A 56307-nucleotide genomic window follows, 5' to 3' on the forward strand; every position below is an offset into this window, starting at 1 on the left:
CAAAGGTCAGTGGCGGCGCAGGCACGTGGTAGTCGATCAGGATTTCCCGTCCATTCACCGTGGCCCGGTGCGGCGATAGCGGTATCCAATGCCGGCGCTCGACCACGACGTGGTGGTAAACCTTGCCGAGCATCTGGCCAAACCAGCGGTAACCGTTGGCTGACAGGTGCGTGCCCTTGTCGACGTAGGGATAGACAGGGCCGGCCAGATACCAGTTGGGTTCCTCCTGTGCCAGCTCCCACTGGGCCATGCCAATATCGAGACTGCCATCGACGACCGAGGATTTGGCATCGGTCTGATAGCTGATGAACGCAGGCATGCGTGTCTGGCCGATGGCCTTTGCGGTGTCCGTGTTCAGATCGTCGCGCAGCTGGCGCAGCATCTTTTTGTAGGTGGCTTTGTCATTGATGCCGCCCTGGACCTCTGTGTAATCGTATTCGCCCTGTAGCCAGAAAAAAGCGCTGAGGCTGTAGCTCGCGCCTTTGGCGTCAGCGAGCTGCTTGCCTTGTTCCACCGCCTGCAACACCCGCCGGTATTCGTTGGTGCCGCCGGCTTTGGCCAGCTGCGCGATGGAACGTCCGGAGGTCGCGGCGTTGCTGGCAACGAACAGGTGTTCGGGGTCGGATTCGAGGCCGCGCGTGTCGAGATAGAGCCGGCGCGCCATGTTCAGTGCGCCAACCTCCACCGACTCGCCTTCCTCCTGCGCCTGCGGATCCAATGCGGCGATCGCGGCACTCCCGAGAATCGTCTTCGCATCGCGCTTGAGTTGGACGACTGCCTTGAGCGGCCTGAATGCGATTTCACCCACGGGGGCGAAGCGAGTGCCGCTGTACGTCGCCGAGCGTGTCGAGCCGCCCAGCATCAGGTTGTCGTAACGGGGGTGTTTGGACAGCGCCGGCCAGCCTTCGGCGGCCGATGCGAGGGACTGGCCGTAGGTAATGACGTGGTTGTACTGCGCAGTCGGTGTCGGCGAGTGGTGATTGGGCTTCCCCATGAGCTGCTCGGTGAATCGCTTGTTCTGCGCGTCGCGAGCCGATAACGACGTGGGTGTTGCCGAGGCGAGCGGCGTGCCGACCATCAAGACACCGAATAACAGCACCACCCAACGCGATGTGGACGCACGATCGTAGTCAGGGTGATTGGAGGTGCGTGAAGGGGCGGGCATGGCCAAGTCCTTTGTCTTCGCTGCGGCGCGCCGGTACAGATCAGCCTGCCGTGTGGAGTTGGCGTTTTCGACGGCGGACGTTGCGCTTAGTTCGAGCTCAGACCTGCTGAGGCGGGTCGCAAGGAGCGCTCAGTGGGGCCGAGGCAAGTGGCTTCTCGGCCTCATTGGGTGTTGCGGCGTCTTCCATCGCGCCTTTGATCGCAAGGGCGAGCTCTTCGAGACGGTAGGGCTTGGCCAGGACGTAAATGCCCTCGGCGGTCGCGGCCTTCTTGACCGCTTCGGCATAGCCGCTGGTGAGCAGAACCGGGATGTCCAGGTGCCTGGTGCGGATTTCCCGAGCCAACTCCACGCCGTTCATGCCGCCGGGCATCATCACGTCCGAGAAGACGATATCGACGTCGCGACCGTTCGCCAGCGCGCCCAGCGCTGCGGCCGCACTGGCAGCATGGGTCACGCTGTAACCCAGGTGTTCGAGCATTTCAGCCACCAGCGCGGCGACTTCTTCGTCATCATCGACGAGCAGAACGTTGCCGGCTGAGTCGTTTTCCAGCGTACGTTCCGTCTGCAGACCGTCGTTTTGAGCTAGCCCATCGGGTACGTTGGTCGAGCGGGGCAAGAGCAGCACCACGCTGGTGCCGAATCCGCTTTCGCTGTTGATCCATACGGTGCCGCCGGACTGCCGAGCAAAACCATAGACCTGTGCCAGGCCGAGCCCGGAGCCTTTGCCGATTTCTTTGGTGGTGAAAAAGGGGTCGAACACGCGTTCGCGCAATTCGACCGGGATGCCGGTGCCGGAGTCGATCACGGCCAACCGTACGAAATCGCCCCGTTGGTCCAGCACCTGCTCATCCGGCGCGTTCGAAGCTTGCAGCAGGATCGTGCCACCTTCCGGCATCGCATCGCGGGCGTTGACCGCCAGGTTGAGAATCACCAGCTCCAGCTCGCCCGGATCGACCTCTACCGGCCAGAGGTCCGGCGCAAATTGCACGTCGACGTGCACGTCACCGCGCAGGCTGCGGTCGAGTAGCTCACGCATTCGGCTGATGCGATGGGCAAGATCGACCGGCTCGGGCGCCAGCGACTGCCGCCGTGAGAAGGCTAATAGCTGGCGGGTCAGTGCCGCACCTCGCTGCGCGGCCTGACGCATCCCGTCCATCAGGCGCTGGCGGCGTTCGGGGTCGGATCGGCGATCGAGCATGTCGAGGCCGCCGGCGATCACCATCAGCAGGTTATTGAAGTCATGCGCGATGCCGCCGGTGAGTTGACCGATGGCCTCGATCTTCTGCGTTTGCCGCAAGGTTTCTTCGATCGTGACGCGTTCTGCCATCTGCGTTCGGAGGTCGACGTTGGCCTGTGCCAGCGCCTTGGTGCGTTCGATGACTAGCGCCTCGAGCTTGTGCGAGGCGCGCTCGCGCTCTTCCAGCAGCGCGCGAACTTCGTATTGCCGGAGACGGCCGCGGACGGCCGCCTGGATGGCGCTCGTCAGGGTGATGCTTTGAACTGGACGCTCCAGCAGCGAGACGTTGCGCAACGTCGCAACCATGCGCTGGCGCCAGGCACTGACAGCCGGCTGGCGATGCTTGCTGGTCAGTACCACGAAGGGAAAGTCCGACCAGGCGGGTTGCTGGTCGATCCAGGCGCCGAGTGCCTGTAAATCCTGGCCGAACAAGGCCTCTTCGGCGATGAACACGGCATCAGCATCGCGTTCGGCCCGCTCCAGCACCTCGGCGACGCTGTGACACACATCTGCCGTCATGCCGCTACGGCGTAACAGGTCGGCTGAGGCCGGACCGTCGCGGCCAATGGGGGCAAAGACGACTACTCGTGGGCTTTCTGGCTTAGGCGTCGTCGTCATGCTCTTCTTTCATGAGGGGAATGGCATCGCCCGTATAAACCGGAGTGCCCGAGAAGATGCCGCTGAAGTGTACAAGCGGTGGGCCAACCTTGATGCCGCTGGCACCAAGACGAAACTCCCGAATGGTGTTTTCGTGCCGTCCGCTGCGCTTCTTCACCACCGATAACGCCCGCCGAACGATGCCGGCATGTTCGAAATAGCGCAGCATGATAACCGCATCACTGAGGTAGCTGATATCAACGGGCGTCTCCATCGGCCCGACGAGGCCATGTTGCGCCAGTACCATGACGCTGATCACGCCTTTCTGCCCCAGGTAGCTCAGCAGCTCGTGCATCTGCAGGATCAGGAAACGGCCGTCGGGCATGGCATTCAGGTAGCCGTTGAGGCTGTCCATCACCACCAGCTGCGCGCCCTGTACCTCGACGCTGTGTCGCACAGCCGCGGTGAATTCACCGGGTGACAGCTCGGCGGGATCGACCTGTTGCAGATGCAGCTGGCCGCTTTCGATCCATGGGTCCAGATCGAATCCGAGCGCTCGACCGCGCGCGAGGAGCGTGCCGATCCCCTCATCGAATACGAAGAGCGCCACGTGTTCGCCGCGCTTGCAGGCCGCTGCCGCGAGCCCGAGCGCCAACGACGACTTGCCGACGCCGGCGGCGCCGATCAGCAGCGCGTTGGTGCCGCGTTCCAGCCCTCCACCCAACATCTGATCCAGCTCGACGTTGCCGGAGGAGGTCAGCTCGCCGACAAAAGCCGTGTGATGTTCGGCTGCGATCAGGCGCGGGTAGATTGCCAGGCCGCCTTTCCTGATCGAGAAATCGTGATAGCCGCCCCGGAACTGGATGCCGCGCATCTTGATCACCCGCAAGCGTCTGCGCTCGGCGCCGTAATCGATGGCCAACTGCTCAAGCAAGACCACACCATGCGAGATCGAATGCAGTTGCAGGTCGCCACTTTCGGAAGTCTGGTCGTCAAGCAGGATGACCGTACACCGGCGCGTGGTGAAGAAATGCTTGAGCGCGAGCACTTGCCGACGATAGCGCAATGGGCTCTGCGCCAGAAGGCGCATCTCGGAGAGGCTGTCGAACACGACCCGCGTCGGGTTGGTTTCACTGACCCGGTCGAAGACCTGCTTGGTGGTCTCGTTCAGCTCCATTTCGGCGGGGTGCAGCACGGTCAGCTCGAGCTCGGGGTCGAGGGTATCTTCCGGCGTCACCAGCTCGAACACATCGATGCCTTCGAGTGTCCAGCCATGTCGCTTGGCGACCAGCTCCAGTTCTCGCTTGGTTTCCGAGAGCGTTACGTAGAGCACACGCTCGCCATGACGGACGCCTTCGAGAAGAAACTGCAGCGCGATGGTGGTTTTGCCGGCGCCGGGGCTGCCCTCATAGAGGTACATCCGGTTGGGGTCCAGGCCGCCGCCGAGAATGTCGTCGAGGCCTTCACTGCCGGTCGAAATGCGTGGGGATTCGTCGTCTGTGATGGGTAGATCATCAGAAGCATTGGTCATTGCGTACTCCTTACGCCAGCTTCGCAGAGCGTCGCCGCGTTCCTTGTTCCGGCTGGCGCAGCCATAGGGCGGGCTGCTCGACAGGCGGAACACGCCCCGGACGCCGTGCCGGCCGACCGGGCTAAAAAGCCCCTCGAAAGCGCCTCATTGCGTTCCGCAGAGGCGAGGGGCGTGGTCATCTTATCCGACTCAGCTTTTTAGCTGCCGTTCCGCATGGGCTGTTTGCCTGGGCAAGCCCGCACGGCGACTGAGCGTCGAACAGCTGCGGCGGTCAGGCTGCCTCGGGAGCGCCGCCGAGCCGACGTTTCAAAGTTTGAAGCGGCTCACCATCGCGATCAGGCGTTCGTTGGATCGGGAGAGCCCGTCGGTACTCTTGCTGACCGTTACGCCGGACTCGACCAGCGCTTCGACCATGTCCCGAACCGCCACCATGTTCCGGTTGATCTCGCCGCTCACCGCACTTTGCTCCTCGGCCGCCGCCGCGATCTGCGCACTGAGATCATGGATGCGGTTGACCGAATCGGCCATCTCGTCGAGGCCACTGTTCACACGGGTGGTGCGGTCGGCGGTGGCCTGACAGCTGCCCTTGGTTTTCTCCATGGCGCCCACGGCGGCATCGACGGCGCTCTGCAGCGTCGCCAGCATCTCGTTGATCTCGGAGGTGCTCTGCTGGGTACGGCCAGCCAATGCGCGAACCTCATCCGCGACCACCGCAAAGCCACGGCCCTGTTCGCCCGCGCGTGCGGCTTCGATGGCGGCATTCAGCGCCAGCAGGTTGGTCTGGCCGGCAATTTCGCCGATTACGCCGAGCACGTCATTGATCTTGCGTGCGTCCTGCTGCATGGCCTGCACCCGCGCCGTGGCTGACTCGACTTCGTTGACCAGCGCCAGCACGCTGTCGGCCGCTTCGTCGACGGTCTGCCGGGAGCGTGCGGCATGTTCAGTGGCCGCTTGGGTGAAACTAGCGGTCTCGTTGGCGCTGTGCGCGACCGAGTCGGCCGTCGAGCTCATTTCGGTGATGGCGGTAACTGCCTGGTCTGTTTCGCTGGCGTGACGGGCCAGGATGCCATTGCTGTGTTCCGATTGCCGCTTGAGCTGCTCCAGCTCAACGGAAATCTGACGGGATGAGGTGGCCAGGTCAGCGATCATCTCTTGCAGATAGGCGATGAAACGGTTCACGGCCACACCGATACGGTCGACCTCGTCGTCGCCCTTGATCTCGATCCGGCGAGTCAGGTCGGCATCGCCGGAAGACAGCGATTGAATATTGGCGGCCAGTAGTTGCAGCCGGCTCATCAGCTTACGCAGGGCGGCCACCATCAGCACGAGCAGCAGCGCAACCATGGGCAACTGCAGCCACCCCAGCGTGCCGAGCACCGACTGGGTCTTCTCGGTCAGCAGCCGGCTGGGCAGCGCGGTGGCGAGCAACCAGGGCGTCCCCTCGATGGGCTTGAGGAAGAACGAAGTCTGTTCGCCGTCCTGCGCTTCGAACTCGGCAAAACCGCGTTGCTCACCGCGGTCCAGCGTCGACTTGATTTGCGCAATAAATGGCGTACGGGAGGCGAGTTCGGAGACGTTCTTCAAGACGATCTGTTCGTTCAGTGCCGGCAGGTTGCTCAGGATCTTGCCGTCCGCTTCGACGATCATGATCTGGCCCTGAATTTCCTTTTCTTTATTGGCGACCAGCTCGTTGAAGAAGCCCAGCGTCAGATCGATAGTCGACACACCGTAGGCGCTGCCGTCTTTGCGAATCGCCATGGCGCAGTTAGTGCGTGGCTCGGCACTGGCGTCATCCTTGTAAGCGGCGGCCCAGGCGCATTTCCCGCTGGGCGTCTGCACACCGGCCCGGTGCCAAGGCTGCTCGAAGTAATTCAACGACTCGGCACTGTTCCAGTGGGTGTTGACCTTCAGCTGACCACTCGCGTCGCGGTGGTAGAAGGTGCTGTGCTTGGCCACGCCAGGCGTGCGCACGCCGGGCAGCGGCCAGATGCCACCGCCAAATACTTTCTGATCGCCGTACTGATCGATCAAGCCAGGCAATACGGCATCTATCTGCTCGCTATCGAGCAGGGCGACGGTTTGGGTAATGGCGCGCGACTGGCTCTCGATTCGTGCCAGGTTCAGCTGGATCGCCTGGGCAATCTCATCGACCTTTTCCTCGACCAGGCTGACTTCGGTTTCTCGCAGCTGCGGGGCTACGAACCGGTCGATGCCCAGTAGCGTCAGCGCGCTGGCGAGGACGATGAAGGCTGCGAACGTCGTGAGGTAACGTGCCTGAATGGTTTTCAACATAGTCATGGTAGGGCTCGGCGCGATGAACAAACGGTAGGTATGACCCGAACGCGGCTTATCGACCTGTACTGCCGAGTCTTGAGACCGTTGGTCCGATCTGGGTTTTCGTCTTTCCCGCGGGCCAGGCGCTTGGACCTCCGGGGCGGCGATGAGCGTTCACCTGTCGAGGGCGTAACTGCGGAAGTGGCGGATCGCGTTTAGAATGCGCCGGCCTTTTTTCGAGACGACCCTCTACATGCATCCGGATGCCCTCACGACGCTGCAACACCACCTGACCACAGCGCTGGCTGACGTGCCCGCTGAAACCCGCCGCCTGTTTCACGGCCGCGGTCGGTGCTGGGACGGGCTCGAGCATGTCACCGTCGATTGGCTGCAAGGGGTGGTGCTGGTCTCGCTGTTTCGTGCGCCGACCGAGGCCGAGCTCGCGTCATTGATGACGTCGCTCAGGGCGCTTGTCCAAACGTCCAGCTGGCGGGCAAGCGGGGCGCATAGTTTGCTGCTGCATCATCGTTATCTGCCGGACAGCCGCATTGAGCAGCTGGAGGGTGAGCCGATCGAGGAATGGGTGATCACCGAAAATGGCTTGCGGTACAAGCTTGACCTCGGCATCAAACAGAACAACGGCTTGTTTCTCGACATGCGTTACGGACGCCGCTGGGTGCAGGCGCATGCGCAGGGTAAGCGGGTGCTGAACCTGTTTGCCTACACCTGCGGCTTTTCCGTGGCGGCGATCGCGGGCGGCGCCACGCATGTGGTTAACCTGGATATGGCGAGAGCGGCGTTAAGCCGTGGGCGTGACAACCATCGACTCAACGAGCATGACCTGAGCAAGGTCACGTTTCTCGGACACGAGCTGTTCAAGTCATGGGGCAAGGTCAAAAAAAGCGGGCCCTATGATCTGGTGATCATCGATCCGCCGTCCTTCCAGAAAGGCAGTTTTGCGCTTAGCCGTGATTATCAAAAGATCCTCCGACGGCTGCCGGAGATGCTGACGCCAACCGGAACGGTATTGGCGTGCATCAACGACCCAGACACCGGGCCGGATTTTCTTATCGAGGGCGTTGCCGCCGAGGCGCCCGAGCTTGTGTTTCAGCAGCGCCTGGAAAACCCGCCTGAGTTTCCGGATATCAGTCCTGATAGCGGCTTGAAAGCCTTGGTGTTCTGCCGCTTTGGCTAGCCATCATCGCGCCGCAGAGGGGGTTCTGCGGCGAGATGATTGTCAGCGGAGAGCGCCGGTCAAAAGTGTGCTTTGACGATGAAGTTGGTCACGTTGTTGTCCGTGTTGAAGTCTGCACTGTCCTCGATGCCGTACTTGTCGGACCAATAGTCATACTCGATGCCTACATAGAGCGTGCCTGGGGTGTATTCGAGTGCTTTGCCCAGGTCGTATTTGATTTGCGGGTTGATGTGCAGGTTCTTGGCGACGAAATCACCCTTCGAGCGTGAGCCTGCGTCATTGACCACCCAGTCGATGAAGCCATCAAACAAGATGTCTGATTTGCCCACCGGGAACGTCATCGCCCATGTCGGCGTGATTTGCCACTGCCCGCTGGCCTGGCCCGTAATGCCGTCCGGCTTGCGGTAGTAGGTGTTGATCGCCAGACGATCGAAACCCGGTACTGCGAGGTCTACGGCTGGGCCTAGCAGGTAGTTGCGATTGCGGCCTTCACCGCGTTCATAGGTGGCGGAGAGCAGCACGTCGGTGATCGGCCCGAAGGAGAAATCTTGGCCAGTGAGCTTACCCAGCGACAAGCGCGGGCTGAATTCGCCGTAGTAAGTGCGCCCATCGTTGCCGGAGTGGCCGTTGAACCACTTGTGGTCGACGAACAGAAACATGTCGCCCCAAGTCCAGCCACTGGCATGTTCGAAAGTGATCGTCTGTTGGATATCGGCCTCACGCCCGTCCTCCCCGGAGTCAACCGCAAAATTCTTTCCGTAGAGGTAGGTCAGGCTGTTGTTCTGCCAAAGCATGGGGTCGGCCAGCGCCTGGCCGGAGAGGGTCATACCCGCGGCGAGAACAGCGGTACTGAGGCTGCGTTTCATTGGTGTGCTCCTTGGATGCAGTTGCGGCTGCTTGTTTGAATGGTCGAGCCGGCGGGCATCACGCTGGAATACCGCCGCGCTGTTGATAAAGCGCAGCGGAGATACCATAAAAAGCCTTAGATTTCATCGTTTTGTCATTGTGGCTGCCGTACACGACGTGCTTCTCAGGTCCGTCTGGATCTGGAAACCTGACCGGCATAACCGTAGTGACACGAGCCCAGCCCTGCGCACCGTGAGCGGCATGACGCTTCGTTGGCTGGGCGGAACCGATGCGCGTTGTTCGCGCAGGAGAAACGAAACTGCCGGCACAAGGCCGGCAGTTCGGGTGCTGCGGATCAGTGCTGGGTAACGATCGCCATATTGTTGAGGCCAGCCTGGCTGATCAGGGCACTGTTGCCCACGCTGCTCTGGACGACCAACGCTTCATGCCCGGAACCTGTCTGCATGACTGTCGCCAGATGGCTTTCACCGTACTGAGATAGCGTGGCGATGTTACTGGAGCCGTTTTGGTTGACGTCGGCGAGGTTGAATTCGCCATCCTGAACAATATCCACATCGTTGGCAGCAACGCCGCTGGAGCCCGTGATGCGATTACCTTCGCCTTCCTGCACCGCGGAGAGGCTGTTTAACATGCCCGACTGGGTGAAAGTGAGTTCGTTACCTTTGCCCTGTTGATCGACCGTCGAGGTGTTGTAGTTGTCCTGTTGTTCAACCGTGGCGACTTGATTGTTACCGCTCTGGTCGATCACAGAGACGTTACCGAAACCATGCTGATTGGCGGTGCCGGTATTGCCATTGCCCCGCTGAGCAATGTCGGCATTATTTTCATTGCCCTGTTGATAGACGAAGGCATTCTGGTTAGCGCCGCGCTGGTTAACGGTCAATGCGTTGAGGCCGCCTTCTGAGTAGGTGTATGCCTCGTGGCGGCTGCCGGTCTGACGCATATTTGCATCGTTGAACTCGCCGATTTGCTCGACTTCAACGACTGAGCCGCTACTCCAGCTCTGCATAACCTCCGCAGTATTCTCGTTGCCCTGCTGATCGACCATGGCTCGGTCACTGGCGCTGAGCGTCTGGCTGAGGTTTGCGATGTTCATCGCGCCCTCTTGATAAAGGGCGGCGCTGCTGCCGTAGGCCGCTGATTGGTAGCTGGACGCAACGTTGCTGTCGCCTTTTTGCGTCGTCACCGCTTCAGCGCCCACGGTGCCGAGCTGGACCGTTTCGGCAATGTTGGCCTGCCCGCGTTGACGCTGCTCGGCGTGGCTGTCATAGGTGCCGTTCTGGCTGACAGTGGCGTCGTTGTGATGGCCGTACTGCCATTGGACGGAGCTGCTAGCTACAGCCAGGGTCTGATTGACGTCCGCCTTGTTGAAGTTCGCCGTCTGGGTCTGTAATGCAGTGGAGGAGAGCGAGCTGGTCTGCTCGGCAGTCACGTCGTTGCCCCAGCCGCTTTGGACCTGTTTGGCTGCGTTGGAACTGCCGTAGCGTTGGGTGACTTCAGCATGGTTGTTGACGCCGTTCTGGCGTTGTTCGGATGTGTTATCGGCCGCCATGGCGTGTGTGGCGGCGACGGTTAGCAGGGCAGCTACAAGGGGTTTGATATGGAACATTAGGGTCTCTCCATGGAATGTTTTCAGCGGGACTTCCTGGTGGTGCTTTCTTCCGTCGTACTGGCGTACCAGTACGCTCAGACCTGCGGGTAGGTTGCGTCTCTGCGCTGCCCGGTATCGGTCTGTTCGTTCGGCGCCACGCTGCGGGCACCTTGATGTTCAACGCGGTTCGGGTTGCCAGCGCCCGTGGCGAACACGGCATTGAGCGGTTCGAAGACAGGTCCAGCACGTAGCTGCGTCCGCGACCGAAAGCGACCAGCGCGCTTGCAACCCGACTGATAGGCGCGGCTCGTGCTACCGACCGGGTGGACGGAGGCGAGGCTGAGGGCTGCGGTGTTGGAATCTGGCGTGACGAATGCGACAGGCTGATTCGAGGCGAGCCCGGACACGCCGGATGGCGCCGAAGCTGCAGCCTGAGCAGGGGAGGATGACGCCTCGAGGTAGGGTGTCTCCAGCGCCTTCTGGGCAGTCCTTTGCGCGAGGTTCATCGGTCGTCCGTAGTGGAATCGCGGTAGGTCATCCTGACCTAAACCGCTATCCGACAAATCCATCGAACGGGCGAAACCGTTACGGTTGTTTCTACAGTTTGGTGGGCGTTGCGAGGTATTTTGCCAACTCCGCTTTCACGGCGGGCGTATTGTCAGCGGTCTGCCAGAGACGGCGGTCGACGCCCTGAGCGATCAAATGGGCAACGGCCGCCTCGATGGCCGACAACACGCATAGCTGCGCCGGCTCGTTGGTCGTGTAACCGGCTTCCGCTTCGAGCAATTCCTTGAACTCGATGAACTTGTAGACGTTTGCACTGCGTCCGATCGAATAGATCGTCTTGGTGGTCATCACGTTGGAAAGTACCTGCCCGCTGCGTACATCGATGGCGCGCAGATTCACCGTGACCTGATCGACCCGGTATTCCTGCGAAACGCCAATGCCAAGGTAGCGTGCGCCTTGGCCGCCGCTGCGTACGTTGGTCTCGTAGGCGACGATGGCACCTTCCATGATGATGTTGGCGGCCAGTAGCGAGGGCAGCTCCGACTGGATGTTGGGTGCCACATCCGGCTTGGCCTGGGAGGCGCGGATGATCTTGCGCTCGGTCAGCACGTTTTGCAGGCCTTCGCGCTCCAGCACGATGAACCAGCCACTGGCCTGCATCGCATCGACCAGCATGCTGGCCGCGCCCTGAGTGACGGCGGTTGAAAAGGAGCTGGCCGGGCTCGGCTTGTACTGCCCGGTCTGATCGCGGAAGCCGTACACCGCGGCCACCAAGGGGCCTCGGGGTCGGGGCAGTTCAAGCAGATCTTGATAGGTTGAAGTGCGCGGCGTGAGTGTGGGTGTTTCCTGATCTGCCGACATGGGCTCGCGGACCGCGCAGCCCTGTAGAACAGCCATCATCCCGATGGCTACGAATAGGCTTCTCATGGCCTTTGCTCTCCTTGGTTAGTCTTGACCGATGATGATTTCGGATACTTCGCCGGTCAGCCGGTCGGTGATGCTCACCACCAGGTTACCGATGTCGTCGTTGATGATGCTGACGATGAAATCATCAGTGGTGATCGATCCGGTTTTGCCATCCTTGACGTCACCTAGCAGATCGGAGAGCAGCCGGGATTCAAGCTGGCTGGTGAAGCGGTCAAGTGCCGAGGTGCCTCTCAGTGACGAGCGATCGATGGCATCGGGGTCTTTTTTATCGTTCTGTGCCTGGGCGTTTCCCAGCAGCCAGGCGCCGTTCAAGGGGCTGCCGCCAAATGAAGGATTGACCGGGGTATAGACCAGTTCGGTCGCGGTGGCGCTGAAGCTGAGCAGCAACCCGGCCAGGAAGACGCCGGTGAATTTTTGTTGTGGCCGGTTCATAACTCATCCTTCGCAAGGTCAATGGTGTCTTCGAACATTGCTTCGACTTTCCTACGGTTTATCTCTTGCAGTACGAAATCCGCCGCGTCATAGGCGGTCTGTTCCATGTCGCTGACATTTGGTTGCAGAAAGCGGCGGTAAAGCGGCTGATTGTCCTGCTCGACCCACACCAGCACGCCCCAGCGCGCCGAAGGTCGTTCTTTGACGGCCAGGTTGAAGTCCAGCGCACTGGCATCGTTAAGACGCTCGCAGAACTTGCGGTAAAACTCCTGGCCGGACCGGGACACCGTGTTATTGGTGATGAAGCCTTTGAGCTCCGCCTCGTCGGCATGCACCTGGACACTGGCGAGAAGCGCCAGCCACAGGCACAGGTGCCTCATAGGCCTGCCTCGTTGACGTGCCCCATCACCAACGATGCGCCTTGCGCGCGGTTGGACGCGCCCAGCTTGCCAAGCGCGTTGTGGATATGGCTTTTGATGGTGTGCGTACTCAGATGCAGGCGCTCGGCAATCTCCGAATTCGAAAGCCCTTTGCCGGCGAGCCCGAGGATCTGCTTCTCACGGACCGACAGCTCATCGATGGCCCGCGAGGTGTGGGTGAGTTGCCGGTATCGCCCCAGCAGTTTTTCCATCAGCGCGCGGGGCAGCCAGTCACCGCCTTCAAGCATCACGCTGACGCCGCGACCGAAATTGGTGCGGCTGGTGTTGGGGTAGAACACGCCCTTGACCCAGGGGTGCGCCTCCAGTATCCGGCGGGCCTGTTCCGTTTGCACATTCACCAGCGCGGTCGGCGTATCGCGTAGCTGTCGGAGCAGGCGAAAACAGTCCGCATCGGGGAAGCTGCCGACATCGATCAATGTCAGGTCCGCGTCGTTGAGCCCCGGGCGAAGGACATTGCTGCGCGTCAGGCGCAACTGAGGGCAACCGAGCAGGTAGTGATGGAGGGAGCTGTCCAGCAATTCGCTGTTGGACAGCAGAACGAGACGCGCTGACGAAGCGGTAAGTGCGAAACAGGCTTCATCGGTCATATGCATATCCTTTGCTAAGTGACGACGTGAGTAGCGCCCGGAATCCTCCGCCGGGACTGGCGCTTTGACATTGTTGGTAAGAAGGTAGTTCAGCGGAGTGACAATAAAAAGTCATTGGTGAGACCTCGTGCCGGTTTTCCGACGAGCTGCTCATTTGCCGTCGTGAACTGCCGCTGGAAGGGGCCGATTTGCTGAACTACAGTCAGTGTCCTTCAGGTTTGCGAGTAGGAGGCGGCGATGTCGGACCCGGCGTTCTGGTTGGTGTTCTTCTCGGCCGCCCTGGCGTTGAACGTCTCGCCGGGGCCCGATTTACTCTTCGTTCTGTCGCGCACACTCTCGGGCGGACGGCGCGTCGGTGTCGCGTCTGCCTGTGGGGTATGCAGTGGCGCGCTGGTTCATGTTGCGGCCGCTGCCCTGGGGATCTCTGCAATTCTGGCCACCTCTGCGCTGGCCTTCGCGGTGGTCAAGTACGTCGGTGCGGCGTATCTGTTGTATCTGGGCATTCAGACCCTGCGTTCCGCCGGCGCCGGTATGCAGCTCAACCTCAACGCTGCACCTCGGACCTCGGCCTGGCAGGCGTATCGGCAGGGCATCCTGGTCGATATCCTCAATCCGAAGGCGGCAATTTTCTTCATGGCGTTTCTGCCCCAATTTGTTCGCCCGGACCAAGGTTCGGTGGCGGTGCAACTCTTGGTGCTCGGCGTACTGGTCGTGATGGTGGCAATCGTCGTCGAGTGTGCGCTGGTGTTGCTTGCGGCGCGCGCGAGCTCAGCCCTGCGCGAGAATCGCCGCCTGAGCCAATGGTTGGATCGGGTGCTTGGCTCGGTGCTGATCGGTTTGGGGATTCGCCTCGGTTTGGCTGAGCGTGCGTAGCACGGGGGAACGTCAGGCACGGCACGGGTCTGAATGGTATGCGGCGCCGTTTATAACGGCGATGTCGCGGCAACCGGAAGGAGTTTCCATGTCCCTGTATAGCAAGAACACCACGTCCAACCTGATCCCCTGTCTGCGTTACCGCGATGTGCCTACCGCGTTGGAGTGGTTGTGTCGCGTGTTCGATTTCGAGCAGCAGCGAGTGGTTGAGGACTCGCAGGTTGGTGTCATTCATGCGCAGCTCAGCTTTGGTACCGGCATGCTCATGCTGGGGCCTGTGGCCGATTCCGAATACGGTCGTCAGGTCCGGCAGCCTGACGAGGTAGGAGGCATCTCCACGCAAAGCATCTATGTTGTCGTCAACAGCGCCGACGCGCTGTACACCAAGGCCAAGGCCGCCGGTGCGGAGATTGTCATCGAACTGAAAGATGAAGATTACGGCGGGCGTGGCTTCAGCTGCCGGGACCTGGAAGGGCACTTGTGGAACTTCGGCACCTACGACCCGTGGGATGAGCCGGTCGCCGAGCAGAACGCACCGAGAGGGGAAGGCTGATGCGAACCTTGAGGCTGGGTGACGGCGATGCGGTCCCGGTGGTCGGCCAGGGTACCTGGCATATGGGCGAGGACTCCGCCGAACGCAGCCATGAAGTGGCCGCGTTGCGCCTGGGTATCGAACTAGGGATGACGCTGATCGATACCGCTGAAATGTATGGCGAGGGCGGTGCCGAAGAAGTGGTTGGCGAGGCGATCCGCAACCGCCGGGACCGGGTATTCCTGGTCAGCAAAGTCTATCCGCACAATGCCAGCCGCAAAGGTGTGCCGGAGGCTTGCGAGCGCAGCCTGCGCCGGCTGGGTACCGAATGTATTGACCTGTACCTGCTGCACTGGCGCGGCCAATATCCGCTTGCGGAAACCGTCGAAGCGTTTGAGCGCCTTAAAGAGCAGGGGAAAATACGCCGCTGGGGCGTATCGAACTTCGATCTGGCCGACATGCATGAGCTCAATGCGCCTGCCTGTGCGACCAATCAGGTGCTGTACAACCCGGGCGAGCGCGGCATCGAGTTCGATTTGTTGCCCTGGAGCCAGGCGCAAGGGATGCCGGTTATGGCCTATTGTCCGCTGGGGCAGGGCGGATCGCTGTTACGTGACCCGGCCGTTGTCGAGGTGGCGCGCAGACACGGGGCTCAACCGGCGCAGGTCGCACTGGCCTGGTCTTTACGCCAGCCCGGGGTGCTGGTCATTCCGAAGTCGTCCAACCCGACTCATCTGCGCGCCAATGCATCCGCCGCGGAAATCGAGCTGAGTGCTGAGGACCTTGCCGTTCTCGATGCGGCCTTTCCACCCCCTGCACATCACCAGCCGTTACAGATGGTTTGACGCAGGCAAACCCCGGGAGGGAATGTTTGCCTCGTCCAGGCTGTCAGCTATGAACGACAGCAAATCCGGAGAAGCGAGCATGAGCGAAAGCAGACTCGAGGGCGCGGTGGTGGTCATCACCGGCGCATCCAGCGGCATCGGCCGTGCCACCGCGCAGGCATTCGCACGACAGCGAGCCCGTGTCGTGCTGGCGGCGCGCGATGACGAAGCGCTGCAAGAGACGGCGGACGAATGTCGAGCGTTGGGCGGGGAGGCGCTTGTCGTCCCGACCGACATGACCGTGAGTGACTCCGTGGAGCAGCTCGCGAATGCTGCCGCCGAGTTCGGTCAGGGCCGCATCGATGTTTGGATAAATAACGCCGGGGTCGGTGCGGTTGGTGCCTTTGACGAGACGCCGTTGGACGCCCACGAACAGGTGGTGCAAACCGATCTGATCGGCTATCTGCGCGGCGCGCATGTCGTGTTGCCTTACTTCAAACAGCAGAATGCGGGCATTCTGATCAATACCTTGTCCGTCGGTAGCTGGGTCCCGCAACCCTTCGCGGTGGCGTATTCAGCCAGCAAGTTCGGCTTGCGTGGGTTCTCCCATGCGCTGCGCGGGGAGCTGGTGCAGTGGCCGGGTATTCACGTATGCGACGTGTATCCCTCCGTGGTCGATACCCCTGGCTTTCGCGACGGCGGCAATTATGCGGGTCGCTCGCTGCAGCCGCCGCCACCGCTCTGTGATCCTCGGGACGTAGCCCAGGCGATGGTCAGCCTGGCCTTGCATCCACGGCACACCACCTCGGTTGGCGTCATGGCGACCGTGCTGCGCTTTGCGCACTTCATCACCCCCGGTTTTGATCGGTTGTCCGGGCTGCTTACCGGCACCGCGCTGCGACGCGCCGACCGGGTGGCGCCTTCTTCGGGCAACCTGTTTCATCCGCCCCTGGGCCAGCGCCGAATCGATGGCGGGTGGCGGAACAACGATTCGAGCACGCGTACCTTGATGGTAGCCGGCGGCATTGCGGCGGGGGTCGTCGGGCTGTTGCTGTGTGCGCGTAGACGCTAGCAAGCGCGGCCGACGTCGGCTCGGCGCGCTCGGGCGCCGAGCCTATTCTAGCGGTCACCGAGCGTTGGCAAGGCAATCCAGCGAGCTGAGGTCCTTGCGCAGATCCTCCAGCTGCTCGTCGAGGTGGCGGCGTTGGGCAGGATCGGACAGCGCGTAGACGTCACTGACCATATCGATGGTTACCTGTTCAGCCCGCGCGAAGGCTGCTCGATAATCCGCCGACCATAGCGCTTCACGGTCTTGCAACAGTGTCTCTATGCGCTTGGCGAACTCCGGTTCCTGACGTTGGTCGAGCGCGGCGATCAGAGCCTGCTGCCATTGCACCCGGTTGCCCAGCCAGAGTCGATTCTGGTCTCCAAGCGCGTGCGCCCATTCCAGGATGCGCTGCCGTTGCGCAGCGCTGCTACTGCCCAGCCATTGATCGATCCGCTCGCGCATCCGCTCGGAGCGTTCCCGTATCTGCTCCGCCAACGGTGGTTGGAGGTATTTTTCATCGCGCTCGCGGCGGTCTTCTTCCAGCGCTTCGCCGAGTTCACGGACTTGCTCGTCGTCGAGATCGCGCAACAGCTGCGTCGTTGTGGGTGTGATTTCCACGGCGATCGTCTGGATCGCCTGCCTTGCATCCCGATAATGCGCGTGCAGTACAGGCTCGTCGATCTCACCCTGGCGAACCTGGCCCTGCAGCAGCTCGACAGAGTCGAGGTACTCGGGCAGCTGCGTACGGCAATGCCAGCCCAGGTGGTCGCGCAGCTGAGCACGGAAACGCTGTTGCTGATCGCGGTTCATGTCCAGGTAATCGTTGAGCGACCAGGGAATCAATAGATCAAGGTTGCGGTAGGCGAGGTTCATCCGGCTGCACCCGGCTGTGACCAAGGTGAACGCCAGCAGTATCAGCAATGTCTTGCGGCTAAATGCCTGACGCATCTGCATCGGGAGCCTCGTGTTCTGGTTGTCAATCAAAGCGGCTGTCGCCAGTTCAGTAGAGCAACGAGACGCTGTGGCAGTTCGGGCGTAAACAGCAACGGCTTGTTTCGGCGAGAAAAACCCGTGCGCCTGTGGTCCCTTTGTTTAAGGGCGACCGAACGCTCTGGATATCAACCGGTAACGGCGAGGAGGCAGTCATGCAGAAATCAATCAGGCATTTGACCGGAGATGAGATCCCGCAGGGGTGGCGCCCGACCTGGGTCACCTGCTGGGTGGTGGAAATGGACGGCAAGACCATCGCCGGCCCCTACGCGACCCGCGAAGAAGCGCAGGCCGTCATGGATGGCGAGCAAGACCCGAAAGTTTCGCAAACTCCCACACCACGTTGATGGGCTTCAAGGGCAACGATTAGCGCAGGGATCAATACGCTCGGGTAGCGGCGGCGGGGTCTCGACGAGCTGGGAAACCAGCTCCAGAGCCTTGTCGAAAGACGGATAACCGCTTTGCGCAACGTCCAGCTCGGCGTAGGCCTGGCGGTATTCTTCGGCTTTCGCGGCGTTGCGCTCGTCCAGTAGATAGGGTTCCTGGTGGATCTTATAAAGCAGCGCCACGGCGTGCGGGTGACCCTTGGCCTTGGCCTCTTCGAGCAGCCGAACCACCTGAGCCTGTTGCGGGCCCTGGCGGATTTCAAGCAGTGCCTGATAGAACTCAATTTCGCCGCGCTCGTCGAGTCGGGCGCTGCGGTCCAGCAGGGCATCGGCAAGTTCATAGCCGTTTTCGTCGCCGATGGCGATCAGAATTTTCGCCTGCAGCAAGTCGTTTTGATAGAGCAACCGCTCTGCGCGGCAGGCGTTGTCGCTAACCGCCAGGTCACAGGGTCGGGAGGCGCAGCCGCTCAGGACGACGATGAGTCCGATCAACAGTGCGTTCTTCATGCTGCCTTGTTCTCTTGGTTGTTTGATGTGTCAGCGCGTGTTCTGACCGGCGTGTTTCGTTTCTGTTCAGCCTTTCATTGTCCGATGGCCATCGGATGGAGCCCGTAATGGAACAGGAGGATCTGCCATTCAGGGTTGTTCGGCAGTGCCTCGAGGAACTCGCCGACGTAGCTGCGCGCGGCGTCCTCTAGTGCATCGGTGACCAACACATGCCGTGAAAACGGGTACAGCGGCGTGGTCGATACGTACAAATCCCTGAGTCGTTTCTCCTTAAGGTAGTAGAGCAGGGTGGAACGTGGGATGAGCAAGGTATTGACGCGCCCTGACAGGAGGATCTGCAGGTTTTGCAGATCTGACCGAACGTCGTGTCGTTTGATTGCGCCGCTGGCGATGTCCGCTTCGAGCCCTTCGTAGCGATGCCCGAGGACCCCTCCAAGAACGAGGCCATGCAGCGACTCGGGACGCTCATATTCGAAAGGCACGTCCGGTAGCGAGACGAACTCTTGTTGATCGAACAGCAAGGGTGCCGACCAGGTCCCGTTGGCTGTCTGGGCGGCCGTAAAGAAGCTGGGTGTCGCCCAAAGGAGCAGGCCAGGCCGTTCTCGGGCGAGACGGATGTCTACGCGTTTGCGCGGAAGCTTCACCAGCTCGAAGCGGAAACGACCTCGATTAGCGGGATCGGTGTTCAGCAGCTCGACGAAGGCATGCGAGAGTCCTTGCGTGTCGTCGAGAATGAAAGGCGGTGAGAAGTGATACGTCCATACCTCGATTCGCTGCTGTGCCGCGCAGATCAGCGGCAACAGGGCAAGCGCGAGCATCAGGACGAGTCTCTGCATGGCGAACCTTTGCAACGGATGGCGAAGCGGCCGGCTCAGGCTTGATCGTCCATGTCGGGCTGGCTTCTTATTGTGTGCTGTTCGTCTTGAGCATAGCCGAGCGGCAGCACGGCGCTAGCACAACGAAGAATTGCCGGGAGGCGGTGCCTTGGCTAGAAGCGTTCGTGCTCGCCTAGAAAGCGCCATTCGCCGACCGGGAGCTTGGCCATCGACAGGCGGCCTATACGGATCCGCTTGCAATTGAGCATTTCGAGGCCTATGGCCTCACATAACCGGCGTATATCGCCGGCTTGAGGTGCCTTGAGCACCATGCGCAGACGGGTTTCGTTCTGCCAGCTGGCTTTGGCCTTGGGCAAAATCTTGCCGCGATGGCCAATGCCTTTAGCCAGCAGCGCGAGCCCGCCTTCCTCGGGTTCGCCGGCGACCTCGACCACGTATTCCTGCTCCAGCTTGTCGCGTGGATCGTCAAGCTTGCGGATCACTTCCCGCTGCTGGCTGAAGACTACGAGCCCGCTGGCGTCCGGCTCAAGCGGCAGCAGCGCTGTTTGGCGCGCGAAATGCCGCCCGCGCGGGGTGAAGCGCGCATCGTCACCTCTCCAATGCGTCGCTTCGGCGAGCTGGAACTGGGCACCTGCGGGGTCCGCGGCGGTGGATTGGCCTGCGGGCTTGTGCAGCAACAGCGTGACAGGCGGCAGTTCCGTGGCGGTCGCGCCTGGCAGCAGTTCGATGCGCTGATCGGCTACTTTGAAAAATGGGGTTTCGATGACGTGGCCGTCAACGCTGACCCAACCACCCTCGATATAAAGCTCGGCCTCGCGCCGGGAACAGCCGAGTTGTTCGGCGAGGCGTTTGGATAAGCGTATCGGGTCGGTCATGGAGGGCTCGGTGTCTCGGAGGGAACCTGGCGAGCCACTGCGTGAGGCAGTAGAAGCTCGCTATCGGTCAGTCTTGCGCAGCGTTACTTCTTGCTGATGGTGATCTGTCGCGATGGGCCTTGAGTCTGGCCACTTACCCCGTTAGGGATCTTTTGAACTTCGCCACCGGCCTTGAGGAAGGCAGCCATCTGGGCGGCCAGGGACTGGCTGGTTTCGCTGGCGGGTTCGGGCTTGCGTTTGGCGGATGTGGTCTTGGCGGCCATCGTCATCTGGTTCCTTTGGTCAGTCGAACCGGACATTATACAGATCTGGCTAATTTTTGTTCGATTTTTATGCGGCGGTTGAATTCCCCTTGTGATTCCTCATGTTTTCCTGGGTGCGCGCTTATTCTCGCTGGCCCCGCTTCGGGATGCACAGGACGAATCCGCCGAGCCATCTACGGGACGTTCGCTCGGTGTCGCCCCGTGAATACGCTGAACTGGCCCTGAAGCGAAGCGAGACCACTGATTTGCTATTGGCGGGGAGCATTCCTGCCGACCATCGGTCAACTGCAGTGCCGGGTGATCCCTGAGTGGTTGGCCTGACCTGAGGAGTACTCCCGGAGATGCGATTATCGAGTCGTTCGCCATCTCCGACACTTAACAACAAAAGCAAGGAGGGGAGAGTGGCGGTCGTCATCACTGCAATTGTGTACATCATTCTGGGCCTGGCGCTCGCCGTTGGCGGGTGGAAAGTCATCTCGCTCGACGGTACCTGGTACTTCGCAGTGCTGGCGGCGGGCTTTCTCCTGACGGGCATATTGTTGCTGGCTCGCCGCCGTGCTGCCCTTTGGGTCTACGCGCTGGTCATGCTGGGTGCCCTGGGTTGGGCCATCTACGAGGTGCGGTTCGACTGGTGGCAGCTTGCCCCACGCGGCAGCGTCATCGCTCCGCTAGGGCTCTGGTTACTGACACCCTGGATCGCCCAACGGCTAAGTTGGCAGCATTTTGGCGCACGCGCCTGGGGTGGCAGCGCCATTCCGCTCATGGCGGCGGTACTCCTTTGGGGCGCTACGGCCGTCCATGCGATCACGACCGACAGCAATGACATCAAGGGCATGCTTCCGCCGCCCCTGGCCGCTGCGCCACCGACCGAGTCCGCTGATGAGGTGCCTGAAGGTGAATGGCACGCCTATGGCCGCACTCAGCATGGGACGCGCTATTCGCCGCTGACGCAGCTCACGCCGAGCAATGTCGATCGTCTGGAAAAGGTCTGGCATTACCAGACGGGTGATCTGCGCCGGCCGAGCGATCCAAACGAGACCACCTACGAAGTCACCCCGCTGAAAATTGACGACAGCCTGTACATCTGCACGCCGCACAACTTCGTTATCGCGCTCGACGCTGACACCGGTGAAGAGCGTTGGCGCTTCGATCCCAACGTCCCTGACTCAGCCAACCGTCAGCATCTGACCTGCCGCGGGCTCTCCTACCATGTCAGCGAGTCGCCCGCTGAAGGGCAGGCCTGCCAGCAGCGGTTGTTCATGCCGACCGCCGATGCGAGGTTGATTGCGCTGGATGCAAAGACGGGCAAGGTCTGTCCTGCATTCGGCGACAACGGCGCGGTGAATCTCTGGGCCAACATGCCGAACGTGCAGGAAGGCTTTTATTACTCCACGTCGCCGCCGGTCGTCGCTAACGGGTTGGTGATTGTTGGCGGGGCGGTCAACGACAACGTATCGACCACCGAGCCGTCCGGTGTGATTCGTGCCTACGACGTCATCACCGGCGCGCTGAAATGGAACTGGGACCCGGGCAACCCGGAACAGACTGAACCGATCGGCGATGGCGAAACCTACAGCGAGAGCACGCCCAACAGCTGGAGTATTTCCAGTGCTGACGAGGCGTTAGGGCTTGTCTACGTACCGCTGGGCAATGAAGTGCCGGATCAGTGGGGCGGCAATCGCGGCGAGAACACCGAACGCTTCTCCTCGTCGATCGTTGCCCTGGATCTGGATACCGGCGAGCTGCGCTGGGTATTCCAAACGGTGCATCACGACTTGTGGGACATGGATGTACCGGCGCAACCGAGCCTGGTGGACATCGATACTGAAAATGGACCGGTCCCGGCGCTGGTCGCACCCACCAAGCAGGGCGACATTTATGTCTTGGATCGCCGTAACGGCAAACCCGTTCTGCCGGTCCGCGAAGTGCCCGCACCGCAGGGTGCCGCCGAAGGTGACTGGGCTGCGCCGACCCAGCCGGTCTCAGCGCTGTCCTATGAGCCGCCGATGCTGCAAGGCAAGGATATGTGGGGGGCAACCTTCATCGATCAGATGATGTGTCATATCCAGTTCCACTCGCTGCGCTATGAGGGGCGTTATACGCCGCCGTCCACCCAAGGCACGCTAGTTCACCCAGGCAACTTCGGCGTCTTCAACTGGGGAGGTGTTGCGGTTGATCCGGTTCGGCAGATGGTATTCAGCACGCCCGCCTACCTGCCGTTCACGTCGACATTGATTCCGCGTGAAGATGATCAGCAAACCTACGTCTCCGACAGTGAGCCACACCTCAACGAAAACTTTGGCGCCCCCTTTGCGGTTGAGCTGAAACCCTTCGTTTCACCCATCGGTTTGCCTTGTATCGCACCGCCATGGGGCTACGTTGCGGGTGCTGACCTGCGTACTGGCAAAACCCACTGGATGCGCAAGAACGGCACCGTGCGCGACCGCGCGCCGGTACCGCTGCCCTTCAAGATGGGCGTACCGAGCCTTGGCGGGCCTATGCTTACGGGCGGCGGGGTGGCGTTTCTCAGTGGCACGCTGGATTACTACCTGCGCGCTTATGACACCACCACCGGCAAGCAATTGGGCAAGTGGCGCCTGCCGGCTGGAGGCCAGGCCACGCCGATGACGTACCTGAGCCGTACCGGCCGGCAGATGGTGGTGGTCGTCGCCGGCGGGCACGGCTCGCTTGGAACCAAGGCCGGTGACTCGGTTATCGCTTACGCCTTGCCGCAGTAACCAGCACGATCCGGGACAAGGTGTATTGGCACTTGGTCCCGGTTGGTAACCCTTGCAAGCGGCTCGGGCGGCCCAGGTGACACGCGGGTGCATGGCCGGCCTGATAGAATCGCCGCATTCGACTCACAGGATTATTCAGATGGCTGCCATCGGGCGCTTCAATAGCATGCAGATCGTCAAGCACACCGGTTTCGGGCTGTATCTGGACGGTGGGCCAGATGGCGAGATTCTGCTGCCCAATCGTTACATACCGAAGAACGTTCCGACTGACGTCGACGATTGGCTGAACGTGTTCATCTACCTGGACAGCGAAGACAAGCTGATTGCGACGACCGAGAAGCCCAAGGTACAGGTAGGTGAATTCGCCAGTTTGAAGGTGGTTGAAATCAATCGCGTCGGGATCTTCCTCGACTGGGGCCTGCCGAAGGACCTGCTGCTGCCGCATTCCGAGGAAAAGCGTCCGCTGAAAGAAGGCGACTATTGCGTCGTTCATGTCTACCTCGACAAGCACACCCGTCGGATCACCGCGACGGCGCGACTGGACCGCTACCTGGACAAGACGCCGGCGCGCTACAGGATCGGCGACGCCGTTGACCTATTGGTGGTCGAGCCGACCGATTTGGGTCACAAGGCGATCATCAACGGCATGCACTGGGGCCTGATTCACAAGAACGAAGCCTTCAAGTTTCTGCGCGGCGGGATGCGGGAGAAGGGCTTCATCAAAGAGGTCCGCGACGATGGCAAGATCAGCCTGAGCCTTCAGCCAGTAGGCAGCGAAGCCGGCGACGCCTTGCAGGCGCTGATTCTGCAAAAGTTGCAGGAAAACCACGGCAGCCTCCCGGTCAGCGACAAGAGCCCTGCCGACGAAATTGCACGGCTGTTCGGGGTCAGCAAGGGCAACTTCAAAAAAGCCATCGGTGGTCTCTACAAACAGGGCCAAATCGTGATCCACCCGGATCGCATCGAGCGCGCCTGAAGGGCCAGCCCAGGGCCGGCCTGGGCACTTCTTCACCTAGGTCTCTCGCAGCAAAGCCCGACGTCTGACCGACGGTACGGGCTCTTCCCTCCGCGCGGCGCATCCAGACGTGCCGTTGCTCGTTTTAATTTTGCCGTGCCCAGCCAGTTGGCTAGGTATTGCCTTTCCGCGCTGACTGACCGCTCATCCTGGTACGTATTGCCATTTGTTTCAGGGCGGAACTCCACTGGAACGATTCGAGTCCAGAAAGGGCGCCTGGTTGACCAGGGTTTTCGCGAAGGCTGAAACGGCCTCTCGCTTGATAGTTCGCGCTCGGAGAGGTCGTGAATAGGCATACCGAATCGCTGCCCAAGGCCTGGTACCTGTTGCAGTGCAAGCCGCGCCAGGATGCGCGGGCCTGCGAGCACCTTGTGCGCCAAGGCTTCGAATGCTTTGCGCCTGTGTTTACGGTGCAGACACTTGCCGCGGGCAAACTGCGCGAGCAGCAACAGCCGCTCTTCCCTGGCTACGTGTTTATTCGCATGGGCGCCGAAGACAGCTGGCTGTCGTTACGTTCCACGCGCGGCGTCAATCGGGTGGTTGCATTCTGTGGTCAGCCTTGCCGAGTGCCGGACGCCACGATTCATCACCTCAGGACGCGTTGCTCAACAACGGCTGCCAAACCCGCGTTGAGTCCCGGGGATCGGGTACAGGTCAGGGTGGGTGAGTGCGCCGACATGGAGGCCATCTTTGTTTCGATGGATGGTGAGCAACGCGTGATGTTGCTTTTGAACGTGCTCAATCGCCAACAGCAAGTCCAGGTGCGTTTACAGAACGTGCAACCGATCCAGCAGCGCGCGGCCGTGCCTCTCTAATAAAAGACACACCATTTTTTGCTTCGCCTGCCGAGCTGTTTTGCTGGGCGAACCTGCTTGCGGCTGTGCCTATGGGCGCCGCGAGGTATCCATTACAGGGGGCGTTCCCTGGGGCGGTAGCGTGCCTGAGGACTGGTTCCGAGCCTCGCTAATTCACGGTATTGCGATGCGCCATTCATCGATTCTGCAACTGTCCGGGATATTTGCGGTCTGTTGCGTGTCTATGCCACCTCACAGAGCCAGCGTCGCGGCCGGAGTCGAGGCATGAACAATAATTTATCTCCGAGAAGGGATTCCAAATGAGGAACATCACGCTTCCAGGTGTATCGCTACTGTGCGTTGTCGCTACCAACAGTTGGGCAGTGAACGAACCGCAGGACATTCGCATTGGCGGTTTCGAGTTCACCCCTACGCTGATCGTTCGAGAAAGTTACGACGACAACTATCGCGGGCTGGCAGACAACGAACAGGCATCCTGGGTGACGGGAATCAATCCGACCTTTCTGCTGGGGACGGGCAATCGCAACAGCGAATACGAGCTTGAGTACTCGTTCAACAGCGACATCTTTCATTCAGATTCCGAAGCCAGTAACACCGACCACCATCTGCGGCTAAGAAGCGTTATGGAGTTCACCTCTCGCCATCGCCTGAGCTGGGGGCTGGCCTACCACCGTGTCGAGGAGACGGCCGATACCGAGGATGCCACCGAGAACGATAAGTACAGCCGGGCCATTGCCCGCGCGGCGTATCGCTTCGGTGCTCAAAGCGCGCGCAACCAGCTCGAGTTCGGTACCAACTACGAACAGCGTCGTTACCACAACAGCGACAACATCAACGCGTCCGAAGAACGCGACAGCCTGATGTTCAACTCCATCTGGTTCCATCGTCTGGGTTCCAAGACTCGCTCGCTCGTCGAAGTTCGCCATACCGACCACGACTACAAGCTCAGCAGTGCCCTGCGTGACAGCACCAACGTGGCGCTGCTCGGCGGTGCGACCTGGGATGCGGGTGCGAAAACATCGGGCAGCTTCAAGGTAGGTGCCGAGCGCAAAGACTTCGACAGCGATCAGCGTGATGACTTCACCAGTCCGATGTGGGAGGCCGGCGTGACCTGGAAGCCGCGTTCTTATTCGGCGTTCAACCTGACCTCGCGGCGCGCGTTCGATGAAGGGGATGACGGTGCCAGCACCATCAACGACTGGACCACGCTGGCGACCTGGGATCACGAGTGGACCTCGCGCATCGCTACCGAATTGCAGTACCGCTTCTCCGATCGGGAGTACGAAGGCATCAACCGTGATGACGAAAGAACGGCTTACGGTGCCGGCGTGACCTGGTCGCCAGACCGCTGGATCGACGTGACCTTGTCGTATCTCAGAACCGAAAACGACTCCAGCTTGAGCTCGGAGACCTACGACCGAAACGTGTACCTGCTGAGTTTCGACCTGAGCCTTTGAGGCCAGGTAGGACGTTAACCAGTGCCTAAGGAGGAGCCGACCATGCGCATCCCGAACATTTTCAAATTCTTTTCCGTGCTGCTGTTGCTGGCGCTAAGTGCCGGCGCCAGTGCTGCGCAATACCAGCTGGGCTCGGGGGACGTGATCCGCATCAGCGTCCACGGTGAGCCTGATCTGTCGTTCGAGGAGATACGCCTGACCGATGCCGGCACGTTCACATTCCCCTTTCTGGGTGAAGTCGATGCCAACGGCAAGACTGCTAACCAGGTACGAAGCGTGCTGGTTGAAAAGCTGAAGGACGGCTATCTGGTCGATCCGCGTGTTTCGGTATCGGTGGTTAATTACCGCGAGTTTTACATTGCCGGTGAAGTCAAGCTTCCCGGCGGTTACCCCTACCAGCCCGGGCTCACCCTGGATCGGGCGATCGCCCTGGCTGGCGGTCTTACCGAGCGTGCCTCGACCAAGCGCATGACGATTGTGCGCGGTTCCGAAGGCAGCCGAGCTGAAGAGAAAGCCACTATGGATACCCTGGTTCGCCCTGGCGACACGATCAACATCGACGAAGGATTCTTCTGATGAACAGCCCAGTTCGCCCGGATCGACCATGGCAGCGCCCAGCGGGGCCCGCAACCGATAGCGACTTCATCGACCTGAAAAAAATCTGGCACGCGATCTGGTCGCGCAAGTGGGGCATCGCCTTGCTGGTGGGCGTCGTCGCGCTGTTGACGGTATTCCTGCTGTCGCGCATGACGCCGATCTACAAGGCTGTCGCGTCGGTCCTCATCGAGACCAAAGGCACGCCAGTACTGTCATTCCAGCCAGCGGCGGATACGCCGGTTGAGCTCAGCGAATACCTGCAGACCCAGCTCAGCCTGATGCAGAGCCGCGGCGTTGCCGAGCGCGTGGTACGCGACCTGAACCTCACCGAGCACCCCGAGTTCGACCTGCGTCAGCAGCCGGGCCCGCTGGTTGATATCGGCGGCATGATCGACGCGTTGACGGGCGATGAGCCAGAGCCGTATACCGAAGCCGAGATCCTCGACTTTGCCACTCAGTCGTTCATGGAACGCACCGCGGTGTGGGTCGAAGGCAAGAGCCAGTTGGTGTATCTATCGATTTCCATGGCGGATCGCATGACCGCGGCGCAGGCTACGAACCAGCTGGCCCAGTCTTATATCGAAGCGCAGCTGGAAGCGAAGGTCGACATGTCGATGACCGCCGCCAGCTGGATGAATGAGCGCCTGGTTTCCTTGCGCCAAGATCTGCAGGATTCGGAAGATCGCCTCCAGGCCTACCTGGATGCCGAAGGTCTGGTCGACATGGACGGCGTGGGCACCATCAGCGCCAACGAGCTGTCCCTGACGGGCGACCGCATGATCGACGCACGCCGTCAGCGTGCCGAGGCCGAAAGCCAATACCGCCAGGTTGAATCCATGCGCAGCCAGGGCTGGGAGCGTCTCGCCAGCGTACCGGCCGTGCTTGGTCATCCGCTGATTCAGCAGTTCAAGGCGAACCAGGCCCAGGCGCGTTCGCGGGTCGAAGATCTGTCGCGTCGTTATGGCGATCGTCACCCGGCGATGGTTTCGGCGCGTTCCGATCTGAATGCAGCGACCGCGAGCCTCAGGCAGCAGGTCGAGCAGGTGGTCGCGAGCATCGAGCGTAACTATCAGCTGGCCGTGGCCAACGAGAACTCGCTGCGGGCTTCTTTCGACGAGAACAAGGACCGCATTCAGGACATCTCGCGCAAAGAGTTCAAGGTGCGTGACCTGCAACGTGAAGTTGAAAGCGACCGTGCCCTGTACGACACCTTCATGACTCGTCTGCAAGAAACCACCGCGACCTCGGATCTGAGTTCCACCAATGCGAGGGTCGTGGATGCGGCCATCCCGCCAACCGAACCCAGCGCACCGAACAAGAAGCTGATTCTGGTGGTGGCGTTGTTCCTGGCGCTGGTGCTCGGCATTGCCCAGGCGATCATTCGCGAGATTCTCGACAACACGTTCAAGAGCTCCGAAGAAGTCGAGACCAAGCTGGGTCTGCCAGTGATGGGCATCGTTCCGCAGGTGCCGCGCAAGTTGCGCAAAGAAGTCAGCCATTTGTTCGAACGCAGCTCGGACAAACGCTTCTGCGAAGCCGTGCGGACCATTCGAACCAATCTATTGCTGAGCGAAGCCAACCAGCCGCGCCAAGTGCTGGTGGTGACCTCCACCGCGCCGGACGAAGGCAAGAGCTCGGTCTCGGCCAACCTTGCGTTTGCCATGGGCCAGCTGCATCGCGTCTTGCTGATCGACGCCGACCTGCGCCGTGCAACCTTGGACAAAGCCTTCAACTTCAAACCGGGCACGCCAGGGCTGGTCAACCTCATCGGTGGCAATGCGAAGCTTGAGGAGTGCATTCACACCGTGGGCAACGTGGACATGATCGCCGCCGGTGCGGTGCCGTCCAACCCGCTGGAGCTGTTGTCCTCGCCTCGTTTCGCCAAGCTGCTGGAAGTGGTCAAGGGTCGTTACGACCGCATCATCATCGACTCGCCGCCGAGCCAGGCCGTCAGTGACGCGGCTGTACTGTCGACCCTCGCTGATGCGGTGATCTATGTCGTCAAGTCCGACAGCACCTTGATCCCGCACGTGCAGAAAGGCGTGAGCCAGCTGCAAAACAGCAATGCGCCGCTTACCGGTGTCGTGCTCAATCACGTTGATATCGAGAAAGCCAAGAAGAACGGTCAGTTCCGTGGCTATTACGACCACTACGGATACAGCGAGCAGCAGCAAACGGTCTGATCCAGCTCGCTCAATCAGGTCTCCGAATCAGGTTCGCCTTCGCGGCGTGCCTGATTCGGTTTTTGAATCTGCCCAGCAAACGAATTTGCGCCACGGCCACCGCAAGGGTCGCGCCGAGGCACGCCTGTATCAATGTCTGAATCGAGGATCCTGCTATGAACATCACCGTCGTTGGAAGCGGCTACGTTGGGCTGGTTACCGGTGCCTGTATCGCGGAAATGGGCAACACGGTCTACTGCGTCGACGTAGACAAGTCCAAGATCGAGAACCTCAAGCAGGGCGTTCTGCCGATCTACGAGCCGGGCCTTGAAGAAATCGTCACGGAGAACCATGCGTCCGGGCGTCTGCTGTTCACCACTTCGCTGGCCGAGGCCGCCGAGCAGTCTGAAGTCTTCTTCATCGCGGTCGGAACCCCGCCCGGCGAAGACGGTTCGGCAGATCTTCGCTACGTGCTGGAAGTGGCTCGCCAGATCGGTGACACCCTGACCGGGCCGGCCATCGTCGTGAACAAGTCAACGGTGCCGGTCGGTACTGCGGATCTGGTTCGCGCTGCGGTAGCCGAGCGTCTTGAGGCACGTGGTGCCGACATCGAATTTTCGGTGGTATCTAACCCTGAATTTCTCAAGGAAGGTGCGGCGGTCAACGACTTCATGCACCCGGACCGTATCGTCATTGGTGCGGACAACGAGCATGCCCGTCAGGTCATGAGTGCGCTGTACGCGCCCTTTATCCGTAACCGTCCGCGCACCATGTTCATGGGCATCCGCGATGCGGAAATGACCAAGTACGCAGCCAACGCCATGCTGGCGACCAAGATTTCCTTTATGAACGAGATCGCCAGCCTGTGCGAGCGGCTCGATGTAGACGTTGAAAACGTGCGCCTGGGCATCGGCTCGGATGAGCGGATCGGCTATCACTTCATCTACGCGGGTTGTGGGTATGGCGGCTCCTGCTTCCCGAAGGACGTCAAGGCGCTGATCAATATCGCCCACCAGAACGACTTCGAACCCAAGCTGCTGCAGGCCGTCGAGGCCCGCAACGATCAGCAGAAGCACTCGCTGTTCAACAAGATTTCAGCTCACTTCAATGGTGATCTGAGCGGCCGTACCTTTGCGGTCTGGGGCCTGGCCTTCAAGCCCGGCACGGACGACATGCGCGAAGCTCCCAGCGTGGTGCTGATCAACAGCCTGATCAACGCCGGTGCGAAAGTTCGCGCGTTCGATCCGGTGGCCCGCGAAACGGCGCGCCGCGAGTTTCCGGAGGCCTGGTTCACGGACGGTCGTCTGCAGATCGTCGAGGGGCAGTACGAGGCCGCCATCGACGCCGACGCGCTGTTCCTGGTTACCGAATGGAAGCCGTTCCGTCGCCCGGATTTCCGTGCCTTGAAGCGCCTGTTGAACACGCCGCTGATCATTGACGGCCGTAATCAGTACGACCGCGAACAGGTCAAGCGTGAAGGCTTTAGCTACTACGGCATCGGTCGCCAGCCGATCCAGGCCTGAGCGAGGGGCAGCGAGTGAGCGTCATCGACCAGCCCAGCGTGCAGCGCGCGTCTTCTCCGTTCCGGGAGAGACTGGCCGCGCTGCTGCGGGGAAGTATGCGGAGCAAGTTGCTGCGCAACATCCTGACGGTAGTCACCGGCACGGCCGGTGCGCAGGCAATCACCTTGGCGTTCATGCCGGTGATCACGCGCATCTACGGGCCGGAAGCCTATGGGGTGCTGGGCACGTTTCTCAGTGTGACCATGATGCTGATCCCGGTCGCCGCACTGACCTATCCCATCGCCATCGTGCTTCCCAAGCGCGACAGCGATGCGCGAGGAATCGTGCGGCTGGCGCTGGCGACGGCACTCACGCTTGCAACCGCTGTTGCGCTGACACTGCTGTCGTTCGGCGATCAGTTGGCGGCTGCACTGGAAATCGAGATCATCCAGCCGTACCTGATGCTCATCCCCTTCGTGATGTTCTGCGGGGCGGCCTTGGAGATCTCTCAGCAATGGCTGTTTCGCACCCAGCGTTTCCGCATCACGGCCAGCGTGGCCGTCGGTAACTCACTGCTGTTCAACACGATGCGGACCGTCGCCGGTCTGGTGCAGTCGTCGGCGCTGGTGCTGGTCTGTACGACTGCGCTTCAGCAGGCGTTGCACGCCGCGATGTTGGGCCTGGCGATGCTGCGTGCCAAGCCTCACCGCGACAATGACGGCGACGCTGAGGAGCCGGGCGAAACGCGCATGCTCGAGCTGGCTCGCCGCCATAGCGACTTCCCTAAGTTCCGTGCACCGGTGATGTTGATCAACGCGGTATCGCAACATTTGCCGACGTTGGTACTCGCTGCCTATTTCGGTCCAGCTGCCGCGGGGTTCTTTGCCCTGTGCAAACAGGCACTGACCATGCCAACCAACCTGATTGGCAAGTCAGTGGCTGACGTCTATTACCCGCGTATCAGCCGGGCCATACACGACCGCGAGCCGGTTACGACCATGTTGCTCAAGGCGACCGCCGCGCTGGGTTTGGTGGGCCTGGTGCCGTTCGCGCTGGTGGCGGTGTTCGGTCCTTGGCTGTTTGCCCTGGTGTTCGGTGAGCAATGGCATGTTGCGGGTGAGTACGCACGTTGGCTGGCGCTGGCCGAGTACGTGATCTTCGTCTCTCGTCCTTGCGTGGTGGCAGTCCCGGCGTTGTCGCTGCAGGGCCGTTTTCTTCTGTTCGAGGTGTTCAGCACCAGCTTGCGAGTGCTTTCGCTATTCGGTGGTGCGCTGTGGATCGGCAATGCACTGGCCACGGTGCAGGCGTTTGCCGTCGCCAGCATCGTTATTTACTCGTCGCTGATGGTGATTGTGTTGATCGCGTCGCGCAGGTGGTACGCGGCTCAGCCGCCGAAAGCCCAGCATTCGGTAGGGAGTTTCGATTGATATGAAGGTTTTACATTTGGTCGCGGGTGAATTGACCGGTGGCGCCGCGCGCGGCGCGTACTGGCTGCACCAGGGGCTGCGCTCGCTGGGAGTCGACTCTCTCGTCTACACCAACAGCCAGGTCACGCACGGCGATACCTCGGTGGTGTCCGTCAGTCGCAGCAAGAAAGACAAGATCATCAGTATTGCCCGGAGCCAGGCCGATCAGGCCTTTGCCAGCGTATACCGCGGGCGCCAATCGGGCATGTTCAGTGCCGGGGTAATGGGCGCTGATTTTACCGATAGCGCCGAGTGCCGCGAGGCCGACGTGGTGCACCTGCACTGGGTTAATGGTGGCTTCGTCGACATGAAACACCTGGCCAAGCTAAGCAAGCCGGTGGTCTGGACCATGCGTGACATGTGGCCAATGACCGGTGGTTGTCACTACGCCATGGGCTGCGAGAAGTTCACGACGGGTTGTGGCAGCTGCGATCAGCTCGGCAGCACATCCGACCGGGACCTGTCGCGCTTTGTGCTCAACCGAAAGCGCAAGTATCTGCCCAAGTCGATGAAGATGATCGGCATCAGCGACTGGGTCACAGAGCAGGCGAAGCAGAGTCTGCTGTTTCGTGATTACGACGTGCGCACCATTCACAACAATGTCGATGCCAGCGAGTTTTTCCCGTTGGACAAGCCTTTGGCCCGGCAACTGCTGGGGTTGAACACTGAGAAGAAGATCATCCTCACCGGCTGCACCAGCGCCAAGGACACCTACAAGGGCTTCAGCAAATACCTCGAGATGCTCAAGCACCTCGATCCGGCGAAGTATCACCTGTGCTTCTTCGGCAAGCTGGACCAATCCATCGCCGACGGCCTGGGCTTCGACTACACCTCCTTCGGCTATCTGCATGACAGCATCTCGCTGCGCCTGCTGTATTCGGCCGCCGATGTCTTCATCGCGCCGAGCCTGATGGAAGCGTTCGGCAAGACGCTGGCCGAGGCCATGGGGTGTGGCACCCCCGTGGTGTGTTTCGATGCCACCGGCCCGAAGGACATCGTGACCCATAAGCACGACGGCTATAAGGCGGCACCGTTCGAGGCGAGCGGCCTTGCCGAGGGTGTCGAGTGGGTGACGGGTGAGGCGGACTACCTGCAGCTTGCCCTGAACGCCCGGGACAAGATCACCAGTACTTTCGATAGCCCTGTCATTGCTCGGCAGTACCAGGCGCTGTACGAGGAAATGCTTGCATGAACGGCCCGTTCGTCCGTGACGGGCAGGGCGGTAACGCCTCGTTAACCTCGACTGCCAACAATCCATTCGAACAGCTCTACAGAGCGCCTGAACGGGTGCTCTGCGTCAATGCTGCTTGCGCCGCACTGACCCAAACCTCCTTTGTCATCTGGAACCTACAGGTACTCTGAAATGGAAAAGAAACGCGCGCTGATCACGGGAATTACTGGCCAGGACGGTTCCTATCTTGCCGAGTTCCTGCTGGAGAAGGGCTACGAGGTCCATGGCATCAAACGCCGTGCTTCGTTGTTCAACACTCAGCGGGTCGACCACATCTATCAGGATCACCACGTCGAAGATAAGAACTTCGTTCTGCACTACGGCGACCTCACGGATTCCTCGAACCTGACCCGCATCATCCAGGAGGTGCAGCCCGACGAGGTCTACAACCTGGGTGCGCAATCCCACGTCGCAGTGAGTTTCGAGTCGCCGGAGTACACCGCTGACGTTGATGGCATGGGCGCCTTGCGCATCCTTGAGGCGATCCGTTTGCTAGGGCTGGAAAAAAAGACGCGCTTCTACCAGGCCTCTACGTCAGAGCTCTACGGCCTGGTACAGGAAATCCCGCAGAAGGAGACCACGCCGTTCTACCCGCGCTCGCCCTACGCAGTGGCCAAGCTGTACGCCTACTGGATCACGGTCAACTACCGTGAGGCGTATGGCATGTACGCCTGCAACGGCATTCTCTTCAACCACGAATCACCGCGTCGCGGTGAGACCTTCGTGACGCGCAAGATCACCCGCGGCCTGGCGAATATCGCGCAGGGGCTGGAGAAGTGCCTGCACATGGGTAACCTGGATGCGTTGCGCGATTGGGGGCATGCCAAGGACTACGTGCGCATGCAGTGGATGATGCTGCAGCAGGACAAGGCGGAAGACTTCGTTATCGCTACAGGTGTGCAGTACTCGGTGCGTGAGTTCATCAAATGGTCCGCGGCTGAACTGGGAGTCGAACTTCGCTTCGAAGGAAGCGGAGTCGACGAACGCGGCATTGTGGCCAGCATCGACGGAGACAAGGCGCCCGCGCTGAACGTCGGGGATGTGGTCGTGCAGATCGATCCACGTTACTTCCGCCCGGCGGAAGTAGAAACCCTGCTCGGCGACCCTAGCAACGCCAAGAACAAGCTGGGCTGGACGCCGGAGATTACCGTCCAGGAAATGTGCGCCGAGATGGTTCGTGAGGACTTGAAAGTCGCCCAGCGCCACGCCTTGCTCAAAGAGCACGGCTTCGAAATTCCAGTGAGTGTGGAGAACTGAATATGAATCGTGACGCACGTATCTTTGTGGCGGGGCATCGCGGCATGGTGGGCTCGGCTATCGTCCGCCGGCTGAAGGCGCTGGGATACAACAACCTCATTACCCGTGGGCGTGAAGAGCTGGACCTGGTAGATCAAGCGGCGGTCAACGCGTTTTTTGCCGAGAACAAGATTGACCAGGTCTACATGGCGTCCGCCAAGGTGGGTGGGATCCATGCCAACAATACCTACCCGGCCGAGTTCATCTATCAGAACCTAATGGTAGAGGCGAACATCATTCACGCGGCGCACTGCAACGACGTCAACAAGCTGCTGTTCCTCGGCTCCTCGTGCATCTATCCAAAATTCGCCGAGCAGCCGATGAAGGAAGAAGCGCTGGTGACCGGTGTGCTCGAACCGACCAACGAGCCGTACGCGGTGGCCAAGATTGCCGGGATTAAGCTCTGCGAAAGCTACAACCGCCAGTATGGCCGGGACTATCGCAGCGTCATGCCGACCAACCTCTACGGCCCTAATGACAACTTCCATCCGGAAAACAGCCACGTGGTGCCGGCATTGCTCAAGCGGTTCCACGAAGCGACTCAGCGAGGCGACGACGAGGTGGTGATCTGGGGCAGCGGCAAGCCGCAGCGCGAATTCCTCCACGTCGATGACATGGCCGCCGCCAGCGTGCACGTGATGGAACTGGATGACGCGACCTACCAGGCGCACACCCAGCCAATGCTCTCGCATATCAACGTTGGTACGGGGGTCGATTGCAGCATCCGCGAGCTGGCCGAAACCATTGCGCGCGTCACCGAGTACCAGGGCCAGCTGCTGTTCGATAGCAGCAAGCCGGATGGGACGCCGCGTAAGTTGATGGACGTCTCGCGTCTCAAGGCGTTGGGCTGGCAATCCACCATCAGCCTGGAAGATGGTTTGCGCGATGCGTATCGCTGGTTCGTCGAGAACCAGCACCAGGCCCGTCACTGACCGATCTCGACGGGCGCCGCGCGAAGGCAGGAGGGCGGCGGTGCCGGACATGGGTGGATTAAACACAGGCGGACCTTTTCGGCGCTGCTGTTGTCCATCCATGGCACCTGTTTCCTGGCCACGTTCAGCCTTTGTCTTTAGGCCACCGGGCCGGGCCGCTCGGTTCTATGTTTCGCCACGTCAATTGGATATTGGGGATAGCGCTTGTTAAGGAAAGTTCTGGCGTACAAGAATCTGCTGTTCATGCTGCTGCTGCTGAACTCCACCTGCTTTTTCCTGACGGATGACAAGCGGGCAGGGATTCCGTATTTCCAGGAGCTTTTTCTGCTGCTGGTTGTGGCAGCGACGGCCTGCCTGTTCATCGCATGGAAGTGGGTATATCAATCCAAGACTAGCCTGTGGATCATCTTCATGGGCTGCCTGTTGCCGGTCATTTCGGCCGTACTGGCCAACCTGAATTTTTCCCAGCCATTGCCGTATGGCTTGCTCGAAGAGCGCCGGTTCTTTCAGTACCTGGTGTTCTTCCCGACGCTGTTCCTCCTGCTCAAGGCCGCGCCTACACAGGAAGAGTTGGGGAGATATTTCCTTTACGTCGCACTGTTCTGCGCAACCCTGGGCTTCGCCTACTACTTGGGCATCATCCCGCAGAACAAGGTGGCTTCGTTCACCGTAGACGATTGGACGCAGTACGAAGACCTGTTGCGGCCGAACCGATTCCGGATCGGTTCACCCTTCGTCACGATCGCAGCCTTTATGGTCATGTACAGCATGAAGGACCGGGTCACGCTTGCGCGGCTGGCGATCCTTCTCTATTTCGTGGCCTATTTGTGGCTGGTGATGCAGACGCGACAAACGATGCTCGTCTGGGCGCTGGCTGGGGTATGGATTTTCCGCAAGCGCATCGACTCGCTGATGAAGCTGAGCGTGCTCGGACTGGCGCTCCTAACCGTGTCCTATCTGCTTGTGCCTGAGTTCTATCACGAGCAATACGCGCGATTCGATGCGTTGCTGTTCGATGCTACGTCCGGGCCAAGTGTGCGAGACAGGACCGTCTCGATCATTCTGGATGCCATCAGCGCCAACAACTATTTCGGCATGGGCGCGTTGTCCCTGCAATGGAACGGCGGGTTCTCGCGAATTTATAACTCGCACTTCTACCTCGCCGATGTCGGGATCTTCGGTGTTTATTATCGCTATGGATTCCTGACGCCCGTCATAGCTCTCATTTTCTATGGCGGATTTATCTGGATCATGCGTCAGTGCTCGGCGAAGGGCAGTCTACTGGCGGCGCTACAGCTGTCCTTTGTGGTCAGCATGCTGAACTTTGCACTTTCCAACGCACTCACTTTCTCCGGTGACGTTTATGGCATGGCTGCGGCGTTCTTCCTTTACTACGCCAAGTTGCAAACAGCTGATACTCCTCTTACCGCAAATCTCGAACAGGTGAATTATGGTCAATTTCAGTATCGTAACTATAAACTGGAATAATCTTGACGGCCTGAAGGAGACTTATCGGAGCCTGGTCAAACAGACCTACCGGAACTTCCGATGGATCGTTATCGATGGCGCGTCGAAGGACGGCAGTGGCGAGTGGCTGAAAAGTCTTGACGACACGCAAGCTGAGATAACGATAGAGCCTGATAAGGGTATCTACGATGCCATGAACAAGGGTCGTCTACGCGCAGTCGAGACACCCGGTTATACCTTGTTTCTCAACAGCGGTGATTCGCTTGCTGATGCATCCGTATTGGGTCGCATCAGCGATGAATTATCGAAGACGGCTGGAAAGCCCAAGTTTGTATACGGCGACTTCTACCGCCAGCAGGCCGACGGGACGCTAAAACTGACCAGCGCTCGGCCTATCGAGCGTGCGCCTCTGGGTTTGCCGGCTAGCCATCAAACCATGTACTTCGAGAATGAGCGGCTGCGTCAGTTCGAGTTCAGGCTGGATTACAAACTGTCCGCGGACTACTGCCTGTTACTTGAATTCCTGCAAGGGCTCGATCTTCAGAGCGAAGTGCTGCAGCTGTCATTTCCATTGTGCATCTTCGATACCACCGGCGTGTCGCACAAGCGGCGTTTCGAAGCGATTCGTGAAGACATGGATATCAGAAAGCGGTTTCTGAAGTTTTCTAAACCCAACGCGTTTGCGCTCTACATGCTTCATTACGTGCACACGCACACCAAGCAACTACGCTCCTCATTGGGGCGTTGAGAGACGGAGTAGTTTTTCCGATCCGGGCTGGACTATCAAAGAAAAAGAACAGGGCGCAGGAGAGTGTCGATGAATTACCGGAGTCTGAGTGATCTATCGCGGCTGAGCACGGAGTGTGCTGGCAAGGTGCCGAATGATATTGATCTTGTGGTCGGTATTCCGCGAAGCGGGATGCTGGTGGCCAGCATCATCGCCTTGAAACAGAACCTGCCGCTGACGGACCTCTATTCGTTCCTGCGCAACGATGAGTTGAAAAAAGGTAATACCCGCACCTACAAGCACGAAGAATTGGTCAAACCGCTGGATGCGAAAAAGATCTTGCTGGTGGACGACAGCATTTCTTCGGCCAAGTCGATGCGGGCTGCTGAAGAGCAGGTCCGTGCGACCTATGGCGGCAATGTCGTCACGATGGCGGTGTTTGCTGAACGGCATAATCGGCATCACGTCGACATGTATCTCGAGCTGGTTGAGCAGCCCCGCGTATTCGAATGGAACGTCATGCACCATCCGTTTTTGGCTCAGGCCTGCCTGGACATCGACGGTGTGCTCTGTCTCGATCCGACTATCGAGGAGAACGATGACGGCCCCAACTATCGGGACTTTCTCAGCTGTACGCGCCCGTTGTTCATCCCGTCGGTCAAGGTGGCGCATCTGGTGACCAGTCGCCTGGAAAAATACCGCGCCGAAACAGAAGATTGGCTTCAGCGCAACGGCGTCCAGTACGGCACCCTGCACATGCTCGACCTGCCGACGGCCGAAGAACGTCGCCGGCTGAACATCCATCATAAATTCAAAGCGGAGGTGTATGCCAAACAACCTCTGACGCGACTGTTTGTCGAGAGTGAAGTCAAACAGGCGGTCGAAATCATGAAGCTCAGCGGTAAACCGGTGTACTGCATCGAGACCAACGAGATGTACGTGCCTGGCCAGGTTTATAACCTCAAGGCCAATGCGCTGCGCAAGTCTCACAGTCTGAAAGCCAAGCTGATCGGCAAGGTCAAGTCGATTCTGGGCAAGTGGGTGGCCTTGGCACCCTCGTCCAAAGGGTAGATGTTGGCTGCACCCAGGGTGCAGCCAACCACGTAACCGCAGTGATTAAAGGTTTGGTCCGATACGGTTGCAGTTGCCCTGACCAACGTACTTGCTGAGAACCTCCCACTGTGGACGGTCTTTTCCGTCCTTGGGCTCGATGGACAATTTGTATTTGCCCCAGGAGGAGCCCGCAGCCCAGTACGTCATGGGAATGCAGTGCTCTTGCAAATAGGCCAACAGGTTATCCATCGCTTCCATATAGCGTGGGTCATCAGCGGGAATACCGAACTCACCGATGTGACCTTGTTTGTCATGCTTGATCAGCCAGTCAACAAACGGCTTGACCCGCTTGACGCCGAGCATGGGATCGAAGTCTTTAGCCAGCGGTTCTTTGTAATGTCCGCTCCCGTGCTTATCTATATATAGATGAGCCGAAAATATTATTTTGTCGGAGGGATCGTTCAGTTGGAGCAGCGGATCATTGAATTTCGGCCAACGATAACTGCTGGACCAGAAGTTACCCTCAATCAGCAGGGGACGCTGCTTGTCATGTTTTCTGATGGCGTCGATGCCGGCCTGGGCCGCAGCGGGCCAATATTCATCGGCGCCATGTGGCTCGTTCATGATGTCGTATGCGTACAGGCCTGGCTGGTCTTTCCAGCGTTTGGCAATCCGTTCCAGCAAGTTCTCATACGCGGAAATAGGCACCGCATCAGTTCCAATAAGCTGTTTCTGGTAGCGGGCATAGTTGTGGATATCGAGGATGACGCGCATGTCGTGATCAGCAGCCTGCTGAAATGTCTGCTCAATCAACCGTGCGTAGTCTTCATCCAGTTCACCATTCAGCTCTCGTTGCAAACGCTCCCACATGATGGGGAAGCGAATGGTCTTGATGCCCCTGTCTTGCCAGGTCGAAAAGTAGCCAGGAGCCGGGAAGAAATAATTTGTTTTATATTTTCCGGGGATGACATTGCCAGAGAATGCGGCCCCGCCAATGTTCAACCCGATCAGATCAATCTTTTCTGCGTGGCTAGCGGCACTCCCGAGTACAAGTGCGAGTCCGAGGAGTATTCCTTTTGATCGTGTCGAAGTGCTACGTGTCCTTAACATCTTGTTACCTCTTTCTGCTCTTCTGGAAAATGCCCTGCAAGCGGCTGTTTCGTTTGTCCGGCATAAGCAAACATTGTTCAGTTTTTTCAACCGAATCTTCTAAAGCGGCGCACGTCCATCTGCTTGCCGCAGCGAGACCTTAATAACCTTCATACGATTGACTGACAGAGAATCTATTTATGAAAAATCCCCTCGCTAAAAGGATGGATCCTTTGATAGGGAAGCTGAAACTGCTGGACGAATCGGATACCGGCCCCTTCATCGCCGAGCTTAAAAAGCGCGAGTCCCCGACGATCCTCGGCTTTCTCAATCAGCACGGTTACAACATCGCGCAACGGCATTCTTCAGTGCTGGAGAGCTTTCTTCAGGTCAACTACCTGCTACGTGACGGCATCGGCATCAAGATGGCCTGCCTGTTCAACGGGCTCAATCCGAAGGCGAACCTCAACGGTTCGGACTTTATCCCCGAGCTGATCGACGAGCTTGTGGGTGAATCCGAAGACCGCTATGAGCTGTTTGCAATGGGTACTCGCGAGCCTTGGTTGAGCGATGGCGCCCGTAAGCTCTTCGGGAACCGCCGTTTCTACGCAATCGACGGGTTCAAGCGTTCGGAGGACTATCTGGCGTTTTACCGGGAGCACCATGTTCCGGGTCGTTTCCCGATCGTGGTGCTGGCGATGGGAATGCCTAAGCAGGAGCATGTGGCTCTGCATCTTCAGAAAGCGATGGACTCCCGCGCGTTGCTGATTTGTGGCGGAGCCATCCTGGATTTCTCGGCGCAACGCTTCCCGCGTGCGCCCATGGTGTTCCGTCGGCTCGGGCTGGAGTGGGCCTTCCGCATGCTGATCGAGCCGCGCCGGCTATTCAAACGCTACGCCGTGGGCATTCCATTGTTCTTTTATTACCTGTCACGCAATGCGTTTTCCGGAGGACGGCGTATCGGCGGTTGGAACGCCCTTAAGCGCGAGCCCTGACCATCCATTGCCGCGTGGCCACGGAGGGCGGCGGCAGAGTGAAAAGAGGGCGAGCGCCCCGTCAGCGAGGAATTACCCGTAGCGTCATCAGCAGGCTGAACAGGTAATGCACCGAGAGCGTTATCGCGTAAACCATCAAGACCGAATTGATGGGTAAGTCGAGCCAATGCCCAGCCGCGAAGCAGGCGAGCGTCAGTACCGCGCGCTGTACGTTCAGCATGAGAAGCAGGCGTTGGCCGTCGAATACTGATAACAGGTGAGACGCTGGCGCATGCATGAACTGGAACAGCAGATAGATCGCCAGAATCGACGCCATCTCACCAGCTGCTGACCATTCAGCGCCGAACGCGAACACAAACAGGCGTTCACCGTAGATCAGAAGCAAAACGGCGGGAGCGAGCGCCAGCAGCAGTAGCCTCTTGATCACCGAGTGAGTGACATTGCGAATGTCCGCCGGATGCTTTCGACCGATCGAGGCGATTTCGGCGTAATAGGCCTTGCTGGTCGAATGCCCTAGCAGGTTCATTGGCAGCGCCAGGGTCATCATGGCCAACCCCAGTTGTCCGGAGGTCCGCGCGTCGTAAATGGCCGCAGCCAGCAGCAGAGGCGCCTGGCTGGAAAAGATTTGAAGCAGCTGCGATGGCAAGCGATAAGCCGGAAAGCTTCGGTAATACCGCAGCATGAACCCTATGCGGCTCAGCGTTACGTGGCGCCGGTAGCGAGCCACATCAGCCCTGAACATTCGCACCAGCGTTATTGTCCCCGCGCCAGCACCCAACACCTGGCCACCCAGAAGCCCGAGCGGCTTCACGCCAAGTAACCCCAACGCAATCTTTGTAATCGAACCGACAGCACTTTGTTGAAGTTGCGTACGCGCGATGGCGGGGTACGCGCGCCTGCGCACTGCCCAGATCAATAGCACTTCATACAGACCTGCACTGAACAGTGCGACCAGCAATACCCAACGGTAGGGAATGAGGACCTCCAGCGACGTCACCGCCAGCAGGGTAGGGCCGGCCGTCCATAAAAAGATGCCCGCTGTCAGGGTCATGACAAGCAGTAGGCAAGCTGACAAACCAACCATCGTCATGGCTGTGCTGTCCCTGCGGGGGAGGGGGACGGCGAGCTCGTATCGCAGGGTCATCAGTGGCGTGAGGAGCAACAGCAGGGCGGAGAAAACTGACAACACGCCGAAGTGCTCGGGGCTGTATATCCGGGTAAGGATAGGAATGGCTGCCAACCCGACGATTCTGGCCAATCCATTGCCGACGGCCAGGGTCGCCATCCCGGAGAAAACCTTGGCCGAGGCCCCGCCAGTCAGCCGCGTTCTGGCAGCAACAAACTTGTCGGCAAGATTAAAACTTTGCAACGAGTGCTCCTTTTTATAGGCCCTATAACAAGGGTGTGCACTCCGTGCAGAGATGTGATCCATCGACTGGTTATCGCGCGTCGCATCGCGGCGCTTGGCTTGATCGTTCCGCTATAGGAAGTCACTAAATCGGAATAGTTCGGGTGATAACTCGCTAAATGGGTCGGCTTTACGTGCCACCGCGTGACGTTCTGGACGCGGTAGCCCGTAGGTCTGGAGCCGAAGTGTGGCTTTTATTCCTTCATTCTCAGCGTTATTACCTCTTCAGACTGCTTTCATGCGCTGCAGAGGTATCAGCTACCGCCGGGTGCGGTAGTTTTCAGCGGGACTCCAACATTCTCGCCATAGGTCAGCTCACCCTCGTCCAGTCGAGCAGGCGAGGTGTAGGGATGTTCTGTCAGGCGCTGCTCGTCCTGGATGTGTAGCACCTCGACGCCGCGCAGCTTCAGCACATCCGACACCATCGAGCGATGGCATCGCCACCAAAGCACTTCCGCGCACATCATCGCGGTGGGTTGCTTAGTGGCGAGCGAAAGCAGCCGTTGCAAGCCCTGCGCAAACTCGTCGCTTGCCACATGCGTGGCATATCCGCGAAATGACGTGTTGCGCCAGGCGTTGTTGTTCGGCCCTGGCGGAGCGCGCCGTCGTCCGCCCAGTTCTTCGATCCACTCATAGCCGATCCCGTGCTCGGCAAGGGCTGCTTCCAGGTTTGCCGACATGAACTGAGGCAACCGCCGTGAACCGGGAAACCGGCGGACGTCGGCCACGGCCTCTATTCCGTAGTGCTTGAGCAAAGCAATGAACGTGTCGGCTGATCGCGTGGAATGGCCAACCGTCCAGATCGTTCGCGGCTGTCGCGTAGTCATTCGATCCGGCTCAGCGCGCTGCCTTTGTGCATCGCCACGTGATCCGTCTTGTCACTCTTGATCTCATATTGCGGTTCGTCCGGGCTCGCACGTCGTGTGTGCCCTTTGTAGTCCGTGTCTTGCGTATGGACTTTTGTGATTCGGCCCGTCACATGGCCGGCCTCTGAATTCCAGCGGACGTGATCGCCAACCTTGAATTTTTGCTGCGTCATTGGGTGCTCCGGTTCGCTCGTTGGGCTTGATAAGGAATAACCAAGGGGGAAGCGCTGCTTCCTCCTCTTATAAGCCGACCGGAAATGCGGTGGTCTTGCTGTAACCGTCCGTCGGTTTTTGCCATAGCGTGATACGCATCCTTTGAAGCCGCTGGTTCAAAAAAATGACGGCGATAAGTCCATACCGGAACGGTTTAAAGCGGTTGAGACGCTATCGAGGGTAATAGCTATAAGCCACCTTCTAATAGCGCATTAATGGCTGGTCAAATTTGTGGCGGCTAATTGGCGATCTAAAGCCGTCAAATAAATTTTGAATCGAAAAGCAAACCTATTATAAAGGCGCCACGCAACGGATTGCCGGGTTTCACCCCAGGTGATCCGGCGTCCTTTGTAACGCGGTTCGTCCGGTTGCGCGTAGTGAGACATCTGCCCAGTAAGCGCCTGTACGACTTAATTAAAACTCCCGCCACTTTTTTAAAGGCTCGTCCTTTAGAAGTATTAAGTTCCGGAGAGACTGAATGTCTACCAATGTATTTACTGGTGCCCCTAAGGCACTTGTTCGCTCCATCGCTCTTGCTGCTGTATTCAGCGCAGTCGCTTTCACTGGTGAAGTGGCTGCTGCCATTACCGTAAGTGCGTCGTCTACGGCCGCTTTTACTTCATCAATCAATAAATTCAACAGCACCGATTTTCTGAACGGTGTATGGCGTCGGACTGCAGCCCTGTCCGTTCCGGCAAGCTCCGGCGCGATTGCTGCTTTCAAACCCGGCGTACAGATCAAATTTGCTGACGGCCAGGTCCGCAAGATCACCCGCGTTTACGTAGTGGGTAAGAACCTCAGCATCTACGTTGACGGTGGTCTGCTCGACGGTAATAAAGTCGGCGCACCTCGTACTATCAGCACTGTTGCCAGTTCCTCCGACGCCCCAGCGGCGACTGCCCCTGCGCAGCCAGCGCCGACCGGCAGCGTCTCGGTGAAACTGAATGACTTCACCAGCGCCGACTGGGACAAGGGTATCTATCGCAAGTCGCCCGGTTTCTCGATCCCTGATACCGCTGCCAACAAGGCTGCGTTTGTAAAGGGTGCCTCGGTTAAGCTGGCCAACGGCCAAGTCCGTGCGATCACCGCTGTCTACGACGTAGGCGCGAATCTGTCCGTCATGATGGGTGGCGCTGCGCTGTCCGGTGCGGCCGTGGGTTACCCGAACACTGTTAGCGTTGCGTCGAGCACCGGCACGACGACGCCTCCGGCGACCGTTGCACCGGCACCTGCCCCCGCACCGTCTGCGCCGAGCAGCACCTACACCGCTGGCATGAACAACTTCACCAGCTCAGATTGGGAAAACGGCATCTACCGTAAAGGCGCTGGCTTCTCGATCCCCGACACGACCTCCAACAAGTCGGCGTTCGTCACCGGTGCTTCGGTCAAGCTGGCCGACGGTCAGGTACGCAAGGTCACGGCTGTCTACGATGTAGGCGATCACCTCTCGGTCATGCTGAGCGGTTCCACCCTGTCCGGCAGCGCCGTTGGTTACCCGAAAACCATCAGTGTGGTTTCCGCAAGCACTGGCGGCACGACGCCTCCTGCGACCGTTGCGCCTGCTCCGACACCCACCCCGGCTCCAGCGCCCACCGTTCCGGTGGTCAGTGACGGCAGCGGTATCGATCTGGTTGGTGTGAACTTTGGTTCGGGTGTATTCGATCCGTCGAACGTGCCTGGCTTGTTCAACAAGAACTACACCTATGCTGACGAGTCGTACTACAAGCGTCACAGCGAGCTTGGTTTCAAGCTGGTTCGCCTGGGCTTCCTCTGGGAACGTATCCAGCCGAAGCTGGGCACCGAGCTGAACGCAGCGGAACTGGCGCGCATCAAGCAGTCCCTTGATTTCGCCAGTAAGCATGGCATCAAGGTCATCCTTGATATGCACAACTACTACCGCTACTACGGCAAGCTCATCAACTCGCCTGAGGTTCCACGCGCTCAGTTCTCCGCCACCTGGCGTCGTCTGGCACAGGAAGTGTCGAAGCACCCGGCGCTCTACGGCTACGGTCTGATGAACGAGCCCTATAACACTGGCAACGGCTTGTGGCCAACGACTGCCCTTGAAGCTGCTAAAGCGATTCGTACCGTCGATTCGTCGAAGTGGATCATGGTTGCCGGCGACCGCTTCTCGAACGCCTTCTTCTGGGAGCAGTTCAACACCCAGCTGATTAGCGATCCGTGGATGCGTGATCCGAAGAACAACCTGGTATTCGAGGCGCACCAGTACCTCGACAAGGATCACTCGGGCACCTACACCAACCGGGCTGAAACCTTCGATCCAATGATCGGTGTGAATCGCGTCAAGCCGTGGGTCGAGTGGCTGAAGAAGCACAACCTGCGTGGCTACCTCGGTGAGCACGGTATTTCGGACTTCTCCCCGTCGGCTGTAGTCGCAACGGACAAGCTCCTGGCTTACCTGCAGCAGAACTGCATCCCGAGCAGCTACTGGGCGGCGGGTCCATGGTGGGGTGACAACCACATGGCGCTGGACGTATCGACCAACAAGGCTCGTCCGCAACTCCCGGTTCTGCAAAAGCACGCAGCAACGAAGAAAACTTGCAGCACCATCGGCCCGATGTAAGCGGAACACCGATGTGAAACTCCTGCTCGGGGCGACCCGGCAGGACAATGAAAACGCCCCGACTGGTTCGGGGCGTTTTTTTTTGCCGTCGAAATGCTGTAGCCCTCGTCATCCGTGAGATGGCGGGGGGCGAAGCGGTCATGTATGGCTTTGAATAGCCCGGCGAGTCCCGTTGTAAAGCCTTCCGCGGGGAACTTTCATAGTTTGAGGCACTCTTTTTGGGGTGCTAAACCATTGATGACAAATGCCGGTAATCGCCTTTTGGTATCAGGAGAAACCATGAAGTTGGTAGACGCAACGGACGCCCGCTGGAGTCAGCAATGAAAGGCGAATTGGCTCGCTATGGTCGACTGATCATCACCAAGGGCAGTGGCTCGGGCGCAATGCTCGGGCTGAATATTCTGCTGGCGCGGATACTGGTGCCTGACCTCGCGGGCACGGTGTTTTTCTGTATTGCCTTGGGCACGTTCGTATCGCTGATCTCCAGATTAGGGCTGGATGTTGCGTGCCTTAAAAATATTGCGTCACTGCAAGACGATCGGCAGCGCAGCTATTTTGACAGGTCGCTGACGCTCGCTTTTCTCGCCAACATCCCCGCGATTCTGATCGGCCTGGTTGTGGTTTATTTCTCCAAAACCACCGAGTCGCACTTCCTGCTCTCGGCGGTGTTCTTTGCCACGGCGGCGCTCTGCATTTCCCTCACGCATATATCCAGCGAAACCCTCAAGGCGAAGGAACGAACCAGCGAAGGCCTGTTCTGGCAGACAGGGTTTCAGCCTGGGTTGACGTTGATACTGGTGTGGTTCACAGGCAATGAGCTGCACACCGTGGTCGCCTGTTTTGCCGTCAGCTACGTGCTAGGCATGATCGGTTCGGTGACCCGCGCACGGTTGAGTATGCCGCGAGCCTCGGGTGGCACGGCGATCGGTTGGAAAGAGATGCTCGTTCTATGCCTTCCCCTGATGCTTATCGCCGTTGCGAACAGTGTGATCGAGCTATCCGATACCGTGTTGTTGGGCCTGATGCGTTCGGCGAGCGAAGTCAGCATTTATTACATCGCGGCCAAGCTTACCGCGTTATCCACCACCTTGTTGTTCATCATCAACGGGACCATCGCCCCGGGTATCTCCAGGCGCTGGTCCGGCGGGGACTATGCTGGCGCGTTCGACATCGTCAATAAGTACTCGAAGGTAATGCTAGGGCTGGCGGTTTTGATTCTCGCAGGCATGTTCCTGTTGCATGACTACATCCTCATGGTGTTTGGCGAACAGTACCGTGAGAAGGGCGCCTTTCCCTTGTTGGTATTGGCCACGGGTTACTTCTTTGTATTGGCGGCCGGCCCGCTTTGCATCTTCATGACGATGACCGGCAATCATCGTCAGTACATGTACAACAACATGGCGGCCGCCGTACTTAACGTTGTCCTTAATCTGGTGCTCATTCCGAGGTATGGAGTGAACGGCGCATGTTTCGCGACTGCGGTGGCGCTGTCGCTGAAAAACATGCTGCTTTACGCTCAGTACAAACGCATACAGCACATCGCAGCAGGCGGTGATTCATTGCAAGCAATCTCGGCACAACGTGAGCCCGCTTAGGCCGCGCTGCAGGGCTTGGTCTTGCTACTGAGAAAACACGCAAGACTGTTTCGATAGGCCATGAGAAAGGGTGTGCATGGTCTTGTATTAATCGACAGGCGAGTCTGATGGAGCGTCAAAAATTTTTTGGCTTAGAGTGGTTGAGGTTCGGCCTGGCGATGTTTCTGCTGGTCTATCACACGTTGCCATTTTATCCAGCGTACGCTGACCTTCCGATAATCCAGCCATTGATTGAGCTGGGCTTCTTTTCCACTACCGCTTTCTTCGCGTTGTCCGGGTTCCTGCTCACGCATGTTTACCTCGTAGATGGGCGCATGCGTGAACCTTCGCGCTCGTTTCTTTATAAACGGTTCGCCAATCTTTACCCGATCCACGTGTTTACGATGCTATTTGCCATCGCGCTTGTGGCCTGTACCAGTCTGATTGATAACAACACCAGCCTGGCAACGGCCTATCGGGTCAACGATTTGTTGGAGCGCGTCGATCCAGAGCGGCTCGAATATTCAATGAATACCTTCGAGGTATGGATGAACGGCTTGTTGAATATCACCCTTTTACAAGCATGGAATCCGCTGTTCGTCACCTACAATGGTCCGGCCTGGTCCATATCGGCGCTGTTCTTCTTTTATCTGATGTTTCCGTTGTTTGCGCCGGTGCTGGTTAAGGTTAAACACAAGTGGACGGTATTGATTGCTCTGATCGTGCTGGCCTCATTGCCAGCGTTATATGTCATTGCCACGTCCAGTTACTTCGAAGATGTTCCGATGGGGTTGTTGCACCGCATGCCACCCCTGCAGCTGCCCACGTTCCTGGCAGGGGTCGTGACGTATCTGTTATTCAAGCAATACCGCGAGCAAGGTATCGAGTTGAGTGCTGGGTTTAAAACCGGCTTGGCCGTTTTGGCCGGTCTGATACTCGTCGCCGCGGCCTATATCAATCTATACGGCGGACTGTTTTGGTTCCCGCTCTTACGCAACGGGGGGCTGCTTCCTGTTGCGTTGATGCTGCTGATCGTCTGTTCCGGTTCCTGGAAACCCAAAAGCCGGTTTTGGCTGAGGTTGGGCGAGCGCCTAGGTGCCGCTTCGCTGTCCATCTTTGCGCTCCACCTGCCACTGTTCATTCTGTTCCGGCGTCTGGAAATGCTCACCGCGATCGACTTCGGGCTTTGCCTAACGGATGCAACCGCCTGTGTGGAAGCAGCCAAGGGATACGAAATCAACCTGATCTACTATCCGGTACTGGTGGCTTTGACCGTTTGGCTGAGTGTGATGTTCCAAGAGCGGATCGTGACACCCACAAAAAACTGGCTGCTGGCCAAGCGAGCCGAGAGGCTTTCCAGTGGCGCGGCTCACCCCGTCAACCAGTGATGACAGCACCTGCTTAGGCCCATTCAGCTACCGATCGGGATAGCCCACGTTGGGCCGCGTGGGTTACCGCAGGTCGCCATAATTCGATGCTGCTTAATATATTCAGCACGCCATGGCGCCCGCATTAAAAATCTCTTGGTCAGATAAAACCTAAGTTGCTTATCGCCGTTCCGCTTAACCGCAGAGGTGCGGCGGGTTACGTCCAAATTCGAGGCAAATCGCCAGTAAGCCAAGCGATCGTTAATATTTGTTGGTCATTCAGTAGTTCTTGTTTGAAAGCGCTATATGGCGGAGCAAACCCGACGGAACTCTGAAAAGACCACCCGGTCACCTTATATGTGCGCACCGAAATTACACAGTTCGCGGTTCACCGCTGTTGCTGTGTTCCTACGGACCGTGGTCTTCCGGCCAAGCCATATAAAAGGTGAATCAAATGACTACACCCGACGAAGAAATCACTGGTTACGGTGGCCAACCCAAGACCGGCCCCAATTCCTCCTCTGCAACTTCAGGTTCTACAACCGGCCAACCGAACAGCAATTCGACGGCGGGGCATGCCACTGAAGACGCTAAAGCCAAAGCCCGGCAAGCTGCAGACCAAGTGAAAACGCAAGGCAAGAGCCAGCTCGAAGGCTATCGTGAAACGGCAGCCGACGAGCTCGAGAGAGTCGCTCGAAGTGCCGAGGCAGCCGCTCACGAGCTGGAAGGTGAGGATCGCCTGGGTTTGTCCAGCTACGTCTCCACCATGGCTCAAAGCATGGTCAAGCTCTCTGATGATCTGCGCGGCAAGAGCGTAGATGAGCTGTTTCAGGACGTGAATCGAATCGCGCGTGACAACCCGGGCCTCTTCATTGCCGGCAGCGTCGCGCTAGGGTTCGGGCTGACTCGGTTCGCCCGCGCCTCCAGCAAGCGTGCTGCTCAAGGCGACTACGGGCATCACGATACCTCCAGCGCTTTTTCCTCATCTGGCAGCCAACACGGCTCGCATAGCGAGCGCATCACCGGGCAGGCCGAACTCAACGACCGCTTGAACACCGGCGAGCCCGGAACAGTTGGCAGTGTCAGCAATGCTGGCGTTTCGTCTACTCCCGGCACCACACGCTCGACGACCTCGACGAGCGGCACCACCAGCACTAGCGGCGGGGTCGGTACAGGTTCTGGAACCGGTGTGGGTTCGGGGCTGGGTAACACCACCGGCACGGGCGTCGGAACAGGTGGCAGCGGTCCGGGCTCCACTTCTGGCTCCGGGCTTGGCTCCACTTCCAGCCGAGACGGCAAAGGTACTGACGGAGGGCTATTTCCATGAGCGAAGTACGTAAGACAACCACGACTTCAACCCCACTGGACACGCCAGAACCTGGCATGCGCGCTGAAAACGACACATCGGTTGGTGGGCTGCTGCGGCAGTTGACCCAGGAGGTGCCGTCTCTTGTGACTAAAGAGCTGGCGCTGGCTAAAGCTGAGCTGAGCGAGTCCATCCGCGCCACCAAGGCGGGCGCTGCTAGTGTCGCCACTGGCGGTGCCGTGTTGCTCGGTGGCTTCATCGTTCTGTTGTTGTCGGCCGTTTATGGCTTGAGCAAAGTCATGGAGCCTTGGCTCGCCGCGCTGATTGTGGGCGGTGTTGTCGTGGTGATCGGCTTGATCATGGTGTCCGCTGGGAAGAAAAAGTTCGAGGCGTCCTCGTTCAAGCCTGAGCGCACCATTCACTCGGTCAACAAGGATAAAGAAGCCGTCAGGGGGCACACATCATGAGCACACGTAATCAGATTGATGCCGAAGCGCAAAAGGATCCCGCAGAGCTGGAGCGGGAGATTGATCAGAAGCGCGCCGAAATTGGCGACATCGTTCATGCGTTAGAGAACAAGCTCTCTCCAGGCGAGCTAATCGACACGGCGCTGGGCTACGTAAAGGGCGGGGGTGGCGAGTTTTTCTCCAACCTCAGCAATACCGTCAAGGCCAACCCGGTGCCGACGGTGCTGACGTCCATTGGTTTGCTTTGGATGATGGCCGGGCAGAATCGCCAACCGCATTCGAATGTAACTACTACGAGCTATGGCAGCGCATCGAGCGGGCCTTCGATGGGCGAGAAGCTGTCTGCGAAGACGGCAGGCCTCAAGCAGCAAGGCGCCGGTCTCAAAGAGAAAGCCAGCCAGTTGAGCCACAGCGTTACCGAATCGCTTGGCAACGCCCGCACTCGTGCGAGCGACTCTGGTCGGCATACGTCCGAGCGGCTGCGTGGCGGCGCGGATCGGGCGCGAGGTGGTTTCAACCACCTGCTCCAGGAGCAGCCGCTAGCGCTGGGTGCTATCGGCATTGCGCTTGGCGCACTGCTCGCAGCTTCGGTGCCGCCAACCCGGCGGGAAGACGAAGCGCTTGGAGAAGTCAGTGACCGCATGACCGATCGGCTTCGTCATAAGGCGGAGGAGGGCTACCAAAGAGTCTCTGCAAAAGGTGAGGAGTTCGCAGCTCAGGTCAAAGAGCAGAGCACCCACAGCAGCGAGACACAGACGTCTCGTACCTCGACGAGCACAACGGGCACAACCGGTTCCCCCACGGCCGGTCTGTAACCGTCGTGCCTATCATTTGCGGATGCGGATGACGCGGCACGTTTCGCCGGTGCGGGCCTTGAGTCCGCGTCGGTGAGATCTGATAATGTGCCGCTTGATGCCGGTGTAGCTCAGTAGGTAGAGCAGCGCATTCGTAATGCGAAGGTCGGGGGTTCGACTCCTCTCACCGGCACCAATGAAAGAATCAAAGGGTTAGCTTCGGCTAGCCCTTTTTTTTGTGTCGCCAATACCATTCGGCGTCACTCGGTGGCAGTGAATGTGCCGCTCGGTTACATGTTTACACTTTCACCCGCCTCGCTGCCCACGCGTTCTGGCTCCGTTCAGAAAACGACGTCCGTGGTCGGCTCCCACGAACTCTTGCCCCTGCTGGCCGTCCCATTTTTAACGGCGGCAGCTTCTTTTGGGGGATAACGTAATGGCTTTGCTGGACACGCGGGGCATCAGCAGTTTCGAGTTGCTGAAGCGCACATTTAAAGAGTTCAGCAATGACGACATGACGACCTATGCCTCGGCATTAGCCTATCGGGGGATTTTCTCGCTTTTCCCTTTTCTGCTGTTTTTGATTGCCATGCTCGGCATGCTCGATCTGCAGAATTTTTTTACCTGGTTACGTGAACAGGTGTCGCTGGTACTGCCGCCTGACGCATTGGATCTTGTGAATCCGGTGATCGACCAGATGCAGGAGCAGAAAAGCGGTTTGTTATCAGTGGGTATCCTTGTGGCGCTGTGGTCGGCATCGGTAGGTATTCGGTCGCTCATGAATGCCATGAATAAGGCGTACGACGTCAAAGAGGGCCGACCGACTTGGAAGCTGATGCTGCTGGCGGTTGCCTACACGATTGGCCTCGCATTCATCCTCTTAGCAGCGGCGGGTTTGATGGTCACCGGGCCGCAGGTGATGGAGTGGCTCGCTGCGCAGGTGGGGCTGAAGGAGATCGTGGTAATCCTGTGGACCTGGCTGCGCTGGCCGGTGATCGTCATCCTCATGATGCTGGTGTTGGCGTTGCTGTATTACGTCATGCCGGACGTTGAGCAAGAGTTTCGTTTCATCACGCCGGGATCGGTGTTAGCCGTGGTTGTCTGGATCGCGGCGTCTGTGGGCTTCGGTATCTATGTGCAGAACTTCGGCAACTATGACGCCACCTACGGCAGCATCGGGGCGGTCATTGTGTTGCTGCTCTACTTCTATATTTCTGCCGCGGTGTTGCTATTTGGCGCTGAGATGAATGCGGTGATCGAGCATGCCTCTGTCGAAGGGAAGGATGAGGGCGATAAGCGCATCGACGGCTAACCGACCTGGGTAGTCGCCAAAGCCGAGGACCGCTGCGAACAACCGTCTAGGTCAGTGGTCCATTGATTTCATTGCAGAATCTTTCGGGGCGAGACCCGGCTTTGGCTCGGCTGGGTCTGGCTGATTTCAATCCCGCCAGTGTTCGTCCTCCGAAGCCTCTGCATCGAGATCTTACGGAGACGCTTCATCTTGCATATAGCCGACATGACCATGTTCTACGCGCCTGCCAGCGGCGGTGTGCGTACTTATCTCGAGGCCAAACACCGCCGGCTCCAACGGTATCCGGGGGTTCGCCACAGTATCCTGGTACCGGGTGAACGTTACAGCCATGACGCCGGCATTTATCAAATCCCGGCACCAGCCTTGCCTTTCGGCAAGGGGTACCGCTTCCCCGTACGACGCGCACCCTGGCGCAACCAACTGCGAACGCTGCGTCCGGACGTCATCGAAGTGGGTGATCCGTACATGACCGCATGGGCTGCGCTTGATGCAGGGCGCCGCCTCGATGTGCCAGTAATCGGTTTCTATCACTCCGACCTGCCGCTGCTGGTCAGCAACCGAATCGGTGGCTGGCTGGGCACCAACATGAATGGCTACGTCTCGCGGCTGTACGGCAGCTTTGACCGAGTGCTGGCGCCGAGCCGTGTGATGGCGGAAAAACTATCGAATCTGGGGGTCGATAACGTTTTTGTGCAGCCGCTAGGCGTCGATCTCGAAACGTTTCGCCCGGATCGGCGTGATCCCGAGATCAGGCGGGAGCTGAGCCTGGAAGACGATGCGAAGCTGATGATCTTCGCCGGTCGCGGCTCAAGAGAAAAAAACATCGATGTTCTACTGGAGACCGCTCGCTTTCTCGGCAAGCCTTATCACCTGCTGCTGGTCGGGTCGGGCATGCCCCACCGAGTGCCGGCCAACGTGTCGGTGATCAATCGCTTCTGCCCCGCCGCCGACGTGGCGCGCTACATGGCCAGCTGCGATGTCTTGTTGCATGCCGGCAATCAAGAAACCTTTGGCCTGGTTGCGCTGGAAGCGATGGCGAGTGGCATCCCTGTCATCGCCACCCGGGCCGGCGCATTGCCGGAACTGGTGCCGTTTCACACCGGTCGTTTATGCCGTCCGCTTGATGCGCAGGCGATGGCCCAGACCGTGCGCGAGCTGTTTGAAGACGATCCGCGCGTGCTGGGCGCCCAAGCGCGTCAGCATGTCGAGGCCCATCACGCCTGGGATGCAGTGGTTGCAGGCCTTCTCGCGCATTATCACGCCGTGTTGGGTACAGCCGATCTGCCGGTCGCCGTACATGGCTGAACGCAACGTGATGCTGGTGTTGCACGACGTGGCACCTGAAACCTGGGCGGACTATCAGCCGTTTGTGCAAGCCGTCGACGCGCTGGGTGGTATACCGATTTCCTGGCTGGTCGTACCCGATTTTCACCGACGCAATCCGCTTGAGGGGCACCCCGAATTCTGCCGCATGCTCGACGGGCGACTGGCGCGCGGGGACGAGCTCGTGCTGCACGGTTACTACCACGCTGATGACGCGCCAGGACCGCGTTCGCCACGGGACTGGTTCATGCGCCGCGTCTTTACGCATGAAGGTGAGTTCTATCCGCTGAGCGAGGCGGAATCCGAGAAGCGTTTGCAGCGGGGGATCGAGCTGTTCGCGCGCCTGCAGTGGCCGCTGCACGGTTTCGTCGCGCCCGCCTGGTTGCTTGGGCCGGGCGCCCGTCGGGCACTGGCGAAAACCGATCTGACCTACACCAGCGACCCCGGACATTTCTACCTGCTCCCTGATTACACCCGCATCGATGCCCCCGGGCTGGTCTGGAGCGCTCGTAGCGCCTGGCGCCGCGGTATGTCCCGGGTGCTCAGCGAGCGGATGCTTAATCGCCACCTGCACGCGCCCGTACTGCGCCTGGGGCTGCACCCCGTCGACATGCGTCACGAGTTCGCTCGTCAATACTGGCTGAACGTGCTGACTCGCCTGCTGCAAGACGGGCGACGTCCAGTGACCAAATTCGATTGGCTGAAGCACCAGGCGCCGCGCTCGAGCGCAGCGGCATGAATGGCCGCTGGTGGTTGCTGTTGGGCGCGCTGTTGGTCGCCGTACTGATTCCTTGGCTGTTGGGCGGGAGTGGGCTGTTAGAACGGTTGGTGCGCTTTCCGCTGTGGTTACTCCTCGGCATGCTCGGCATGATTGTGCTCGGGTGGTACCTCAACGCATGGCGTCTACGTCTGTTGGTTGGCAGAAGACGGCTGGGGCAGCGTCGCGCGCTGGGGGTCGTTATCGCGACCGAATTCGCCATTTGCGCTACGCCAGGTGGCGCCGGCGGCCCGCTGACCATGATGGCGCTGTTGCGCAGGCAAGGCGTCGCGCCTGCCAAAGGCACAGCGACGTATGCCGTCGAGCAACTGGCTGATCTGCTGTTCTTCGCATGCGCATTGGTAGGGGTGCTGATCTATGCCGTAACCCATTCGCTGAACGCCTATATCGCCAGCCTGCTGGGCTTCAGTGCGGCGTTATTGATCGGGCTGATGGTGCTGTTGGCATTGCTTGGGCGCTTCCATCGCCAGGTTTTCCTGCTCAACGGTTGGTTGGTTGGTCGGCTTGGCATGAAGTCGGCGCGTAAGCGTTATTGGGCCCGAAAGGTATTGAGTTTCCGTAACGCGCTGCTCGAATGCTTCAGGTTGCCGAGGGCTATCTTGCTCGGCGTGTTCGTTCTGACCACGTTTCACTGGCTTCTGCGTTATAGCGTGCTCTACCTCACGCTCCAGGGGCTCGGTAGCCAGCTCGCCTGGGCCTGGACCTTCATTGTCCAATTACTGTCGCTGACTGCGGGGCAGTTGAGCCTGTTGCCGGGCGGGGCCGGGAGCGCTGAACTGGCTTCGGCTGCCTTGCTCACGCCACTGGTGGGTAAATCGACAGCCGCGGCTGCCATTCTTATTTGGCGCTTCGTGACCTATTACTTCTATCTGATCGCCGGCGCACCGCTCTTTTTGCACTTGGCGGGTCGGCCTCTGTTCAATCTACTGGTACGAGCGCGCAACAGTTGAGCGAGCCGCTGCTCCGCTAGTGGACGGGTACCGTTACTCGGGGAAACGAAACTATCGCTCAACGGGTCGGGTCAACTAAATGTAACCCATGAAGAAAGAGGAACATGCCATGAGCAGTACAGAAGACAAGATGAAAGGCAACCTCAATGAAGCCGCCGGTAAGGCGAAGCAGGGGCTGGGTGAGGCCACCGACAACGAGCGCATGAAGAATGAAGGCAAAGGCCAGGAAGTCAAAGGCGAAGCGCAACAGGTAAAAGGTGAGGCCAAGGACACGATCAAGAAGGGCGTAGACCGCGCCTGACTTGGCAGCACTATAAAAAATGCCCGCATATGCGGGCA

Annotated in this window: 53 protein-coding genes, 1 tRNA gene and 1 pseudogene (1 of these 55 running past the window's edge); 34 read left to right on the forward strand and 21 right to left on the reverse strand. The window is 59.3% G+C overall.

Translation table 11 applies throughout. The features are described 5' to 3' along the window. From K4O48_RS05865 to K4O48_RS20670, 5 genes and pseudogenes are all read right to left on the reverse strand, one after another. Positions 1-1078, reverse strand: partial view of a phosphate ABC transporter substrate-binding protein gene (locus tag K4O48_RS05865; RefSeq protein WP_260523727.1) — the 5' portion only. Its footprint begins 374 nt before the window's first position; the window shows 1078 of its 1452 coding nt (coding positions 1-1078); the start codon lies at positions 1076-1078; its stop codon lies beyond the left edge, outside the window. Between the two features lie 184 nt (positions 1079-1262). After that, on the reverse strand, positions 1263-3020 hold the full coding sequence (locus tag K4O48_RS05870) for a response regulator (protein ID WP_222911132.1): 1758 nt from the start codon (positions 3018-3020) through the stop codon (positions 1263-1265). Next, complete coding sequence (locus K4O48_RS05875; RefSeq protein ID WP_222911133.1) at positions 3004-4530, reverse strand: ATPase domain-containing protein; 1527 nt, start codon at positions 4528-4530, stop codon at positions 3004-3006. Before K4O48_RS05875 ends, K4O48_RS05870 begins: the two co-directional genes overlap by 17 nt. A 306-nt stretch (positions 4531-4836) precedes the next feature. Continuing rightward, positions 4837-5679, reverse strand: a complete 843-nt coding sequence (locus tag K4O48_RS20665) for a methyl-accepting chemotaxis protein (RefSeq protein WP_409518939.1) — start codon at positions 5677-5679, stop codon at positions 4837-4839. A gap of 60 nt (positions 5680-5739) precedes the next feature. After that, a pseudogene (locus tag K4O48_RS20670) lies at positions 5740-6828 on the reverse strand (cache domain-containing protein); the annotation flags it as partial. 229 nt (positions 6829-7057) lie between these two features. Between K4O48_RS20670 and K4O48_RS05885 the strand changes: the two are divergent. Continuing rightward, on the forward strand, positions 7058-7999 hold the full coding sequence (locus K4O48_RS05885; protein WP_222912001.1) for a class I SAM-dependent methyltransferase: 942 nt from the start codon (positions 7058-7060) through the stop codon (positions 7997-7999). Positions 8000-8058: 59 nt separating this feature from the next. Here K4O48_RS05885 and K4O48_RS05890 read toward each other — a convergent pair whose 3' ends face one another. The 7 genes from K4O48_RS05890 to K4O48_RS05920 all read right to left on the reverse strand — a co-directional run bounded on the left by K4O48_RS05890 (position 8059) and on the right by K4O48_RS05920 (position 13350). After that, positions 8059-8865, reverse strand: coding sequence for an outer membrane protein OmpK (locus K4O48_RS05890; RefSeq protein ID WP_222911135.1), 807 nt, complete (start codon positions 8863-8865; stop codon positions 8059-8061). Between the two features lie 335 nt (positions 8866-9200). Beyond that, positions 9201-10475 (reverse strand): hypothetical protein, encoded by a 1275-nt coding sequence (locus K4O48_RS05895; RefSeq protein ID WP_222911136.1) that lies wholly within the window; start codon positions 10473-10475, stop codon positions 9201-9203. A 77-nt stretch (positions 10476-10552) separates the two neighbouring features. Next, the gene (locus K4O48_RS05900) at positions 10553-10963 is read right to left on the reverse strand and encodes a hypothetical protein (protein ID WP_222911137.1); all 411 of its coding nucleotides are present in this window, start codon (positions 10961-10963) and stop codon (positions 10553-10555) included. Positions 10964-11054: 91 nt separating this feature from the next. Beyond that, entirely contained in the window at positions 11055-11891 is an 837-nt protein-coding gene (locus tag K4O48_RS05905) for a CsgG/HfaB family protein (RefSeq protein WP_222911138.1), read from the reverse strand. Positions 11892-11909: 18 nt separating this feature from the next. Further along, positions 11910-12323 (reverse strand): curli assembly protein CsgF, encoded by a 414-nt coding sequence (locus K4O48_RS05910; protein ID WP_222911139.1) that lies wholly within the window; start codon positions 12321-12323, stop codon positions 11910-11912. Then, positions 12320-12703: a curli production assembly/transport protein CsgE gene (csgE, locus tag K4O48_RS05915; protein WP_222911140.1), complete on the reverse strand. Its 384-nt coding sequence runs from the start codon at positions 12701-12703 to the stop codon at positions 12320-12322. The genes K4O48_RS05910 and csgE overlap by 4 nt, the downstream gene beginning before the upstream one ends. After that, positions 12700-13350, reverse strand: a complete 651-nt coding sequence (locus K4O48_RS05920) for a helix-turn-helix transcriptional regulator (protein WP_222911141.1) — start codon at positions 13348-13350, stop codon at positions 12700-12702. The genes csgE and K4O48_RS05920 overlap by 4 nt, the downstream gene beginning before the upstream one ends. A gap of 237 nt (positions 13351-13587) precedes the next feature. Here K4O48_RS05920 and K4O48_RS05925 point away from each other — a divergent pair, with 237 nt between their 5' ends. The 4 genes from K4O48_RS05925 (at position 13588) to K4O48_RS05940 (ending at position 16651) form a co-directional block, all read left to right on the forward strand. Continuing rightward, positions 13588-14223, forward strand: coding sequence for a LysE family translocator (locus tag K4O48_RS05925; RefSeq protein ID WP_222911142.1), 636 nt, complete (start codon positions 13588-13590; stop codon positions 14221-14223). Positions 14224-14311: 88 nt separating this feature from the next. Next, complete coding sequence (locus K4O48_RS05930; protein WP_222911143.1) at positions 14312-14776, forward strand: VOC family protein; 465 nt, start codon at positions 14312-14314, stop codon at positions 14774-14776. Next, positions 14776-15600 (forward strand): aldo/keto reductase, encoded by an 825-nt coding sequence (locus K4O48_RS05935; RefSeq protein WP_222911144.1) that lies wholly within the window; start codon positions 14776-14778, stop codon positions 15598-15600. The genes K4O48_RS05930 and K4O48_RS05935 overlap by 1 nt, the downstream gene beginning before the upstream one ends. Positions 15601-15679: 79 nt before the next feature. Beyond that, on the forward strand, positions 15680-16651 hold the full coding sequence (locus tag K4O48_RS05940) for an SDR family oxidoreductase (RefSeq protein ID WP_222911145.1): 972 nt from the start codon (positions 15680-15682) through the stop codon (positions 16649-16651). 54 nt (positions 16652-16705) lie between these two features. Here the strand turns inward: K4O48_RS05940 and K4O48_RS05945 are convergent, their stop codons facing one another. Beyond that, positions 16706-17581, reverse strand: coding sequence for a DUF6279 family lipoprotein (locus K4O48_RS05945; RefSeq protein WP_222911146.1), 876 nt, complete (start codon positions 17579-17581; stop codon positions 16706-16708). Positions 17582-17772: 191 nt separating this feature from the next. Here K4O48_RS05945 and K4O48_RS05950 point away from each other — a divergent pair, with 191 nt between their 5' ends. After that, positions 17773-17964 carry a hypothetical protein gene (locus K4O48_RS05950; RefSeq protein ID WP_222911147.1) on the forward strand — a complete coding sequence of 64 codons (192 nt, stop codon included), beginning with the start codon at positions 17773-17775 and terminating at the stop codon, positions 17962-17964. 6 nt (positions 17965-17970) lie between these two features. Here the strand turns inward: K4O48_RS05950 and K4O48_RS05955 are convergent, their stop codons facing one another. The 4 genes from K4O48_RS05955 to K4O48_RS05970 all read right to left on the reverse strand — a co-directional run bounded on the left by K4O48_RS05955 (position 17971) and on the right by K4O48_RS05970 (position 20484). After that, positions 17971-18510 carry a hypothetical protein gene (locus tag K4O48_RS05955; RefSeq protein ID WP_222911148.1) on the reverse strand — a complete coding sequence of 180 codons (540 nt, stop codon included), beginning with the start codon at positions 18508-18510 and terminating at the stop codon, positions 17971-17973. 74 nt (positions 18511-18584) lie between these two features. Continuing rightward, the gene (locus tag K4O48_RS05960) at positions 18585-19346 is read right to left on the reverse strand and encodes a transporter substrate-binding domain-containing protein (protein WP_222911149.1); all 762 of its coding nucleotides are present in this window, start codon (positions 19344-19346) and stop codon (positions 18585-18587) included. A gap of 152 nt (positions 19347-19498) precedes the next feature. Further along, positions 19499-20221, reverse strand: coding sequence for an RNA pseudouridine synthase (locus K4O48_RS05965; RefSeq protein ID WP_222911150.1), 723 nt, complete (start codon positions 20219-20221; stop codon positions 19499-19501). 83 nt (positions 20222-20304) lie between these two features. Further along, positions 20305-20484: a hypothetical protein gene (locus K4O48_RS05970; RefSeq protein ID WP_222911151.1), complete on the reverse strand. Its 180-nt coding sequence runs from the start codon at positions 20482-20484 to the stop codon at positions 20305-20307. A 401-nt stretch (positions 20485-20885) separates the two neighbouring features. Between K4O48_RS05970 and K4O48_RS05975 the strand changes: the two genes are divergently transcribed. From K4O48_RS05975 to K4O48_RS06045, 15 genes are all read left to right on the forward strand, one after another. Continuing rightward, positions 20886-23222, forward strand: coding sequence for a glucose/quinate/shikimate family membrane-bound PQQ-dependent dehydrogenase (locus tag K4O48_RS05975; protein ID WP_222911152.1), 2337 nt, complete (start codon positions 20886-20888; stop codon positions 23220-23222). A 139-nt stretch (positions 23223-23361) separates the two neighbouring features. Next, positions 23362-24198, forward strand: coding sequence for a S1 RNA-binding domain-containing protein (locus K4O48_RS05980; protein WP_222911153.1), 837 nt, complete (start codon positions 23362-23364; stop codon positions 24196-24198). Between the two features lie 323 nt (positions 24199-24521). Beyond that, positions 24522-25052 (forward strand): transcription/translation regulatory transformer protein RfaH, encoded by a 531-nt coding sequence (gene rfaH / locus K4O48_RS05985; RefSeq protein WP_260523700.1) that lies wholly within the window; start codon positions 24522-24524, stop codon positions 25050-25052. Positions 25053-25351: 299 nt separating this feature from the next. Next, positions 25352-26509, forward strand: coding sequence for an outer membrane beta-barrel protein (locus tag K4O48_RS05990; RefSeq protein WP_222911154.1), 1158 nt, complete (start codon positions 25352-25354; stop codon positions 26507-26509). A 42-nt stretch (positions 26510-26551) separates the two neighbouring features. Continuing rightward, a complete protein-coding gene (locus K4O48_RS05995) occupies positions 26552-27085 on the forward strand; it encodes a polysaccharide biosynthesis/export family protein (RefSeq protein ID WP_222911155.1) in 534 nt (177 codons plus the stop codon). Beyond that, entirely contained in the window at positions 27085-29289 is a 2205-nt protein-coding gene (locus K4O48_RS06000; protein WP_222911156.1) for a GumC family protein, read from the forward strand. The genes K4O48_RS05995 and K4O48_RS06000 overlap by 1 nt, the downstream gene beginning before the upstream one ends. A 155-nt stretch (positions 29290-29444) precedes the next feature. Next, a complete protein-coding gene (locus K4O48_RS06005; protein ID WP_222911157.1) occupies positions 29445-30791 on the forward strand; it encodes a UDP-glucose dehydrogenase family protein in 1347 nt (448 codons plus the stop codon). A 14-nt stretch (positions 30792-30805) separates the two neighbouring features. Continuing rightward, entirely contained in the window at positions 30806-32197 is a 1392-nt protein-coding gene (locus tag K4O48_RS06010; protein WP_222911158.1) for a lipopolysaccharide biosynthesis protein, read from the forward strand. A gap of 1 nt (position 32198) precedes the next feature. After that, on the forward strand, positions 32199-33428 hold the full coding sequence (locus tag K4O48_RS06015; protein WP_222911159.1) for a glycosyltransferase family 4 protein: 1230 nt from the start codon (positions 32199-32201) through the stop codon (positions 33426-33428). Continuing rightward, entirely contained in the window at positions 33425-33598 is a 174-nt protein-coding gene (locus K4O48_RS06020; protein ID WP_222911160.1) for a hypothetical protein, read from the forward strand. The genes K4O48_RS06015 and K4O48_RS06020 overlap by 4 nt, the downstream gene beginning before the upstream one ends. A 1-nt stretch (position 33599) precedes the next feature. Further along, positions 33600-34724, forward strand: a complete 1125-nt coding sequence (gmd, locus tag K4O48_RS06025; protein ID WP_222911161.1) for a GDP-mannose 4,6-dehydratase — start codon at positions 33600-33602, stop codon at positions 34722-34724. Between the two features lie 2 nt (positions 34725-34726). After that, the gene (locus K4O48_RS06030; protein ID WP_222911162.1) at positions 34727-35695 is read left to right on the forward strand and encodes a GDP-L-fucose synthase; all 969 of its coding nucleotides are present in this window, start codon (positions 34727-34729) and stop codon (positions 35693-35695) included. A gap of 243 nt (positions 35696-35938) precedes the next feature. Then, positions 35939-37183: a hypothetical protein gene (locus tag K4O48_RS06035; RefSeq protein ID WP_222911163.1), complete on the forward strand. Its 1245-nt coding sequence runs from the start codon at positions 35939-35941 to the stop codon at positions 37181-37183. Continuing rightward, a complete protein-coding gene (locus K4O48_RS06040) occupies positions 37146-37910 on the forward strand; it encodes a glycosyltransferase (RefSeq protein WP_222911164.1) in 765 nt (254 codons plus the stop codon). The genes K4O48_RS06035 and K4O48_RS06040 overlap by 38 nt, the downstream gene beginning before the upstream one ends. A 69-nt stretch (positions 37911-37979) precedes the next feature. Further along, positions 37980-38960, forward strand: coding sequence for a phosphoribosyltransferase family protein (locus tag K4O48_RS06045; RefSeq protein WP_222911165.1), 981 nt, complete (start codon positions 37980-37982; stop codon positions 38958-38960). A gap of 45 nt (positions 38961-39005) precedes the next feature. On the opposite strand, the gene K4O48_RS06050 is transcribed toward K4O48_RS06045, so the two are convergent. Next, entirely contained in the window at positions 39006-40142 is a 1137-nt protein-coding gene (locus K4O48_RS06050; RefSeq protein ID WP_260523701.1) for a glycoside hydrolase family 5 protein, read from the reverse strand. A gap of 113 nt (positions 40143-40255) precedes the next feature. Here K4O48_RS06050 and K4O48_RS06055 point away from each other — a divergent pair, with 113 nt between their 5' ends. Continuing rightward, positions 40256-41026, forward strand: a complete 771-nt coding sequence (locus K4O48_RS06055) for a WecB/TagA/CpsF family glycosyltransferase (RefSeq protein ID WP_222912004.1) — start codon at positions 40256-40258, stop codon at positions 41024-41026. Between the two features lie 61 nt (positions 41027-41087). Here K4O48_RS06055 and K4O48_RS06060 read toward each other — a convergent pair whose 3' ends face one another. The 3 genes from K4O48_RS06060 to K4O48_RS06070 form a co-directional block, all read right to left on the reverse strand. Then, the gene (locus tag K4O48_RS06060; RefSeq protein WP_222911166.1) at positions 41088-42395 is read right to left on the reverse strand and encodes a lipopolysaccharide biosynthesis protein; all 1308 of its coding nucleotides are present in this window, start codon (positions 42393-42395) and stop codon (positions 41088-41090) included. 293 nt (positions 42396-42688) lie between these two features. Continuing rightward, on the reverse strand, positions 42689-43261 hold the full coding sequence (locus tag K4O48_RS06065) for a DUF488 family protein (protein ID WP_222911167.1): 573 nt from the start codon (positions 43259-43261) through the stop codon (positions 42689-42691). Then, complete coding sequence (locus tag K4O48_RS06070) at positions 43258-43473, reverse strand: DUF2945 domain-containing protein (protein ID WP_222911168.1); 216 nt, start codon at positions 43471-43473, stop codon at positions 43258-43260. Before K4O48_RS06070 ends, K4O48_RS06065 begins: the two co-directional genes overlap by 4 nt. Before the next feature lie 518 nt (positions 43474-43991). Here K4O48_RS06070 and K4O48_RS06075 point away from each other — a divergent pair. The 12 genes from K4O48_RS06075 (at position 43992) to K4O48_RS06130 (ending at position 56269) form a co-directional block, all read left to right on the forward strand. Continuing rightward, positions 43992-46097, forward strand: coding sequence for a glycoside hydrolase family 5 protein (locus tag K4O48_RS06075; RefSeq protein WP_222911169.1), 2106 nt, complete (start codon positions 43992-43994; stop codon positions 46095-46097). Positions 46098-46417: 320 nt separating this feature from the next. After that, positions 46418-47692 carry a lipopolysaccharide biosynthesis protein gene (locus K4O48_RS06080; protein ID WP_260523702.1) on the forward strand — a complete coding sequence of 425 codons (1275 nt, stop codon included), beginning with the start codon at positions 46418-46420 and terminating at the stop codon, positions 47690-47692. Positions 47693-47799: 107 nt separating this feature from the next. Continuing rightward, a complete protein-coding gene (locus tag K4O48_RS06085) occupies positions 47800-49059 on the forward strand; it encodes an acyltransferase (RefSeq protein ID WP_222911170.1) in 1260 nt (419 codons plus the stop codon). A 433-nt stretch (positions 49060-49492) separates the two neighbouring features. Beyond that, positions 49493-50365 (forward strand): hypothetical protein, encoded by an 873-nt coding sequence (locus K4O48_RS06090; protein ID WP_260523703.1) that lies wholly within the window; start codon positions 49493-49495, stop codon positions 50363-50365. Further along, positions 50362-50811, forward strand: a complete 450-nt coding sequence (locus K4O48_RS06095; RefSeq protein ID WP_222911171.1) for a phage holin family protein — start codon at positions 50362-50364, stop codon at positions 50809-50811. Before K4O48_RS06090 ends, K4O48_RS06095 begins: the two co-directional genes overlap by 4 nt. Then, positions 50808-51626, forward strand: a complete 819-nt coding sequence (locus K4O48_RS06100) for a DUF3618 domain-containing protein (protein ID WP_222911172.1) — start codon at positions 50808-50810, stop codon at positions 51624-51626. Before K4O48_RS06095 ends, K4O48_RS06100 begins: the two co-directional genes overlap by 4 nt. Before the next feature lie 99 nt (positions 51627-51725). Continuing rightward, positions 51726-51801, forward strand: a tRNA-Thr gene (locus tag K4O48_RS06105). A gap of 240 nt (positions 51802-52041) precedes the next feature. Next, positions 52042-52917: a YihY/virulence factor BrkB family protein gene (locus K4O48_RS06110; protein ID WP_222911173.1), complete on the forward strand. Its 876-nt coding sequence runs from the start codon at positions 52042-52044 to the stop codon at positions 52915-52917. Between the two features lie 189 nt (positions 52918-53106). Beyond that, positions 53107-54222: a glycosyltransferase family 4 protein gene (locus tag K4O48_RS06115; RefSeq protein WP_222911174.1), complete on the forward strand. Its 1116-nt coding sequence runs from the start codon at positions 53107-53109 to the stop codon at positions 54220-54222. Then, complete coding sequence (locus tag K4O48_RS06120) at positions 54215-54979, forward strand: DUF2334 domain-containing protein (protein WP_222911175.1); 765 nt, start codon at positions 54215-54217, stop codon at positions 54977-54979. Before K4O48_RS06115 ends, K4O48_RS06120 begins: the two co-directional genes overlap by 8 nt. Next, complete coding sequence (locus K4O48_RS06125; RefSeq protein ID WP_222912005.1) at positions 54976-55968, forward strand: YbhN family protein; 993 nt, start codon at positions 54976-54978, stop codon at positions 55966-55968. The genes K4O48_RS06120 and K4O48_RS06125 overlap by 4 nt, the downstream gene beginning before the upstream one ends. Positions 55969-56077: 109 nt before the next feature. Then, entirely contained in the window at positions 56078-56269 is a 192-nt protein-coding gene (locus tag K4O48_RS06130) for a CsbD family protein (protein WP_222911176.1), read from the forward strand. Positions 56270-56307: the final 38 nt, after the last annotated feature.

The sequence above is a fragment of the Pseudomonas sp. DNDY-54 genome, assembly GCF_019880365.1.
GTDB lineage: Bacteria > Pseudomonadota > Gammaproteobacteria > Pseudomonadales > Pseudomonadaceae > Stutzerimonas > Stutzerimonas stutzeri_P.

What these genes read in the sequence shown, in the direction of transcription:
- K4O48_RS06120 (WP_222911175.1), top strand. Translation starts at nt 54,215, where the DNA reads ATGGCTGAACGCAACGTGATGCTGGTGTTGCACGACGTGGCACCTGAA.
- K4O48_RS05935 (WP_222911144.1), top strand. Translation starts at nt 14,776, where the DNA reads ATGCGAACCTTGAGGCTGGGTGACGGCGATGCGGTCCCGGTGGTCGGC.
- K4O48_RS06110 (WP_222911173.1), top strand. Translation starts at nt 52,042, where the DNA reads ATGGCTTTGCTGGACACGCGGGGCATCAGCAGTTTCGAGTTGCTGAAG.
- K4O48_RS06085 (WP_222911170.1), top strand. Translation starts at nt 47,800, where the DNA reads ATGGAGCGTCAAAAATTTTTTGGCTTAGAGTGGTTGAGGTTCGGCCTG.
- K4O48_RS05960 (WP_222911149.1), bottom strand. Translation starts at nt 19,346, where the DNA reads ATGCAGAGACTCGTCCTGATGCTCGCGCTTGCCCTGTTGCCGCTGATC.
- K4O48_RS06045 (WP_222911165.1), top strand. Translation starts at nt 37,980, where the DNA reads ATGAATTACCGGAGTCTGAGTGATCTATCGCGGCTGAGCACGGAGTGT.
- K4O48_RS05910 (WP_222911139.1), bottom strand. Translation starts at nt 12,323, where the DNA reads ATGAACCGGCCACAACAAAAATTCACCGGCGTCTTCCTGGCCGGGTTG.
- K4O48_RS05955 (WP_222911148.1), bottom strand. Translation starts at nt 18,510, where the DNA reads ATGAAGAACGCACTGTTGATCGGACTCATCGTCGTCCTGAGCGGCTGC.
- K4O48_RS06130 (WP_222911176.1), top strand. Translation starts at nt 56,078, where the DNA reads ATGAGCAGTACAGAAGACAAGATGAAAGGCAACCTCAATGAAGCCGCC.
- K4O48_RS06040 (WP_222911164.1), top strand. Translation starts at nt 37,146, where the DNA reads ATGGTCAATTTCAGTATCGTAACTATAAACTGGAATAATCTTGACGGC.
- K4O48_RS06030 (WP_222911162.1), top strand. Translation starts at nt 34,727, where the DNA reads ATGAATCGTGACGCACGTATCTTTGTGGCGGGGCATCGCGGCATGGTG.
- K4O48_RS06005 (WP_222911157.1), top strand. Translation starts at nt 29,445, where the DNA reads ATGAACATCACCGTCGTTGGAAGCGGCTACGTTGGGCTGGTTACCGGT.
- K4O48_RS06035 (WP_222911163.1), top strand. Translation starts at nt 35,939, where the DNA reads ATGCTGCTGCTGCTGAACTCCACCTGCTTTTTCCTGACGGATGACAAG.
- csgE (WP_222911140.1), bottom strand. Translation starts at nt 12,703, where the DNA reads ATGAGGCACCTGTGCCTGTGGCTGGCGCTTCTCGCCAGTGTCCAGGTG.
- K4O48_RS05895 (WP_222911136.1), bottom strand. Translation starts at nt 10,475, where the DNA reads ATGTTCCATATCAAACCCCTTGTAGCTGCCCTGCTAACCGTCGCCGCC.
- K4O48_RS05870 (WP_222911132.1), bottom strand. Translation starts at nt 3,020, where the DNA reads ATGACGACGACGCCTAAGCCAGAAAGCCCACGAGTAGTCGTCTTTGCC.
- K4O48_RS05980 (WP_222911153.1), top strand. Translation starts at nt 23,362, where the DNA reads ATGGCTGCCATCGGGCGCTTCAATAGCATGCAGATCGTCAAGCACACC.
- K4O48_RS06095 (WP_222911171.1), top strand. Translation starts at nt 50,362, where the DNA reads ATGAGCGAAGTACGTAAGACAACCACGACTTCAACCCCACTGGACACG.
- gmd (WP_222911161.1), top strand. Translation starts at nt 33,600, where the DNA reads ATGGAAAAGAAACGCGCGCTGATCACGGGAATTACTGGCCAGGACGGT.
- K4O48_RS06090 (WP_260523703.1), top strand. Translation starts at nt 49,493, where the DNA reads ATGACTACACCCGACGAAGAAATCACTGGTTACGGTGGCCAACCCAAG.
- K4O48_RS06075 (WP_222911169.1), top strand. Translation starts at nt 43,992, where the DNA reads ATGTCTACCAATGTATTTACTGGTGCCCCTAAGGCACTTGTTCGCTCC.
- K4O48_RS05900 (WP_222911137.1), bottom strand. Translation starts at nt 10,963, where the DNA reads ATGAACCTCGCGCAAAGGACTGCCCAGAAGGCGCTGGAGACACCCTAC.
- K4O48_RS06065 (WP_222911167.1), bottom strand. Translation starts at nt 43,261, where the DNA reads ATGACTACGCGACAGCCGCGAACGATCTGGACGGTTGGCCATTCCACG.
- K4O48_RS06015 (WP_222911159.1), top strand. Translation starts at nt 32,199, where the DNA reads ATGAAGGTTTTACATTTGGTCGCGGGTGAATTGACCGGTGGCGCCGCG.
- K4O48_RS06055 (WP_222912004.1), top strand. Translation starts at nt 40,256, where the DNA reads ATGGATCCTTTGATAGGGAAGCTGAAACTGCTGGACGAATCGGATACC.
- K4O48_RS05905 (WP_222911138.1), bottom strand. Translation starts at nt 11,891, where the DNA reads ATGAGAAGCCTATTCGTAGCCATCGGGATGATGGCTGTTCTACAGGGC.
- K4O48_RS05885 (WP_222912001.1), top strand. Translation starts at nt 7,058, where the DNA reads ATGCATCCGGATGCCCTCACGACGCTGCAACACCACCTGACCACAGCG.
- K4O48_RS05995 (WP_222911155.1), top strand. Translation starts at nt 26,552, where the DNA reads ATGCGCATCCCGAACATTTTCAAATTCTTTTCCGTGCTGCTGTTGCTG.
- K4O48_RS05920 (WP_222911141.1), bottom strand. Translation starts at nt 13,350, where the DNA reads ATGACCGATGAAGCCTGTTTCGCACTTACCGCTTCGTCAGCGCGTCTC.
- K4O48_RS06070 (WP_222911168.1), bottom strand. Translation starts at nt 43,473, where the DNA reads ATGACGCAGCAAAAATTCAAGGTTGGCGATCACGTCCGCTGGAATTCA.
- K4O48_RS05970 (WP_222911151.1), bottom strand. Translation starts at nt 20,484, where the DNA reads ATGGCCGCCAAGACCACATCCGCCAAACGCAAGCCCGAACCCGCCAGC.
- K4O48_RS05925 (WP_222911142.1), top strand. Translation starts at nt 13,588, where the DNA reads ATGTCGGACCCGGCGTTCTGGTTGGTGTTCTTCTCGGCCGCCCTGGCG.
- K4O48_RS06000 (WP_222911156.1), top strand. Translation starts at nt 27,085, where the DNA reads ATGAACAGCCCAGTTCGCCCGGATCGACCATGGCAGCGCCCAGCGGGG.
- K4O48_RS05965 (WP_222911150.1), bottom strand. Translation starts at nt 20,221, where the DNA reads ATGACCGACCCGATACGCTTATCCAAACGCCTCGCCGAACAACTCGGC.
- K4O48_RS05990 (WP_222911154.1), top strand. Translation starts at nt 25,352, where the DNA reads ATGAGGAACATCACGCTTCCAGGTGTATCGCTACTGTGCGTTGTCGCT.
- K4O48_RS20665 (WP_409518939.1), bottom strand. Translation starts at nt 5,679, where the DNA reads ATGATCGCTGACCTGGCCACCTCATCCCGTCAGATTTCCGTTGAGCTG.
- K4O48_RS06020 (WP_222911160.1), top strand. Translation starts at nt 33,425, where the DNA reads ATGAACGGCCCGTTCGTCCGTGACGGGCAGGGCGGTAACGCCTCGTTA.
- K4O48_RS05940 (WP_222911145.1), top strand. Translation starts at nt 15,680, where the DNA reads ATGAGCGAAAGCAGACTCGAGGGCGCGGTGGTGGTCATCACCGGCGCA.
- K4O48_RS06080 (WP_260523702.1), top strand. Translation starts at nt 46,418, where the DNA reads ATGAAAGGCGAATTGGCTCGCTATGGTCGACTGATCATCACCAAGGGC.
- K4O48_RS06100 (WP_222911172.1), top strand. Translation starts at nt 50,808, where the DNA reads ATGAGCACACGTAATCAGATTGATGCCGAAGCGCAAAAGGATCCCGCA.
- K4O48_RS05930 (WP_222911143.1), top strand. Translation starts at nt 14,312, where the DNA reads ATGTCCCTGTATAGCAAGAACACCACGTCCAACCTGATCCCCTGTCTG.
- K4O48_RS05945 (WP_222911146.1), bottom strand. Translation starts at nt 17,581, where the DNA reads ATGCAGATGCGTCAGGCATTTAGCCGCAAGACATTGCTGATACTGCTG.
- K4O48_RS06125 (WP_222912005.1), top strand. Translation starts at nt 54,976, where the DNA reads ATGAATGGCCGCTGGTGGTTGCTGTTGGGCGCGCTGTTGGTCGCCGTA.
- K4O48_RS05890 (WP_222911135.1), bottom strand. Translation starts at nt 8,865, where the DNA reads ATGAAACGCAGCCTCAGTACCGCTGTTCTCGCCGCGGGTATGACCCTC.
- K4O48_RS05875 (WP_222911133.1), bottom strand. Translation starts at nt 4,530, where the DNA reads ATGACCAATGCTTCTGATGATCTACCCATCACAGACGACGAATCCCCA.
- K4O48_RS05950 (WP_222911147.1), top strand. Translation starts at nt 17,773, where the DNA reads ATGCAGAAATCAATCAGGCATTTGACCGGAGATGAGATCCCGCAGGGG.